58 protein-coding genes (2 of these 58 cut by a window edge) are annotated in these 55,393 nt (G+C 63.5%); 23 read left to right on the plus strand and 35 right to left on the minus strand.

All coding sequences use genetic code 11. From position 1 onward, the window contains the following. Positions 1-235, plus strand: partial view of a type II toxin-antitoxin system VapC family toxin gene (locus NKI97_RS11550; RefSeq protein ID WP_023674128.1) — the 3' portion only. It extends 155 nt beyond the left edge of the window; only the last 235 of its 390 coding nucleotides appear in the window; the start codon falls outside the window, past its left edge; the stop codon is at positions 233-235. Positions 236-289: 54 nt separating this feature from the next. On the opposite strand, the gene NKI97_RS11555 is transcribed toward NKI97_RS11550, so the two are convergent. The 3 genes from NKI97_RS11555 to NKI97_RS11565 all read right to left on the minus strand — a co-directional run bounded on the left by NKI97_RS11555 (position 290) and on the right by NKI97_RS11565 (position 2,754). Further along, the gene (locus NKI97_RS11555) at positions 290-661 is read right to left on the minus strand and encodes an antitoxin Xre/MbcA/ParS toxin-binding domain-containing protein (RefSeq protein ID WP_352834134.1); all 372 of its coding nucleotides are present in this window, start codon (positions 659-661) and stop codon (positions 290-292) included. Between the two features lie 75 nt (positions 662-736). After that, positions 737-1,978 carry a class I SAM-dependent RNA methyltransferase gene (locus tag NKI97_RS11560; RefSeq protein ID WP_352834137.1) on the minus strand — a complete coding sequence of 414 codons (1,242 nt, stop codon included), beginning with the start codon at positions 1,976-1,978 and terminating at the stop codon, positions 737-739. After that, positions 1,975-2,754, minus strand: a complete 780-nt coding sequence (locus NKI97_RS11565) for a TlyA family RNA methyltransferase (RefSeq protein ID WP_352449892.1) — start codon at positions 2,752-2,754, stop codon at positions 1,975-1,977. Before NKI97_RS11565 ends, NKI97_RS11560 begins: the two co-directional genes overlap by 4 nt. 175 nt (positions 2,755-2,929) lie before the next feature. Between NKI97_RS11565 and NKI97_RS11570 the strand changes: the two genes are divergently transcribed. Beyond that, positions 2,930-3,331, plus strand: a complete 402-nt coding sequence (locus NKI97_RS11570; RefSeq protein ID WP_352449893.1) for a GFA family protein — start codon at positions 2,930-2,932, stop codon at positions 3,329-3,331. 27 nt (positions 3,332-3,358) lie between these two features. On the opposite strand, the gene NKI97_RS11575 is transcribed toward NKI97_RS11570, so the two are convergent. From NKI97_RS11575 to NKI97_RS11605, 7 genes are all read right to left on the minus strand, one after another. Then, positions 3,359-3,652, minus strand: coding sequence for a hypothetical protein (locus tag NKI97_RS11575; RefSeq protein WP_352449894.1), 294 nt, complete (start codon positions 3,650-3,652; stop codon positions 3,359-3,361). 210 nt (positions 3,653-3,862) lie between these two features. Further along, complete coding sequence (dxs, locus tag NKI97_RS11580; protein WP_352449895.1) at positions 3,863-5,776, minus strand: 1-deoxy-D-xylulose-5-phosphate synthase; 1,914 nt, start codon at positions 5,774-5,776, stop codon at positions 3,863-3,865. Between the two features lie 81 nt (positions 5,777-5,857). Then, on the minus strand, positions 5,858-6,778 hold the full coding sequence (locus NKI97_RS11585; RefSeq protein WP_352834140.1) for a pirin family protein: 921 nt from the start codon (positions 6,776-6,778) through the stop codon (positions 5,858-5,860). A 9-nt stretch (positions 6,779-6,787) separates the two neighbouring features. Next, entirely contained in the window at positions 6,788-7,054 is a 267-nt protein-coding gene (locus NKI97_RS11590) for a DUF2277 domain-containing protein (protein ID WP_352449897.1), read from the minus strand. A 109-nt stretch (positions 7,055-7,163) separates the two neighbouring features. Then, a complete protein-coding gene (locus NKI97_RS11595) occupies positions 7,164-7,415 on the minus strand; it encodes an exodeoxyribonuclease VII small subunit (protein WP_031211056.1) in 252 nt (83 codons plus the stop codon). Positions 7,416-7,418: 3 nt separating this feature from the next. Next, on the minus strand, positions 7,419-8,345 hold the full coding sequence (locus NKI97_RS11600; protein ID WP_023674116.1) for a histone deacetylase family protein: 927 nt from the start codon (positions 8,343-8,345) through the stop codon (positions 7,419-7,421). Positions 8,346-8,478: 133 nt separating this feature from the next. Next, complete coding sequence (locus NKI97_RS11605) at positions 8,479-9,132, minus strand: TetR/AcrR family transcriptional regulator (RefSeq protein WP_352449898.1); 654 nt, start codon at positions 9,130-9,132, stop codon at positions 8,479-8,481. A 118-nt stretch (positions 9,133-9,250) separates the two neighbouring features. Here NKI97_RS11605 and NKI97_RS11610 point away from each other — a divergent pair, with 118 nt between their 5' ends. Then, positions 9,251-10,474, plus strand: coding sequence for an MFS transporter (locus NKI97_RS11610; RefSeq protein ID WP_352449899.1), 1,224 nt, complete (start codon positions 9,251-9,253; stop codon positions 10,472-10,474). A gap of 58 nt (positions 10,475-10,532) precedes the next feature. On the opposite strand, the gene ribB is transcribed toward NKI97_RS11610, so the two are convergent. Further along, a complete protein-coding gene (ribB, locus tag NKI97_RS11615) occupies positions 10,533-11,633 on the minus strand; it encodes a 3,4-dihydroxy-2-butanone-4-phosphate synthase (RefSeq protein ID WP_352449900.1) in 1,101 nt (366 codons plus the stop codon). A 145-nt stretch (positions 11,634-11,778) separates the two neighbouring features. After that, a complete protein-coding gene (gene aroC / locus NKI97_RS11620; RefSeq protein WP_352449901.1) occupies positions 11,779-12,879 on the minus strand; it encodes a chorismate synthase in 1,101 nt (366 codons plus the stop codon). Between the two features lie 275 nt (positions 12,880-13,154). On the opposite strand from aroC, the gene NKI97_RS11625 reads away from it, so the two are divergent. Further along, positions 13,155-13,418 carry a DUF1344 domain-containing protein gene (locus NKI97_RS11625; protein WP_023716902.1) on the plus strand — a complete coding sequence of 88 codons (264 nt, stop codon included), beginning with the start codon at positions 13,155-13,157 and terminating at the stop codon, positions 13,416-13,418. 63 nt (positions 13,419-13,481) lie between these two features. Here NKI97_RS11625 and NKI97_RS11630 read toward each other — a convergent pair whose 3' ends face one another. Next, a complete protein-coding gene (locus tag NKI97_RS11630; RefSeq protein WP_352449902.1) occupies positions 13,482-14,069 on the minus strand; it encodes a histidine phosphatase family protein in 588 nt (195 codons plus the stop codon). A gap of 31 nt (positions 14,070-14,100) precedes the next feature. Continuing rightward, the gene (gene fabI / locus NKI97_RS11635; RefSeq protein ID WP_352449903.1) at positions 14,101-14,922 is read right to left on the minus strand and encodes an enoyl-ACP reductase FabI; all 822 of its coding nucleotides are present in this window, start codon (positions 14,920-14,922) and stop codon (positions 14,101-14,103) included. A 564-nt stretch (positions 14,923-15,486) separates the two neighbouring features. Between fabI and NKI97_RS11640 the strand changes: the two genes are divergently transcribed. The 4 genes from NKI97_RS11640 to NKI97_RS11655 all read left to right on the plus strand — a co-directional run bounded on the left by NKI97_RS11640 (position 15,487) and on the right by NKI97_RS11655 (position 20,603). Further along, on the plus strand, positions 15,487-17,073 hold the full coding sequence (locus NKI97_RS11640) for an AfsR/SARP family transcriptional regulator (RefSeq protein WP_352834146.1): 1,587 nt from the start codon (positions 15,487-15,489) through the stop codon (positions 17,071-17,073). Positions 17,074-17,157: 84 nt separating this feature from the next. Beyond that, positions 17,158-18,180 (plus strand): phosphatase PAP2 family protein, encoded by a 1,023-nt coding sequence (locus NKI97_RS11645; RefSeq protein WP_352449905.1) that lies wholly within the window; start codon positions 17,158-17,160, stop codon positions 18,178-18,180. 9 nt (positions 18,181-18,189) lie between these two features. Then, positions 18,190-19,734 carry a S8 family peptidase gene (locus NKI97_RS11650; protein ID WP_352449906.1) on the plus strand — a complete coding sequence of 515 codons (1,545 nt, stop codon included), beginning with the start codon at positions 18,190-18,192 and terminating at the stop codon, positions 19,732-19,734. Between the two features lie 167 nt (positions 19,735-19,901). Further along, complete coding sequence (locus NKI97_RS11655; protein WP_352834149.1) at positions 19,902-20,603, plus strand: adenylate/guanylate cyclase domain-containing protein; 702 nt, start codon at positions 19,902-19,904, stop codon at positions 20,601-20,603. 140 nt (positions 20,604-20,743) lie between these two features. On the opposite strand, the gene NKI97_RS11660 is transcribed toward NKI97_RS11655, so the two are convergent. After that, positions 20,744-21,670 carry a DnaJ C-terminal domain-containing protein gene (locus tag NKI97_RS11660; RefSeq protein ID WP_352689742.1) on the minus strand — a complete coding sequence of 309 codons (927 nt, stop codon included), beginning with the start codon at positions 21,668-21,670 and terminating at the stop codon, positions 20,744-20,746. Between the two features lie 100 nt (positions 21,671-21,770). Beyond that, complete coding sequence (locus NKI97_RS11665) at positions 21,771-22,232, minus strand: RT0821/Lpp0805 family surface protein (protein WP_352834152.1); 462 nt, start codon at positions 22,230-22,232, stop codon at positions 21,771-21,773. Positions 22,233-22,271: 39 nt separating this feature from the next. On the opposite strand from NKI97_RS11665, the gene pdxH reads away from it, so the two are divergent. Further along, positions 22,272-22,889, plus strand: a complete 618-nt coding sequence (gene pdxH, locus NKI97_RS11670; RefSeq protein ID WP_352470672.1) for a pyridoxamine 5'-phosphate oxidase — start codon at positions 22,272-22,274, stop codon at positions 22,887-22,889. A 266-nt stretch (positions 22,890-23,155) separates the two neighbouring features. Beyond that, positions 23,156-23,431: a hypothetical protein gene (locus tag NKI97_RS11675; RefSeq protein ID WP_023674100.1), complete on the plus strand. Its 276-nt coding sequence runs from the start codon at positions 23,156-23,158 to the stop codon at positions 23,429-23,431. 72 nt (positions 23,432-23,503) lie between these two features. On the opposite strand, the gene NKI97_RS11680 is transcribed toward NKI97_RS11675, so the two are convergent. Both NKI97_RS11680 and NKI97_RS11685 read right to left on the minus strand, forming a co-directional pair. After that, on the minus strand, positions 23,504-24,256 hold the full coding sequence (locus NKI97_RS11680) for a crotonase/enoyl-CoA hydratase family protein (RefSeq protein WP_352449912.1): 753 nt from the start codon (positions 24,254-24,256) through the stop codon (positions 23,504-23,506). Positions 24,257-24,309: 53 nt separating this feature from the next. Next, positions 24,310-26,073 carry an acyl-CoA dehydrogenase family protein gene (locus tag NKI97_RS11685; RefSeq protein ID WP_352834155.1) on the minus strand — a complete coding sequence of 588 codons (1,764 nt, stop codon included), beginning with the start codon at positions 26,071-26,073 and terminating at the stop codon, positions 24,310-24,312. Between the two features lie 556 nt (positions 26,074-26,629). Between NKI97_RS11685 and NKI97_RS11695 the strand changes: the two genes are divergently transcribed. Continuing rightward, entirely contained in the window at positions 26,630-27,787 is a 1,158-nt protein-coding gene (locus tag NKI97_RS11695; protein ID WP_502907096.1) for a glycoside hydrolase family 25 protein, read from the plus strand. A 21-nt stretch (positions 27,788-27,808) separates the two neighbouring features. Here the strand turns inward: NKI97_RS11695 and purD are convergent, their stop codons facing one another. Next, a complete protein-coding gene (gene purD / locus NKI97_RS11700; protein ID WP_352834158.1) occupies positions 27,809-29,086 on the minus strand; it encodes a phosphoribosylamine--glycine ligase in 1,278 nt (425 codons plus the stop codon). A gap of 156 nt (positions 29,087-29,242) precedes the next feature. Between purD and ubiA the strand changes: the two genes are divergently transcribed. Further along, the gene (gene ubiA / locus NKI97_RS11705; protein ID WP_352834161.1) at positions 29,243-30,226 is read left to right on the plus strand and encodes a 4-hydroxybenzoate octaprenyltransferase; all 984 of its coding nucleotides are present in this window, start codon (positions 29,243-29,245) and stop codon (positions 30,224-30,226) included. A gap of 258 nt (positions 30,227-30,484) precedes the next feature. Here the strand turns inward: ubiA and NKI97_RS11710 are convergent, their stop codons facing one another. The 3 genes from NKI97_RS11710 to NKI97_RS11720 form a co-directional block, all read right to left on the minus strand. Further along, positions 30,485-31,051: a DUF6101 family protein gene (locus NKI97_RS11710; protein ID WP_352834164.1), complete on the minus strand. Its 567-nt coding sequence runs from the start codon at positions 31,049-31,051 to the stop codon at positions 30,485-30,487. A 186-nt stretch (positions 31,052-31,237) separates the two neighbouring features. Next, positions 31,238-32,668, minus strand: a complete 1,431-nt coding sequence (locus tag NKI97_RS11715) for an FAD-binding oxidoreductase (RefSeq protein ID WP_352834167.1) — start codon at positions 32,666-32,668, stop codon at positions 31,238-31,240. Positions 32,669-32,686: 18 nt separating this feature from the next. Continuing rightward, a complete protein-coding gene (locus tag NKI97_RS11720) occupies positions 32,687-33,667 on the minus strand; it encodes an L-threonylcarbamoyladenylate synthase (protein ID WP_352834170.1) in 981 nt (326 codons plus the stop codon). Positions 33,668-33,826: 159 nt separating this feature from the next. On the opposite strand from NKI97_RS11720, the gene NKI97_RS11725 reads away from it, so the two are divergent. Further along, positions 33,827-34,258 (plus strand): hypothetical protein, encoded by a 432-nt coding sequence (locus NKI97_RS11725; RefSeq protein ID WP_352834173.1) that lies wholly within the window; start codon positions 33,827-33,829, stop codon positions 34,256-34,258. A gap of 29 nt (positions 34,259-34,287) precedes the next feature. Here the strand turns inward: NKI97_RS11725 and NKI97_RS11730 are convergent, their stop codons facing one another. Beyond that, entirely contained in the window at positions 34,288-37,044 is a 2,757-nt protein-coding gene (locus NKI97_RS11730; RefSeq protein ID WP_352834176.1) for a glycine--tRNA ligase subunit beta, read from the minus strand. A gap of 277 nt (positions 37,045-37,321) precedes the next feature. On the opposite strand from NKI97_RS11730, the gene NKI97_RS11735 reads away from it, so the two are divergent. After that, a complete protein-coding gene (locus tag NKI97_RS11735; protein ID WP_352449921.1) occupies positions 37,322-37,495 on the plus strand; it encodes a hypothetical protein in 174 nt (57 codons plus the stop codon). Here NKI97_RS11735 and NKI97_RS11745 read toward each other — a convergent pair. The 3 genes from NKI97_RS11745 to NKI97_RS11755 form a co-directional block, all read right to left on the minus strand. Further along, on the minus strand, positions 37,492-38,529 hold the full coding sequence (locus NKI97_RS11745; RefSeq protein ID WP_502904478.1) for a glycine--tRNA ligase subunit alpha: 1,038 nt from the start codon (positions 38,527-38,529) through the stop codon (positions 37,492-37,494). The two genes, NKI97_RS11735 and NKI97_RS11745, sit on opposite strands and share 4 nt — an antisense overlap. Before the next feature lie 88 nt (positions 38,530-38,617). Beyond that, the gene (locus NKI97_RS11750) at positions 38,618-40,393 is read right to left on the minus strand and encodes a tetratricopeptide repeat protein (protein WP_352449961.1); all 1,776 of its coding nucleotides are present in this window, start codon (positions 40,391-40,393) and stop codon (positions 38,618-38,620) included. 210 nt (positions 40,394-40,603) lie between these two features. Further along, entirely contained in the window at positions 40,604-41,209 is a 606-nt protein-coding gene (locus NKI97_RS11755; protein ID WP_352449922.1) for a TetR/AcrR family transcriptional regulator, read from the minus strand. Between the two features lie 104 nt (positions 41,210-41,313). On the opposite strand from NKI97_RS11755, the gene NKI97_RS11760 reads away from it, so the two are divergent. Further along, a complete protein-coding gene (locus NKI97_RS11760; RefSeq protein ID WP_352834179.1) occupies positions 41,314-42,747 on the plus strand; it encodes an MFS transporter in 1,434 nt (477 codons plus the stop codon). 26 nt (positions 42,748-42,773) lie between these two features. On the opposite strand, the gene NKI97_RS11765 is transcribed toward NKI97_RS11760, so the two are convergent. After that, positions 42,774-43,790 (minus strand): polyprenyl synthetase family protein, encoded by a 1,017-nt coding sequence (locus NKI97_RS11765; protein WP_352449924.1) that lies wholly within the window; start codon positions 43,788-43,790, stop codon positions 42,774-42,776. A 160-nt stretch (positions 43,791-43,950) separates the two neighbouring features. On the opposite strand from NKI97_RS11765, the gene NKI97_RS11770 reads away from it, so the two are divergent. The 6 genes from NKI97_RS11770 (at position 43,951) to moaB (ending at position 47,645) form a co-directional block, all read left to right on the plus strand. Beyond that, positions 43,951-44,175, plus strand: a complete 225-nt coding sequence (locus NKI97_RS11770; protein ID WP_023674082.1) for a putative signal transducing protein — start codon at positions 43,951-43,953, stop codon at positions 44,173-44,175. Continuing rightward, positions 44,175-44,975 carry a tRNA1(Val) (adenine(37)-N6)-methyltransferase gene (locus NKI97_RS11775; RefSeq protein WP_352449925.1) on the plus strand — a complete coding sequence of 267 codons (801 nt, stop codon included), beginning with the start codon at positions 44,175-44,177 and terminating at the stop codon, positions 44,973-44,975. Before NKI97_RS11770 ends, NKI97_RS11775 begins: the two co-directional genes overlap by 1 nt. Before the next feature lie 87 nt (positions 44,976-45,062). Further along, positions 45,063-45,920: a S49 family peptidase gene (locus NKI97_RS11780; RefSeq protein ID WP_031211037.1), complete on the plus strand. Its 858-nt coding sequence runs from the start codon at positions 45,063-45,065 to the stop codon at positions 45,918-45,920. A gap of 81 nt (positions 45,921-46,001) precedes the next feature. Next, complete coding sequence (locus NKI97_RS11785; protein ID WP_023674078.1) at positions 46,002-46,187, plus strand: membrane protein; 186 nt, start codon at positions 46,002-46,004, stop codon at positions 46,185-46,187. A 26-nt stretch (positions 46,188-46,213) separates the two neighbouring features. Next, a complete protein-coding gene (locus NKI97_RS11790; protein WP_352449962.1) occupies positions 46,214-47,116 on the plus strand; it encodes a 4-(cytidine 5'-diphospho)-2-C-methyl-D-erythritol kinase in 903 nt (300 codons plus the stop codon). After that, positions 47,103-47,645, plus strand: a complete 543-nt coding sequence (gene moaB / locus NKI97_RS11795; protein WP_352489568.1) for a molybdenum cofactor biosynthesis protein B — start codon at positions 47,103-47,105, stop codon at positions 47,643-47,645. The genes NKI97_RS11790 and moaB overlap by 14 nt, the downstream gene beginning before the upstream one ends. 33 nt (positions 47,646-47,678) lie before the next feature. Here the strand turns inward: moaB and NKI97_RS11800 are convergent, their stop codons facing one another. Beyond that, the gene (locus tag NKI97_RS11800; protein WP_352449928.1) at positions 47,679-48,653 is read right to left on the minus strand and encodes a phytanoyl-CoA dioxygenase family protein; all 975 of its coding nucleotides are present in this window, start codon (positions 48,651-48,653) and stop codon (positions 47,679-47,681) included. Positions 48,654-48,841: 188 nt separating this feature from the next. After that, on the minus strand, positions 48,842-49,345 hold the full coding sequence (locus NKI97_RS11805) for a glycosyltransferase (protein WP_292664385.1): 504 nt from the start codon (positions 49,343-49,345) through the stop codon (positions 48,842-48,844). Positions 49,346-49,496: 151 nt separating this feature from the next. On the opposite strand from NKI97_RS11805, the gene NKI97_RS11810 reads away from it, so the two are divergent. After that, positions 49,497-50,651: a PA0069 family radical SAM protein gene (locus tag NKI97_RS11810; RefSeq protein ID WP_352449929.1), complete on the plus strand. Its 1,155-nt coding sequence runs from the start codon at positions 49,497-49,499 to the stop codon at positions 50,649-50,651. A 166-nt stretch (positions 50,652-50,817) separates the two neighbouring features. After that, positions 50,818-51,513, plus strand: a complete 696-nt coding sequence (rnhB, locus tag NKI97_RS11815; protein WP_352449930.1) for a ribonuclease HII — start codon at positions 50,818-50,820, stop codon at positions 51,511-51,513. Between the two features lie 251 nt (positions 51,514-51,764). On the opposite strand, the gene NKI97_RS11820 is transcribed toward rnhB, so the two are convergent. From NKI97_RS11820 to NKI97_RS11845, 6 genes are all read right to left on the minus strand, one after another. Further along, entirely contained in the window at positions 51,765-52,256 is a 492-nt protein-coding gene (locus tag NKI97_RS11820) for a F0F1 ATP synthase subunit B (RefSeq protein ID WP_352834183.1), read from the minus strand. Positions 52,257-52,266: 10 nt separating this feature from the next. Continuing rightward, a complete protein-coding gene (locus NKI97_RS11825) occupies positions 52,267-52,842 on the minus strand; it encodes a F0F1 ATP synthase subunit B (RefSeq protein WP_352449932.1) in 576 nt (191 codons plus the stop codon). A gap of 81 nt (positions 52,843-52,923) precedes the next feature. Further along, positions 52,924-53,148, minus strand: coding sequence for a F0F1 ATP synthase subunit C (locus tag NKI97_RS11830; RefSeq protein ID WP_006206606.1), 225 nt, complete (start codon positions 53,146-53,148; stop codon positions 52,924-52,926). 68 nt (positions 53,149-53,216) lie between these two features. After that, positions 53,217-53,975: a F0F1 ATP synthase subunit A gene (locus NKI97_RS11835; protein WP_352449933.1), complete on the minus strand. Its 759-nt coding sequence runs from the start codon at positions 53,973-53,975 to the stop codon at positions 53,217-53,219. A gap of 70 nt (positions 53,976-54,045) precedes the next feature. Next, positions 54,046-54,444: an AtpZ/AtpI family protein gene (locus NKI97_RS11840; RefSeq protein WP_254820419.1), complete on the minus strand. Its 399-nt coding sequence runs from the start codon at positions 54,442-54,444 to the stop codon at positions 54,046-54,048. Between the two features lie 255 nt (positions 54,445-54,699). Continuing rightward, a protein-coding gene (locus tag NKI97_RS11845) for a cell wall hydrolase (RefSeq protein ID WP_352449934.1) crosses the window boundary here: on the minus strand, positions 54,700-55,393 show its 3' portion. The gene runs 491 nt beyond the window's last position; 694 of the gene's 1,185 nt are visible here — the last part of the coding sequence; the start codon falls outside the window, past its right edge — the gene reads right to left on this strand; the stop codon is at positions 54,700-54,702.

Here is a 55,393-nt window from a genome sequence, read left to right on the forward strand (position 1 = left end):
TTTTGCGCCGCTTGAAATCGCCCGTACGCTACGGGTGTTTAGCGGGCTTCCCACGGTAGAGGTGGAAGACGGGGCGGTCGTGTCGTCCGCGCTCGACCTCTCGGAACAGGGGTTGGATTTCGCTGATGCGCTGCATCTGGGCAAGTCCGCTCACTGCGCTGGCTTCGCGACTTTTGACCGCAAGTTCGTCAGGGCCGCGAAGGCGGCCGGATACGAACGCGTGCAAGAAGCATAGCAGCTCACAGCGGCCCAGCGCGGCACAAAAGCGCGCCACAGGGTCAGCCTGGTTTCAGGCATAGATGCCGGAGCGGACTGCCTCCAGATAGGCAAGCACCTTGTCCGTCTTGCCTTCGCGAACCAGATCGTAGGCGGTCTTTCCGGCCCAACCGGGGATCGGCTGATGCTTGAACCAGATCGCCGCACGATGTTCATCACCGGCCATCTCGCCGGCCATCGCCAGGATACGGACGATGGGACTCAATGCGGCGTCGACCTTGCGCGCACCGGGCTTGGCGGCAAGCGTGTTGCGCGCGAGACCGGTCAGCCCCGCCAGTTCTGTCATATTGACCCCTAGCAGTTCAGCGACCCGCCTTGGCGAGAGAAACGGCGCCCGCTCCTCGCCGAAGCGCGATGCCGAAATTTCGAAGGCTGCGGTGCTCATGGCAATTTCCTGGCACAGTTTGAACGACGTGCGCTAAAAATGTGCTTTTTTGGTGCGCGTTTCAGGCCCTGGCTGCTAGCGCCTTCGTCTCGGCTTCTCCAACAGCGCCACGGCCTCGACATGCGGCGACCACAGGAACTGGTCGATCGGCGTCACGCTCTTCAGGGCGTAGCCGCCGTCCATGAGGATGCGTAGGTCCCGCGCCAGCGTTACCGGATTGCAAGACACCGCGGCGACGAGCGGCACGTCGCAGCGCGCGATCTGCTTCGACTGGTCCTCGGCGCCGGCGCGAGGCGGGTCGAAGACAACGCCGTCAAAGGCATTCAACTCCTTGAATGTGAGCGGCCTCCGGAACAGGTCGCGACGTTCGCCGGTCACCCGCTTCAGGCCGCTGGCGAAACGGAATGCCCGGTCGAGCGCCGCGAGTGCTGCCGCATCGCCTTCCACCGCATGAACCTCCGATCTTGCGGCCAGGCGCAGCGCGAAGCTGCCGCAGCCGGCGAAGAGATCGGCGACCTTTTTGGCGCGCGCGAAATGCTGGCCGACAATGTTGGCCATCGCCTGTTCGGCAGCTTCGGTCGCCTGCAGGAAAGCGCCCGGAGGCACTGCGACGGCGACGCCACCAAACAGGACGACCGGTTTGTTTGGTTCGATAATGACCTCGCCGTCGACCGACAGCCTGGCTAGCCCCTCGGCGATGACGAAGTTGGAAGCGACGCGGCGCTGGTTCTCGCCGAGCTTGCCGGAATCGTGAACCGCGACATCGAGGCCGGAACCGGTCACCGTCACCGCCATGTGGAACGATTTGGTCGTGGTGCAGATCAGTCCGGCAAGCATCCTCAAACGGTCGAGCGCAGCGACGATCTGCGGTGCCGAGATCGGGCATTCCTCGATCGAGATGATCTCGGATGACAGCGCGCGAACGAAGCCGAACTGCATTCCCGCCTCGCTCCGCCGGGCGGTGAAGACGACGCGGCGGCGCGTGTGCGGCGCGCACGGCACCAGCGCCCCGACATCGCAAGCGATGCCCTTGCTCTTCAGCGCATGCACGACCTTTTCGCGCTTCCACCGGTGATAGGCTTCAGTCTCGAGATGCTGGACGGCGCAGCCGCCGCATGCGCCGAAATGCCGGCACGGCGGATCGACCCGCAACGCCGAAGCCTCAACGACCGACATCAAGGTGGCGCGATCTTTCTCCCGCGCGGCGGTGACCACCTCTCCCGGCAGCGCGAACGGAATGAAAACCTCGCCGGTTTCCGTCTCGGCGATGCCGTCGCCCTGCGAGCCCAACCTTGCGATCGTGAAACGGGTGCTCATCGCTTCTGGGTCTCGACGTCCTTGATGCCGCCGAGCAGGAACTCGCGGTTGCCGTCGCCGCCCTCTATCGGTGACAGATGAAGCCCCAGCGAGCGCCAGCCGGGAATGGCATCGAGCCAGTCCTGCATCAGGCCGGCAATGCGCGCCGCATCATAGGGGTCCTTAAGCAGGCCGCCCTTGCCGATCGCCTCGCGGCCGGCCTCGAATTGCGGCTTGACCAGAAACACAGCTTTTGCGCCGTTCCTGGCCAAGGCAAGCGCCGGCGGCAGCGCCAGTTTCAGCGATATGAAGCTAACATCCGAGACGATGAAATCCGGCACACGGCCGCCGAGATCGGCGGCCGATAGTTCGCGCGCATTCAGGCCTTCAATTACCGTCACGCGCGGATCGCCGGCGATGTCGGAGTGCATCTGGCCGTGCCCGACATCGATCGCCGTGACATGCGCCGCGCCGCGTTCGAGCAGCACCTGCGTGAAGCCGCCGGTCGAGGCGCCGACATCGAGCGCTTCGCTGCCGGTGGGGTCGAGGGCGAAATGGTCGAGACCAGCCTTCAGCTTCAGTGCGGCGCGCGACACGTAACCCTGCGCCGGATCGTCAACGACAATGTTGCACTCAGGCAGAACGGCCTGGCCCGGCTTGAGGGCGACGATGCCATCGACCGTCACGGTGCCGCGCTCGACCGCGTCGCGGGCACGCGAGCGGCTGGCAAACAGACCGCGCTGGACGAGCAATTCGTCGAGCCGCTGGCGTATGCTGGCTGGCGGAAGGGAAGTCATCGGCCTTCATGGCGAATGCCAACGATGATGGCAAGGATATTGGCGATGAGACAATGCATAGTTGGAAACGGGTGAACGCATCAAGCCACTCCGCTGTTTGTCGAACCTCGCACGAGATCCGACGCAATGCTAAGAAAGAGATGCCGTTTAGCCGTCGAAACGTGGAGGAGGAAACATGCTGACGGGAACCTGCCACTGCGGCGCAGCCCACTGGACCCTGGAGGGCGATCCCGGTTCGATCACTGCCTGCAATTGCACACTTTGCCGTCGCTACGGCACGCTCTGGGCTTATGACCATGTCGACGAACGCATCCGCCTTGCCGGGCCCGTAAGCGCCTATCGGCGCGTCGGAAAGGCTCATCCTTCGCTTGAGATTCTCTTCTGCCCAACCTGCGCTTGCGTCCTGGCCTGGCGCGGTTTGCATCCCGATGCGGCTGGGCGCTACCGCATCGCCGTCAATGTGAGGCTTGCGCCGCCCGAGGCCGTCGCCGATCTCCCGATCGACCATTTCGATGGTCTCGATGCATTCGAGGATTTGCCGAGAGATGGTCGCTGTGTGCGGGATATGTGGTTCTAGTTTCTAGAGTCTCTTCGGGATCATGCTTTAGAATATGGTCCGCGAAACCCGCCGTTCGACGGCCGGCGTCAGACCGTCGCTGCTGTCGCCGAACACCTGCGGGCGCGGCCGGTCAACGGAAATTGACGCCTTCGGTGAGGTATCTGGCATGACGACAAATTGCGGCGCCTGCTTGTAGGAAAAGCCGCCACGGATCTCGCCGATCTTGCCGGCGACGATGCCCATCACCGCCTCTTCGAGTTTGCGGTCGTAGCGCGTTTCGGCCCCGGCCGACGCGGCGAAGATGGCCGCAAGCGCAATGCCGCCCAAAAGCGATCTCATTGGTCTTCTTTCCCCTGCCTGGTTGCCTTCTAGCAGGGCAGCGTTGAAGAACGGCCAAAGGACACGGTAAGCAAATCGCCAAACGACAGCGTAAACAGCATGTTACGACTGTGCGCCGGCAATTTGATTCAAGCAGTTGAGATTTTGATTCAGACTGGCATCTTGCAGCCAAGTTGAATCGCTTCGGCGTCGCCGGAATGCGTCTACAAGCTAGGCGCGCTGGGCCTGCGCGGTATGCCCCAACGCCACGAACACTGTGCGCACGATGCCGGCGCTGTCCAGCCCGGCATCGGCATACATCTTTTCCGGCTTGGCATGGTCGACAAATGTGTCGGGCAGCACCAGCGGGCGCACCTTCAGGCCGCTCTCCAGCAGCCCTTCATGGGCCAGGAACTGCAGCACATGGCTGGCGAAGCCGCCGACCGCGCCCTCTTCCACCGTCACCAGTATCTCGTGTGAACGGGCCAGCCGCCGGATCAGGTCCTCATCGAGCGGCTTGGCAAAACGGGCATCGGCGACCGTGGTCGAAAGCCCGGCCGCGCCAAGCTCCTCGGCTGCGGCCAGGCAATCCTGCAGCCTGGTGCCGAAGGAAAGCAGCGCAACCTTGGTGCCTTCCCTGACGATCCGGCCCTTGCCGATCTCCAATACCGAGCCGCGTTGCGGCATCTCGACACCAACGCCGTTACCGCGCGGGTAGCGGAAGGCGATCGGGCCGTCATCGTAGCTTGCAGCGGTGCGTACCATGTGGCGCAGCTCGGCCTCATCGGCCGCGGCCATGACGACGAAACCGGGCAGCGTCGCCAGGAAGGTCGTGTCGAAGGCGCCGCAATGGGTGGCACCATCGGCGCCGACGAAGCCGGCGCGGTCGATCGGAAAGCGCACCGGCAATTTCTGGATCGCCACGTCGTGGACGACCTGGTCGTAGGCGCGCTGGAGAAAGGTCGAGTAGATCGCCGCGAAAGGCTTGAAGCCTTCCGTGGCAAGGCCGGCGGCGAAGGTCACCGCATGCTGCTCGGCAATGCCGACATCGAAGGTCCTCGCCGGAAACGCTTCGCCGAACAGGTCAAGCCCGGTGCCGTTCGGCATGGCGGCGGTGATGGCGACGATGCGGTCGTCCTCTCGGGCCTCCTGGATCAGGCTTTCGGCAAACACCTTGGTGTAGCTCGGCGCATTGGCGGGCGCCTTGGCCTGGGCGCCGGTGATGACGTCGAATTTGTTGACGCCATGATATTTGTCGGCCGCTGCCTCGGCCGGGGCGTAGCCCTTGCCCTTCTGGGTCACGACGTGGATCAGCACCGGGCCGTCGGCATTGTCGCGGACGTTCTTCAGCACCGGGATCAGGTGCTCGAGGTTGTGACCGTCGATCGGGCCGATGTGGTAGAACCCCATTTCCTCGAACAACGTGCCGCCGGTGACGTAACCGCGCGCATGCTCGACCGCTCGCTTGATGGCGCGATCGGCGCGCTCGCCGAGATACGACGTCAGCTTCTTGCCGAAATCGCGCAAGCCCAGATAGGTCTTGCCCGACGCCAGACGGGCCAGATAGGCGCTCATTGCGCCGGTCGGCGGAGCGATCGACATATCGTTGTCGTTCAAGATGACGATCAGCCGGGCATCGAGTGCGCCGGCATTGTTCATCGCCTCATAGGCCATGCCGGCCGACATGGCGCCGTCGCCGATGACGGCAATGACATTGTTGCGGCCATCGGACAGATCGCGCGCCATCGCCATGCCGAGGCCGGCTGAAATCGAGGTCGAGGAGTGGGCTGCGCCGAACGGATCGTATTCGCTCTCGACGCGACGGGTGAAGCCGGACAGGCCGCCCTCCTGGCGCAGCGTGCGGATGCCGTCGCGGCGGCCGGTCAGGATCTTGTGCGGATAGGCCTGGTGGCCGACGTCCCAGATCAGCCGGTCGTCCGGCGTGTTGAAGACGTAGTGCAGCGCGACGGTCAACTCGACGACGCCAAGGCCGGCGCCGAGATGGCCGCCGGTGTGGGAAACGACGTCGATCAGTTCGGCGCGAAGCTCTGACGCAAGCTGCGGCAGGTCGCCTTCGGCAAGCGTGCGCAAATCGGCTGGGACGCGGACCTTGTCGAGAAGCGGCGTATCGGGCTTTGCGTTCACTGTTTGCGAGCCTGGTCAGATTTTCTGTTCATCGTGAAATATGCCGCTGGCCGGCGAATGTAAATGTGGCGGTAACGCGCATCAGCTTTCGGGCAGCGGGATGAACTCTTGCTCGTCTCCAGGAACGATATCGAAGCGGCCTGTCTTCCATTCTTCTTTCGCCTGCTCGATGCGTTCCTTTGAGGACGATACGAAATTCCACCAGATATAGCGTTTCGAACCGAGCGAGGCGCCGCCAAACAGCATGAAATGGGCGCCGCGTTCCGATGAGACAACGATTTCGTCGCCGGGCCGGAAGACCAGCAGCCGCTCGGCCGGGAAGCGGTCACCGGATATCGAAACCTCGCCTTCCAGCGTATAGATGGCACGCTCCTCGGCATCGGCCGGGACCTTCACGCTGGCACCCGGCGCCAGCCTGAGATCGGCATAAAGCGTGTCCGAAGCGGTGGCGACCGGGGAGCGCAAGCCGGAAAACGCACCGATGATCACACGGCCGCTGACCCCCTCGGCCTCGACTTCGGGCAGGCGCAGGGCCGCGGTGTTTTCGAAGACAGGCGCGACCTCCTCCTTGCCGTCCGGCAGCGCCAGCCATGTCTGCAGGCCGGAAACCGACATCGGCGCGCCGCGCAATTCTTCCGGTGTCCGCTCCGAATGGACGATGCCACGGCCGGCGGTCATCAAATTGACATCGCCGGGCTGGATTACCATCTCGGTGCCGAGCGAATCGCGGTGCCTGATCTTGCCGTCGAACAGGTAAGTCACCGTAGACAGGCCGATATGTGGGTGCGGACGCACGTCGAGCGCCTGGCCCGCTCGCAGAACGGCTGGACCCATGCGGTCGAAGAAGATGAAGGGTCCGACCAGCCGGCGCCTGGCCGTCGGCAAGGCGCGGCGAACCTGAAATCCGCCGATGTCCTTGGTATTCGGAATGACCATCAGCTCGATCTGATCGCTGGCGAAGGCATCGCCCATCTGCGGATCGTTTCCGGGAAAGAAGCTCACGCGGTCCCCTCAGGCGAAGCGAAGTGCGGATTTGGCCTTCGCCTTGGCCGCCACCTCTTCGCGATTGCGCGGATGCTGCGTCGTCTCGAGGCTGTCGAGCAATTCGCGCGCCGAGGTGGCAATGGCCTCGACGGCATGGTCGAACGCATGCTGGTTCTGTTTCGACGGCCGCGTCGTTCCGCTCAGCTTGCGGACAAACTGAAGCGCGGCATCGCGGACCTCGTCATTGGTTGCCGGCGGATCGAAATTGAACAGGGTTTTGATGTTTCTGCACATCGTTCGCAATCTCCTCTCGTCCTGGAGCCGTTTCAAACGGGATGAGTTTTATCCTCAATCGTGATGATGTCCAAAGCCGGTAAGCAAAATTGTCGTTCGAGGCCGCGCCTCAATCCGCGTCCAACGGCTCTGTCCCGACCGGCTTGCCGTCACGCGACAGCCTGATTTTCTCGACCTTGTCCTCGGCCGCCTTCAGCAGCCGGTCGCAATGCGCCTTCAGCGCCTCGCCGCGCTCGTAGATGCGGATCGACTGGTCGAGCGGAACGTCGCCGCGCTCCAGATCGTCGACGATCCTCTCCAGCGCCTCGAGCGCCTGCTCGAAGCTCATCGCCTTGACATCCTCGTTGGTCTCACCAGCCATCGTCTATCCCTTCATCAGCCGCCCGACATGGGCGGCGACTGAAAATGCCAATCCCTGCAGATCGTAGCCGCCCTCGAGCACGCTGACGAGCCGGTTGCGGCTACGGCGCCCGGCTCGTTCGAGCAACTGGCCGGTCGCCCAGTCGAAATCATCCTCGGTGAGGTTGATCTCGGCCAGCGGATCGCGGTGGTGGGCATCGAAACCGGCGGAGATGATGATGAGGTCGGGCGCAAAATTGTCGAGCGCCGGCAGGATGCGTGACAGAAAGGCGTCGCGGAAACTATCGCTGCCGCTCTGCGGCGCCAGCGGCGCGTTGACAATGTTGCCGGCGCCGGTTTCGCTCACGGCCCCGGTTCCCGGGTAAAGCGGCATCTGGTGTGTCGAGCAATAGAGCACCGATGGATCGTCCCAGAAAATGTCCTGCGTGCCGTTGCCGTGATGCACATCCCAGTCGACGACGGCGACGCGGTCGGCGCCATGGTTCTTCTGCGCGTAGCGTGCCGCGATCGCGGCGGTGTTGAACAGGCAAAAGCCCATTGAGGTGGTCTTTTCGGCATGATGGCCGGGCGGCCGTGCGGCGACGAAGACGTTTTCGGCACGGCCGGTGAAGACGTCGTCGACCGCGGCGTTGGCTGCGCCGATCGCGGTCACGGCCGCCTGCCAACTCTTCGGGCTGGCGGTGGTGTCGGCGTCGATACGGGCGATGCCGGTGTCCGGAATCGCTGCGCGGACACGTTCGACGAATTCGGGCGGATGCGCGTAGAGGATGGTTGCCTCGTCGCCTTCGGGCGCCTGGACGCGATCGAGCGCCGCGAAGGCCTCGTCGTCAAGCACACGCTCTATGGCGCGCAGACGGTCCGGTCGCTCCGGATGACCGGGCGGTGTTATGTGCTCGAGAAAAATCGGGTGGGTGTAAAGTCTCGTGACCATGCCCCGATATAGGCGCGCCTCGCCGCTTTGGCCATGTTTTCGCGCGCTGGTGACGCGATGTTCAACAGGGTTTAGGCAACCGGCGTCGGCTGAGCCCACCGCGAGCCGCCTTGGGATCGGCGAAAAGATGACCTCAGGCCGGTGATCGGTCAACCTCGGGCTGCATCGCCGACGGTCGGTCAGGCTGAGGCAGCTTGCCGGTGCGATTGAGCAGCCCTTCCAGAAGAACCTTGAACGCCTTCACTGCCTTCTTCGACGTCGCTTCGGGATGGTTCGAATTTGCGATCCACTGCGCCGCATGCAGCGAGGCGCCGCTGACCAGCCTTGCCGCGGCTTCGGGATCGACGGCGAGAATTGTCCCCTCGTCGCTCAGTCTTTGCAGGCTCTCTGTCATCGAGCGGATGCATGTGCTCTGGCTTGGCCATTGCGATGGATCGCCGAGCACCGCCGGCCCGTCGCGAAGCACGATACGCTGGATCTCCGGCTCCAGCGCCATCTCGATATAAGCGGTGCATTCGTCGACAAAGCCCTGCCAGAGATTGTCCGGCGTGGCCGAAACGACCTTCAGCCGGGCCGACATTTCGGCATCGATCTCGGCAATGACCGCCTGGAGCAGGCCCTTCTTGTCGCCGAAGTGATGATAGAGCGCACCGCGCGTCAGCCCGGCCGATGCCGTGAAATCGTCCATCGAGGCTTCGGCATAGCCGAGCGTGCCGAAGGCCTGGCGCGCCGCCCCGATCAGCTTGGCGCGGGTTTCGGCAATCATCTCCTTGCGTGGTCTATGCATGCTCTGGCCCTATTAACATACGTCTCGTATGCCAATTGACATACGCCGTGTATGATCTATTTAAACTCATACGCCACGTATGTAATCGCCGAACCGGCCGTTGTCGAGGAGCCAGACCATGCAAAATCCCTATTCCCAGATCTTTCGCGCGCCCGGCGCCAAGGGCTTCGCCGCGGCCGGCTTCGTTGCCCGGCTGCCGATGGCCATGGCTCCGATCGGGATCGTCGCGATGCTGTCGCAGACCGATGGCGAATACTGGCTGGCCGGCGCCGTCTCCGCGACATATGCGCTGGCCAACGCTTTCGTCGCCCCGCAGGTATCGCGACTGGTGGACCGCCTGGGCCAGACGCGGATTGTGGTGCCGACCACCATGATGTCCACGCTCGCTTTCGCGATCCTGATTGCAGCGGCCAATCGGCATTGGCCGATCTGGACGCTATTCGTCTCGGCGCTGCTCGCCGCCGTCATGCCCAGCATACCGGCAATGGTGCGCGCACGCTGGACCGAGATTTTTCGCAACCGCCCCGAGTTGAACACGGCGTTCGCCTTCGAGTCGGCGGCGGACGAACTGGTGTACATCGCCGGCGCATCGCTGTCGGTCGGACTGAGCGTCGCGCTTTTCCCGGAAGCGGGAGTGCTCGCGAGCACATTGTTCCTCGCCTTCGGTTCGACGGCCTTCATCCTGCAGCGCTCGACCGAACCGCGAGCCCGACCGGTGGAACATGGTTCAGGCGGCTCGGCAATCCGCCTGCGGCCGGTCCAGATCATCACCTTGGCCCTGATCTTCATCGGCGCGACCTTCGCCACCACGGAGGTGAGCACGGTGGCGATCACCAAGGAGCTTGGCCAGCCAGGGGCCGCCAGCTTCGTCATCGGCGTCTACGCGCTCGGATCGTTCGTCGTCGGCATCATCATCGGCGCCCTGAACCTGAAACTGCCGCTGCAAATTCAGCTTGCCATCGCAATCGCCATCATTGCGCTTACCACGCTGCCGCTGCTCGTCGCCGACACAGTACCGCTGCTGGCACTGGCCGTCTTCGCCAGCGGCGTGGCGATTTCGCCGACCTTCATCACGGCATTCGGCCTGATCGAACGGCGCGTGCCCGAGGCGGTGCTGACCGAAGGCGTGACCTGGGTGATGACCGGCATCGGCATCGGCATGGCGCTCGGCTCGTTCGCCGCCGGCTGGGTGGTGGACGCTTTCGGCGCGCAGAACGGGTTCTGGGTATCGGTGGCATCGGGCACAATCGCGCTGGTCATCGTGCTCGCCGGCCAGCGCAGCCTTGCCGCGCCGGGCTGCGACATGGCTGCATGCGACGCAGCGGCGGTCGCTGCGGAATAGTTTCCGGCGCGTCCGGTCCCGAGGCGGGCCGGACGCATACCAGCATCGTGAGAATGGCTTAAAGAATCTCGGTCTTGGCAATGTGGATGCCAAAACCTTCGAGGCCGACATAATGGCGCTCGCGCGAGGCGATCAGGTTGATCGAGGAAATGCCGAGATCCTTGAGGATTTGCGCGCCGAGGCCGATCTCGCGCCATTCGTTTTCGCGGCGGCGAGCCTCTTCGTGATCCTCGCGGTCGCCGGCAGCCGGGCGCTTGCGCTCCTGATGGGCGACGCCGACCGAGCCTTCGCGCAGATAGACGATGACGCCGCGCTGGCGCTCGCCCATCGCCTTCATGATGGCGTCCAGCCTGTGGCTGGTTCCGAAGACGTCGCTGACCACGTCCTCGGAATGAAGGCGCACCGGCACCTCGACGCCGTCGCGGATATCGCCGAAGACGACCGCCACGTGATGCATGGAATCCCAGGGCAGCGTGTAGGTGAAGACCTGTGCCTTGCCGCCGGGCGTCTCGATGTCCGAACAGGCGACGCGCTCGACCAGCGTTTCCTTGCGTTGCCGGTAGCCGATGAGGTCGGCAACCGAAATCTGCTTCAACCCGTGCTTTTCGGCGAAGGCCTGCACCTGCGGCCCGCGCATGACGGTGCCGTCATCATTGACCAGCTCGGAAATGACGCCGACCGGCGGCAGGCCGGCGAGCTTGCAGAGGTCGACAGCGGCTTCGGTATGGCCCGAACGCATCAGCACGCCGCCTTCACGCGCGATCAGCGGAAAGATGTGGCCGGGGCGGACGAAATCGGAGGCGCCGACATTGCCATTGGCGAGATTGCGCACCGTCAGCGTGCGATCGTCCGCCGAAATGCCGGTCGTGGTGCCGTGCTTGAAGTCGACGCTGACGGTAAAGGCGGTGGTGTGGGCAGAATCATTGTCCGCCACCATCGGCGACAGGTTGAGCCGCTTCGCTTCCTCGCGCGGCATCGGCGTGCAGACGATGCCTGACGTGTTGCGGACGATGAACGCCATCTTTTCCGGCGTGCAATGGACGGCGGCGACGATCAGGTCGCCCTCGTTCTCGCGGCCGTCATCGTCCATGACGACGACGATCTCGCCGCGCTCGAAGGCGCGCAGGGCTTCAACGATTTTCTTCTGGTCGTAAGGCATAAGTGCTCGCTTCGCTCGCAGGGAATAGGGGAGTAGGGCAGTACGGGAGTAGGGGAAAGGAAAAAATGCTGTCGTGGGAGTTGCGTAACCTACTCCCCTACTCCCCTACTCCCCTACTCCCCTACTCCCCTACTCCCCTACTCCCCTACTCCCTTCCCGTTTGTCCCCGATGACGCAGATAATGATCCGCAATGGCGCAGGCAACCATCGCCTCGCCGATCGGCACGGCGCGGATGCCGACGCATGGATCGTGGCGGCCCTTGGTCATGATCTCGACGTCGTTGCCGTCCTTGTCGATCGACTTTCGCGGCGTCAAGATCGACGAGGTCGGCTTGACGGCGAAACGCGCGACGATCGCCTGGCCGGTCGAGATGCCGCCGAGGATGCCGCCGGCATTGTTGGACAGGAAGACCGGCTTGCCGTCATTGCCCATGCGCATCTCATCGGCATTCTCCTCGCCGGTGATGCGGGCGGCCTCGAAACCGTTGCCGATCTCGACGCCCTTGACGGCGTTGATCGACATCAGGCCGGCGGCGATGTCCTGGTCGAGCTTGGCATAGATCGGCGCACCAAGCCCCGCCGGCACGCCGTCGGCGACGATCTCGATGACCGCACCGACCGAGGAGCCCGCCTTGCGGATGCCGTCCAGATATTTGGTGAAGACGGCGACGGACGCCGGATCAGGCGTGAAGAACGGGTTTTCAGCGTCGCCGACGAAATTCCAGTTCCAATTGGCGCGATCGATCGATTTATCGCCCATCGACACCAGCGCGCCGCGCACCACCATGCCGGGCACGACCTTGCGGGCAAGCGCTCCGGCCGCCACCCGCGCCGCCGTCTCACGCGCCGAGGAGCGGCCGCCGCCGCGGTAATCGCGCAGGCCGTATTTGACCTCGTAAGTGTAATCGGCATGGCCCGGCCGGAACTGACGGGCTATGTCGCCATAATCCTTGGAGCGCTGGTCGACATTCTCGATCAGCATCGACACCGGCGTGCCGGTGGTGATCATCGTCTCGCCGTCCTCATCGAGAATGAAGCCGGACAGGACCTTGACCTCGTCAGGTTCGCGACGCTGCGTCACAAAACGTGACTGGCCGGGGCGGCGCTTGTCGAGTTCGGCCTGGATCTCGTCGCGGCTGAAGCGGATGCCGGGCGGACAGCCGTCGACGACGCAGCCCAGCGCCGGCCCGTGGCTTTCGCCCCAGGTGGTGACGCGGAAAAGATGGCCGAACGTGTTGTGCGACATGGAACCAGCCCTGCCGGCGTCGGAGCCGGCTCAGCGCATGACCCCGAAAATCGGAGCGATTTTCGGAAAGGATCATGCACAAAATCAAAAGTGCTACAGCGTCCTTGCGCGTCCAGGGAGGACGCGCGGCGCTGTCGCCTGCCTTCTATTGGCGTTTTCCACAGTGGTCAAACTGTGATCCCGCGGATTTAGTTTTGACACATTCGATTGGTTTCTGCTCAGTTCCGTTCCGTTGGACCGAGCCGCTGTACCGGCAATGATTAAAGAGGACGATGATGCGTATCCTGATTGGCGCTGTTGCCGCCACGCTGTTGATTTCCACCGCCGCCTTCGCCGGCCAGACCGAAGGCCTGATCAAGAAGGTCGACAAGGATGCGCTGACGCTGACGCTGGACGACGGCAAATCCTACAAGCTGAACGCCGAAACCGACCTCGATGCGCTGAAGCCAGGCATGGACATCGTCCTCGCCTATGACGTGACGAATGGCGAGAACGTCGTCACCGACATGGAACTGCCGGACACCGGATCGACCGAGTAGGACACGTCGATATTCAGCTGATGCCGGCCCGACCTGATCTCAACATACGCTACGTCATCGGTCTCAAAGCCACTCCAGGCGCCGGCCGTTCAGTCTGAGCACGCGGTCCTGCGGCACTTCCATGCTGACCGCATCTTGTTCGGACATCCCAAGTACCAAGCGGAACATTACGCGCATGATGCCACCATGGGTCACGCAGACCGTCTGGCGATCGAGCGCGTCGAACCACGGCTTCACCCGTTCGAGCAGCATCTGGTAGCTTTCGGCGCCCTCGCCGGGCGGCTGGAAATTCCATTTATCGAGGCGGCGGTGCCTGGTCGAACCGGGATCGTTCGCCTCGAGTTCGGCAAAGGTGAAACCCTGCCAGTCGCCAAAGCTCAATTCTACGAGTAGCGGCTCGGTACGATAGGCGTGCGGATCGAGCTTCATCGCCGCGCGCACGCGCTCCATCGTCTCGCGCGTGCGCCGCATCGGGCTGGCGACAAAGTCGAAATCTTCGGGCTTGTCGATGAGTTCGGCCAGCCTGCGCCCGTTGCGGCTAGCCTGCTCGCGGCCAAGCTCGTTGAGGTCGGTATCGGCCTGCCCCTGCAGCCGGGCCTCGGCGTTCCACGCCGTCTGGCCGTGGCGCACGATATAGACGAGCGGGTACATCAGGTCTTCCGGAAGAGGTCAGGCGGTGGCGTCAGTCCTTGACCGTCGAAATATCCGGCGCGTCGACCGCCTTCATGCCGACGACATGATAGCCGGAATCGACATGATGGATCTCGCCGGTGACGCCGCGCGAAAGGTCGGACAGGAAATAGACGCCGGAATCGCCGACCTCCTCCTGCGTGACCGTCTGCTTCAACGGCGAATTGTATTCGTTCCATTTCAGGATATAGCGGAAATCGCCGATGCCGGATGCGGCAAGCGTCTTGATCGGGCCGGCGGAGATCGCGTTGACACGGATCTTCTTGGCGCCGAGATCGACGGCCAGATAGCGCACGCTGGCTTCGAGTGCCGCCTTGGCGACACCCATGACGTTGTAGTGCGGCATCACCTTTTCCGCACCGTAATAGGTCAGCGTCAGCAGCGAGCCGCCGTCGGTCATCAGCGCCTCGGCGCGTTTGGCGATGGTGGTGAAGGAATAGACCGAAATATCCATGGTGCGCAGGAAATTGTCGCGCGTCGTCTCGACATAGCGGCCGGTCAGTTCGTCCTTGTCAGAAAAGGCGATTGCGTGGACGAGGAAATCGAGCTTGCCACCCCAGTGCTTGCTGACATTTTCGAACACCGCATCGAGGCTGGCCGGGTCGGTCACATCACAATGGCCGGCGACATGCGCGCCCAGTTCCGCGGCGAGCGGCTCGACGCGTTTCTTGAACGCCTCGCCCTGATAGGTCAGCGCGATCTCGGCGCCATGGTCGACACAGGCCTTGGCGATGCCGTAAGCGATCGAGCGATTGTTGGCGATGCCAAGGATAAGGCCGCGCTTGCCGGCCATAAGGCCCCGTCCACCCGCCATGTCAGCGCTCTCCGCAAGGTTCTCTACTTTGTGGAGTGCCTATCGCACAGCCACAGTGCCCCTTCAAGCGTTCAAAGCGGACAGTTCGGGGGACAAAGCCGCTGGTCTACAGAGCCGCGCGCCCTTTGGGCGCGCAAAGGACGCTGTAGCGCCTTGACCTTGCAGTCGTGGGCCAGTGGAAAAATCTGACACTGGTATCGGTGTGGCACGGCGGAAGATGACCCTTTGGCGGAAGTTCGTTGGCCAGTGGCCGAAGTCACGCTCATGACCCCGAGCCGACAATGGGACCGCTTATATCGAACGACCGCTTGATGTCGCTACCGAGTCCTTCCGTCACAGCAGAAATCCCGTCTCGAATCCTTTGCCACGTGTAGGTTTGACCTCACGGAAGCCGAGAATTACAGATAGACTTATATTAGTGGATGCTATATTAGGGTGCGGGGACGCGAGGGGCCGCTAGTGTACTCGGATTGCCGTCCTTTCCTTAGATTGATTGGGCCATTCGCGATTGAGAGCGCGGATGGCGCGGACGTCACGCCGCATGGCAGACGGTCTAAAGCGCTCTTGGCCATGCTCGCCCTGGCACCCAACGGTACGCGGAGCCGAAAATGGCTGCAAAGCAAGCTCTGGAGCACTCGCGGCGAGGAGCAGGGTGCAGCAAGCTTGCGGCAGGAGCTGTCCGAGGTTCGGAAGTCGCTCCACAGCGCCGGCATTGATCTAATCTCGACCGATCGTGATGTGGTTCGACTCGACGTCGCTTCGATCGGCATCGATTTGAACGATCCACCCGAAGGCTCTGCCACGCGTGATCTGCTTGAGGGCCTCGATATTCGCGATCCAGAGTTCGAGGATTGGCTTCGTGAGCAAAGAAGCCAATGGCCCCGGCCTCGCACAGTGCCAGCAAACGTCTTTCCTGTTGCCGCGGCAGATCAGTTGTCCGGACAGCGAAGCGCCTCACTTCTGAATTCGTCGCGGCTATGCTTGGGCCTGGTTCGCGATGCCAGGTGGACGGAGGGCTCCGCTAACAGGGCCGTCAGCGACCTTGTCCTGGATCTGGTGGTTCGATCGATCCTGAATTTCGAAGTGGTCGACGTCGTGGATTTTCAAGCGCAGGGACCGCTGACCCAAGCGCCTGACACTGCGCTACCAGACTGGCTGTTGCAAACCAGGGCAACGGTGGTGGGCGACAGAGTGGCCCTGACATTTGCATTAATTGCGCCCGGTGACAGCCGGCTCTTGTGGTCGCATACGGATTTTCTCGAGCCGGCCGACCTGACTGGCCCGGCGAGCCTGAAGCTGATGTCGTTGGTCAATCAGATCGTGTTTTCGATCCTCGAATTCGTTCTCGATCCTAAGTCCATCCGCGACGAGCCCCGACACCGGGCGTCTCGGCTTGCATTGACAGCGCTGCGACAGGTATTCCGCATGCGCGATACGGACCTGGATTCGGCGGAGCGCATGCTCGCCGAAGCATATGAGCTCGACCCGCGTAGCACGTATCTGGCGTGGCAGCTGTTTGTGTTTGTCACCCGCTTTGGCGAGAGACGGGTCGGCCGCTCGGGCACCTTTCACGATCAGGTTCGGGAATGCGCCAGTCGCGCCGTCGAAGTGGCCCCCTTCAATCCTATCACCCTGGCGTTGGCCGCTCATGCCCATTCGTTCGTCTTTCGTGAATACGCACAGGCACTGGAACTCGCCGATCGAGCGATAGCCGCTAACCCGCTACAAGCCATTTGCTGGGACATGCGTGCCTTGACGCTCGGCTATCTCGGCGAAGTGAAGCGTGGCTATGAGGATGCGATGCGCGCACGTGCACTGGGCGGGCCTCCCCTGTATCGTTACTGCATCGATACCACGTGCTGCATCTTGGCAACTCTGAACGGGCGCTTCGAGGAGGGGATACGTCACGGCGAGCGTGTCCTTGCGCAGCAACCCACATACCTACCCGCTTTGAGATACTCGGCTGCCTGCCACGGGCATTTGGGGCAGACTGTGGAGGCAGTTCGAACTATCGAACGCTTGCGCGCCTGGGAACCGGATTTCTCGCTCGAGCTGCTTTCGGAGGAGAATTATCCAATTGCAGGCGTACTCGGAGTTTCGGTTATCAAGAGCGGGTTGTCGCGGATAACGCTGCCAAGGTACGCACCCTAGCGCTGCGCACCGCAGGCGTTACGTCGAGGCTCCGACCACCAGTTGGCGCGGATCAAATTTAGAAGCTTTAGTTGAGGGGTGGACATGATGTCGACAATTGATCTCAATAACAAGTTGTTTAGCGCCCGATTCTTAGTAAGTGGATCGGCCATAAGGCAATATCCGCTGATATTGGGTGACGCAAGTCCTGAAAAATCTCTTGAGGAATACATCAAAAATAGAGGCGGCGAAAAACTGCATCCTTTCGCGTCTATGATGACCAAGAGCAGCGTTCTGTCGATTCAAGAAGAGCAGATCGTGATAACGATTTCTGATGACCCTGTGGAGGGTGCCATGCGCCTTTCGCCAGCCTTCCTGGCGGGGCCGAGCGCAGGTCGAGGTCGAGGCAGGGGCAGAGGGCGCGGACGAGGACGGGGACGCGGCAGGGGGCAAACGGCTTTCGAAACTGGCGAGGAGGCTTTGCCGGCGTGGCACGACAAGCGTGCCTTGCACAGGATCGGACTAAGCGTCGCCAACAAATATCTCGGTGCGATCTGGGAGGACATTCTTATCGATCCCCCGCCCGGACCTTCAGAGAGCCTCAGGGAGACAGAAGCGCTTATCGATCTGCAGAAGAGGAGGGAAGGTGACCCGCTGCGGCGCGAGGAGATCGTCCGCCAGGCATCGTTCGGGATTTTGGACTACACGGCGCCGCTCGGAATAGACACTCTCGCGGGCTTCGAGGGGACATGCGCATTGATCGTTGCGATCCTCGAACTCACGGAGGAGATCGGGCTCAACTACAAAGATCGATTCAATCGGCCACGGCCCAACATCATTGAGCCGAGGCTGCGGCCGGCGCTTCCGGTTCCCTCGCACGCTTCCTACCCGTCCAACCATTCATTTCAGTCATTTGCAGTGGCGAACGTTCTGCAACGGATGCTGCCCGAGCACGCCGGCGTAACCGCGGTTTATGAGCGCGCCCGCCGGGTGGCCGAGAACAGGGAATGGGCCGGGCTGCACTACGCCAGCGACACCGATGCCGGCGAGGAACTGGCTGCGCGCATTTCTCCGTACTTGGTGGACGCGATGGATGAAACGATCCGACGCGCCCAGAGCGAATGGTAGGTGGGTGCCATGATGGACGACATCAAGAAGGGCGAAGGCCATCTTTGTTATGACTGGTATCACTACCTGTGGCACCTGATCGCAATCGGCGCCTTACGCGATCGTCCGCGCATCCCTGAAGCGCGGTTGCCGCACGAGGCCGCATACCTGCTGGAGGCCGACGCCTGGGATTTGTTGGGTACTGACAAGCCCGGTTACGGCGAGGTCATTGCCCAGATCGATACGGGAGTGAACTCAAGCCATCCCAATCTCGAGCCTCGTATCCTTTCTGCGGTCAGCTTCGCCGCTCACCCTTTCGGGTTGAGTTACGTCACACCCAAGCAGCAACCGCTCGTCTTGCGAGGGCCGGAAAAAAAGCAGAGCAAGAGCTTTGTGAGCGACGATACCTGGGCGTGGGCGGCAAGCCTGATCAAATCGAGGAACAATGCGCAGGAAGTCGAGGTTCAGAAATCGCTGCTTCGAGCACTGAAAGATGGGCGCGGCGTAATTCAGGAGACTGCTGAGACCTCGCGTATGCGCTACTCAGCGCACGGGACCGCCTGCGCTGGGCTGATGGTCGGCGCCCCTGCGGCCCCGCCCACGAAGTTGAGGCAATTTAGCAACGGTGAAGGCGCAATACCTTATTGGGGGGTCGCCCCAGGCGCTGAACTCCTGCCGATCGAGATTTCAGCACGGCCCGACGCAGCGCAGCTCATTCTGGCGTTCCTCTATGCCCGCGACCAGAAGGTTTCAGTCATACACTTTCCCCGGGAAGTACCCGATCCATGGCGAGCGCACCGTTCCTATCCTGGATATGGCGACAGCAGATATACTTCGGTCGAACAGGCAAAGCCAATTTGGGATTATTTCGAGACGCTTTTCGAGGCGATCAGCGAGGAAATCCCCATCATCTGCGCAGCCGGCAACGATGGCTACGACCATCTGATTTACCCGGCGAGCAAGGCCGGCGAAAGCAATGGCGTGGTCGCGGTGGCGGCCGCCACTTATCGGGCGAGACGTTCAGCATATTCCAACTACAGCGGCGATCCGACCGACAATTCCGTCACCATTTCCGCGCCGTCCGACGACCAGGAGGTGTGTACACGCTGCCAAATACGACTGGACCGTGAGTCGCTGCGTTCACGTGACCACAATTTCGAGATCTACGAGAAGCTCCCCCAGGTTGAATACGCGCCGCAGGGCGTGCTCACCACGGACATCCCGGGCCACCACGGCTATTCCGGCGGACAGCTGGAAGGGATCCAGCCACCGCGCGTCGAAAGCAGAGACCGCGCCGGGCTCTACACAGTATTTGGCGGAACATCTGCAGCCTCGGCCATCGTCGCGGGAGCAGCCGCTTTGTTGCAGTCGAAACATCGCTCCGCCGGTAGGCCGCTCAACGGCATAGAGGTTAAGGCGAAGATGACCCAGTCAGGCGCAAAGGAGGTTTCATGGCCTTGGCTTGAAGCTGACGTTCCGATTCTACCGGACAGCCCTAATTGCGAGAGAAGGGTGCCTTCGTTCGATCAGCAGTTTGGAGCGGGGCTGCTTGACCTCCGTAAGTTGCTGAGCTGAGGGTCCCGCCGAATTTTGACTAAAAGGTCGGCTGCAAGCCGCCAAAGCCGGGCCCGAATGGATTTCTGACGTAATTCTGACGTGCCCGCCACGGCGGGCTTACGATCCGCCTACGCCGTCCAGTCATATTCGAGCGACATTTGAAACCGCTCGGGGGCCGGACTCCAATGCATCCGATCACTGCCTATACGAATCCACAGACTGACCGCGTGCTCCCGTCATTCGGCATGGGTGAAACGAAATTCCAGCGCGCCATCGCCACGATCATGTTTACCGACGTGGAGGACTCGACCGGCTTGGCGAGCGCACTTGGCCTGATCGAAACCACGCGGTTCATGATCGAGCACTTCACGTTGACCCGCCAGGTCGTGGTGGCCAATGGGGGGATCGTTCAAAACTTTACAGGCGACGGCGTGCTAGCTCTCTGGCTGGGGAGCGAAATGACGCCCAGCGAAACGGCGCTAAAGGCGCTGGCCGCCGTCGCGGAACTGGTACCGGAAATCTCGCTCGGCAACGCTTGGAAGCGTTCAATGGGCTCCCTGTCGCGCCGCATCAGGATCGGCTTACACTCCGGCGAGGTGATGTTCGTCAACGATCGCCAGCGGGATTTCTCTTTTCTGGTCGGCTCGGAGGTAAATTTCGCCCGCCACGTCGAGCAGGCTGGCAAGAGGGAGAATGGCGCAGGCGTCGATGCGCTGGTGATGGTCAGCGGTGCGACCCTCCACCTTGCTGGCCTGGCGACTGCATCGATCGACCCCTACAAGCTTGTGCGGCTAACCCCCGCCGAACTGGCTCATCGCCAGTCGGTCGACTGGCGTCGACCGTGTTCGCGAAGCGGAACTATGGCGCGTGCAAATGTCGGCCTTTGAGGCGTTAGCTGACGTTGAACCTACTTCGGCCAAATGGCGGCTCCTGGCGCAGATTGCTCGCTTGCTGTCGATAATCGATGGCATGAAACCACTCGCGCCCGCTTTTCACACACGGTATCAAGCGCCAGCCTTTTCGACCGTCAGCTCTTTCGCCGGCGCATCAGCGCCTCGAGCTCGGCGTCGCCGCCTTCCGGCAGCATCAGCCGCACGTGTGCGTAGAGATCGCCGTGACCGCCGGCCTTTTCCGGCAGGCCCCTGCCCTTCAGCCGCAGAACCTTGTCCGAGCTCGACCAAGGGGGGACGTTGACCGCAATCCTGCCGGTCGGGGTTTCGACCGCCACCTTGGCGCCATGCACCGCATCGGCCAGTTCCACCGGCAGGTCGACATGCAGGTCGCGGCCCTCGACGCGGTAGCGCGGGTGCCGGCGGAAACGGATCTTGACCAGCGCATCGCCCGGCTGCCCCGGTCCTTGCTCACCCTGGCCTTTCAACCGGATGGTCTGACCGTCCTCGACATAGGCCGGCAACTTGACCGCCATCTTGCGGCCGTCGGGGAACATCGCCGTCACTTTCTCGGCGGTTGCGGCCTCCTCGATGGTGACGTCCAGCGTCACGTTGAGGTCGGCTGCGGTCGGCATCCGGCGGCCGGCGCCCATGCCGGCACCGCGCTGCTGGCTGAAAGCATCGCCGAAGATCTGGCTGAAGATGTCGCTGTTGCCGTCGAACGGGTCACCACCGGGACGGCCCGTGCGGAATTCGAAATGCGCGCCGCCCGGCCCTTGCTGCCGGCGGAAACCGGCGAAAGGATCGGCGCCGCCGGCCGCACTCTCGAAACCCTGGAACCGCGGTTTGCCTTCGGCGTCGATCTCACCGCGATCAAAAGCCGCCCGGTTCTTCTCGTCGCCGACGATCTCGTAAGCCTGATTGGCGGCGGCAAAACGCTCCTTTGCCTTGGGATCCGGATTCTGGTCCGGATGATACTTCTTGGCGAGCTTCCGGTATGCGGATTTTATGTCCTTGGCCGATGCGTTCTTGGCAACGCCCAGCACCTCATAGGGGTCGCGCATGCTTACTGCCCTGGAGAAGGAGTGGTTCCATGATCGCCTCCTATATGCGCTTGCATAGGAAGAAATTCCAGTGGCTTACCACCATATCGCCGGCGGAAAATCAGAGCGCCTTGAAGTCCTGCATTCGCCAGGCGCTGCCGCCTGCCAGGCATACTTCGCCTTTGAACAGCGCGACGCCGTCGAAGCTCTCGCGCGACGCGGTGAAGCGACGGCATGTCTCACCGTTAGCCCTGAATTCTGCGAGCTCGGTGATGGAGCCGCGCGAGCCGGTGTCGGCATTCGCCCATGGAATGGCCTGCCCGGCCAGTTGCTCGACGTCGGCGGAGGACACGGCGTTGCGGATCGTGGCCTGGTCGGAAGCGCGGTCCTGATCGAGCGGCGTGAGCGAGGCCGGCGTGCTCGAGGTCAGTATCGAGCGGTCCACCTCCGCCTGCTCCAGGCTGAAGCCGCCCCCGCCACAGGCGGCAAGCGGCAGGATGATTGTCACGATCATGGCTTTGGCGCTGGCCGAAGCGATAACGCTCCATTGCCCACTGTCAAAAGCTTGCGCGATACGCGACAATCGGCAATCTCCCCAGCCGGCGACAAATTTGGGAAAACTATGAGCGAAACCGGGTTAACAAGCGGTGACTTTACCGAGGCGGCGGAGCCGTTCCGGCTTTTTGCGGCGTGGCTCGACGACGCTACGAAGAGCGAGATCAACGACCCCAACAGCGTCGCACTGGCGACGGTCGATGCCGAGGGCATGCCGAATGTGCGAATGGTGCTGCTCAAGGGGTTCGACGAGGGTGGCTTTGTCTTCTACACGAATTTCGAGAGCGCCAAGGGCCGCGAGATCCTTGGCAGCATGAAAGCAGCGATGTGCTTCCACTGGAAATCTCTGCGCCGACAGGTGCGGGCGCGCGGCCCGGTGGAGATCGTCACCGACGCCGAAGCCGATGCCTATTACGCGACCCGTCCGCGCGGCAGCCGCATCGGCGCCTGGGCGTCCAAACAGTCGCGGCCGCTGGAAAGCCGCTTCGCGCTGGAAAAGGCGGTTGCCGAATATACGGCGCGCCATGCGATCGGCGAGATCCCGCGGCCAAAACACTGGTCGGGCTTTCGCATCGTGCCGCAGAGCATCGAGTTCTGGCACGACCGTCCGTTCCGGCTGCACGACCGCGTCGTGTTTTCGCGCAACGCCGAGGGCGGCTGGGACAAAATGAGGCTTTATCCGTAGAGCACGACGGTGGAGCGCCGATCTCCCCCTTGTGGGCCCTTGTGGGGCAGATCGGCAGCTTCCGCACCGGCGCCCATTTTTTCAGCCCTTCTTCCTGGTCATGAAGGCGGCCAAGGCCGGGCCGCTTCTGGCGGATTTCCAATTCCCACGATCACGATCTCGTGTGCGTGAAACGTTCCAGCTTGCCGGAACGAACCAGGAAAGGGCTCAACGCGCCGCTGGCGCAAATTCAGGAGGAAACAATGCATTCACTCAGGTTGGTCACGATGGCCGGTCTTGCCTGTCTTTTCGCTTCGCAGGCCTTTGCGGAGGATGCGATGGGGACAATGACGGTGATGAAGGGTGGGGAGGTCATGGCGATCATGCCCGATGGGCATATGGGCACCATGATGCCCGACGCGAAGATGAGCGCCGAAATGATGAAAATGGCGAAACCGATCAAGCATTGCATGATGTTGATGACCGACGCCAAAGGCAAGACATTCATGATCGACACGTCTTCGGCAAAGGCCCAGGCCGAATGTAAAAAAATGGCGATGTGACAAAGAGATCATGGCAAGAAAACCCGCCGGTTGCTGCCGGCGGGTCCACGATGCGAGACAAGGCCAGAAGGTCTAGGCCTTCTTCCTGGTCATGAAGGACGTCAAGGCTGCGCGGGCCTCGTCGGATTTGAGCCGCTCGCGGAAATGCTGGCTTTCCTGGCCGATGCGCTCGACAAGGGCGTCGCGCGAGCCGCGCATCAGGTCGCGCGCGATCTTCAGCGCTTGCGGCGGTTTGGCAGCGATCTGGCCCGCCGCCGCCAATACCGATGCTTCGAGTGCCTCTTCCTCGACCACCTCGTAGATCAGCCCGGCGGCCTTCGCCCGCTCGGCCGAAAAGCCCTCGCCGAGGCCAAGCAGCGCGAAGGCGCCTTGGCGGCCGAGGATCTGCGGCGCGAGCAGGCTCGAACCGGCCTCCGGCACAAGGCCGAGATCGACGAAGGGCGTCCGGAATAGTGTGCGCGGCGTGGCGAAGGTCAGGTCGCAATGCAGGTTGAGCGTGGTGCCGATACCGACCGCAATGCCGTCGACGCCGGAAACCATCGGCTTTTCCACCTTGGCCAGCGCCATCAGGAAATCCCAGACCTCGGAACCGCCTTCGCCGCCCGAGGCGACGACCATGAAATCGGCAAGGTCGTTGCCGGACGAGAAGGCACCGGGGACGCCGAGAAAGACATGGACGCGGATCGCCGGATCGGCGTCGCCGCCGGCAAGAGCCGCCGACATCGTCGCGTACATGGCGCGGGTCAGGGCGTTCTTCTTGTCCGGACGGTTGATGCGGATGATCTGGATGGCGCCCTGGCGCTCGACGAGGATGTGGTCTGTCACGGATTGGTCCTTTGTGAATTTCGGGCCTTTGTGAATTTCGGCGCGTGCGAACGTCAGGCTGAGATCAGCGCCTTGCCGGCAACTGCAAGGCTGTCGGCGCCGCCGACGACGCGCTCTTTGAGCGCGGCCACTTCGCCAAGCAGGTTCTCGGCGAAGAACCGGCAAAGCGCGATGCGGTTTTGGTCGGCAAGCGCGCCGCGCGCCAGATAGGCCCCGCCTGCGGCAAGCGAGATCAGCCTGAGATAGGGCGTGGCGCCGGCCAGCGCCTCGTCCGATCGGCCTTCGGCTTGCAGGTCTTGCAGGAAACGGGTTGCCTGGGAGAGCTCGTCGAGCGCCTGGTCGAGGCGATCGGCGGTGCGGCCGAAGCCTTCAAGGTTCGACGCTCGCGCCGCATCGGCGACGGCCTTGAGTTCGGCGATGTAGCCATGCACATGCCGGCCGCCGCCGAGCGGCAGCTTGCGTGTCACCAGGTCGATCGCCTGGATGCCATTGGTGCCTTCGTAAATGGGCGCGATGCGCGCGTCGCGATAAAGTGCTGCGGCCCCTGTCTCCTCGATGAACCCCATGCCGCCATGCACCTGCAGCCCGAGCGAGGCGACCTCGACACCGACGTCGGTCGAAAAGGCCTTGGCCAGCGGCGTCAACAGATTGGCGCGTTCCTGCCAGTGCTTTGCATCTTCGCTCTGCGACGCAAGATCGATGGCGTGGGCGCAGGAATAGCAGATGGCACGGGCAATCTGGGTCAGCGCCTTCATGGTCAGAAGACTGCGCTGGATGTCGGGGTGATGCACGATCGGCGCCATGCCGGCACCGCCATAGCTTGCCGCTTTGCCTTGCCGGCGGTCGTTTGCATAGGCGAGCGCCTTCTGCGTCGCCGCCTCGGCGACCGCGACGCCCTGAATGCCGACGGCAAGGCGCGCATTGTTCATCATGGTGAACATGCAGGCGAGGCCCTTGTTCTCCTCGCCGACCAGCCAGCCGATCGCGCCGGGCGTAGCACCGTCGAAGCCATCGCCATAAATCATCGTGCAGGTCGGCGAAGCGTGGATGCCCAATTTGTGCTCCAGCCCGGAGCAGAAGACGTCGTTGCGTGCGCCCAGCGCGCCATCGTCGCCGACGAGGAATTTCGGCACCAGGAACAACGACAGGCCGCGCGTGCCGGCCGGCGCGTCCGGCAGCCGCGCCAGCACCAGATGGATGATGTTGTCGGTGAAATCGTGCTCGCCATAGGTGATGAATATCTTTTGCCCGAAGATGCGGTAGGTGCCGTCGCCGGCCGGCTCGGCGCGGGTTCGCAAGGCATTCAAGTCCGAGCCTGCCTGCGGCTCAGTCAGGTTCATGGTGCCCATCCATTCGCCGGAGACCAGCTTTTCCAGGTATCTGGCCCTGAGCGCCTGCGAGCCGTGCTTGTCGAGTGCTTCGACCGCGGCCATGGTCAGCGTCGGGGCGATGCCGAACGCCATCGAGGCGGAGTTCCACATTTCGAGCGCGGCGACGCCGAGCATGGCCGGCAGCGCCTGGCCGCCATACGCTTCAGGCGCGGACAGCGCATTCCAGCCGCCGCCGATCCAGCGGCGATAAAGTTCCTTCCAGCCGGGCGGGGTAGTGACGGCAGCGCCGTCGAGCACCGCGCCGTGCTGGTCGCCGACCGTGTAGAGCGGCGCCACCTCCTCGCTGGCGAAGCGGCCGGCCTCGGCCAGAATGGTGTCGACAAGGTCCTCGCCGAGTTCGCCAAAAATGCCGGCATCGAGCGCCGGCTTCAAGCCGGCGACATGCTTCAGGGTGAAGGCGATTTCCTCGACCGGTGCCCGATACATGGCGCTCGCTCCTCCTCTGTCCGGCCCTTCTCCAGTCTGGCAGGTCTACTTAAGACCTGTGCCGATGCAAAATCATCTGCTTTCGGAGTTCCCTGTCCATCTTCTTTTTACGTAAACGTCAAACTTTGTCACGCGGATTTTGCAATTGCCACGACGCAGGCTAAATTCGGCAAGAGAGAGCAGAACACCGAAATAGGATTGCCTCGTGCTCGCACGACCTGACACCTATCGCTGTAGCGAATGCGCCTGCTCTGGCGGACGGCCGGTTTTTGCTATCATGAAGGTAAGGTCGAGAACGGTGCAGCCTATTGGTCGGATCGCGGCATATTGTGCTCACCACCATGTTCGCTGACCCCTCATCGCAAACGCGAGGCCGAGGGAACGCTGTTGCAAGTGCCGGCGCTCGACCCGTTTCATATCCCCTCTCGCCAGTGACAACCATCAAGACCATCGACGGAGAAGCTGACCGAGCCGTGGCATGCGCGGGCCGCGATCGAAAGCATTTCCTTAACCAGGGCGGTTCAGGATTTGGCTTTGGCCAGCAAGGATCTGCTGTTTGAAAACGCCGGCGCGCCCCCTTGTCCGCTCAGCGCTTCTCGTTGTCGCGGCCGCGATGACCCTGGCGCTGACGCCGGCAAAGGCCTCGGATTTCTCCGAACCTTGGAAGGATGCCGACCGGGCGCTGGTCGTCGACGCCTACGAATATAATTCCATCGACTGGACCCGGCTAGCCGCCGACAAGCGTCTTGTCGGCTTCATCAACAAGGCATCCGACGGAATGCCGCCACCATATTTCTGTTTCGGCGACGAGACCGAGACGCGGCTGTGCAAGACGCTTTGGAAGCGCCATGCGATGGCACAGGAACTGTTCCAGACGCGCAAGGTGGTGGCCAAGGCGCTGGGCCTGAAATGGGGTGCCTATCATCTCGCCCGCCCCGGCAACCCCGTGGGACAGGCCAATAATTTCATCGAGTTCGCCGAACCCGGGCCGGACGACCTGCTTGCCCTCGACATCGAGGACGACGATCCCACCCAATGGATGTCGCTCGATGATGCCGAGGAATTCGTGCGCCATGTGCATCGTCGGGTTGGCCGCTTTCCAGTGCTCTACACCAACGGCACGACAGCCAGGCGTATCGCCGATAACAAGTATAAATACCCGCTCCTGTCCCGGCTGCCGCTGTGGTATGCGCGCTACAAGCCAGACATCGGCGTGCATTTTCCGATGGGCAACTGGCAGGGTTATGCGCTCTGGCAGTTTTCGGCGCGAGCAAATTGCGGCCGGTTCCGCTGTCCTTACAGGGTCGCGGGCACACCCAACGATATCGACGTCAGCGTCGCGCCGATGAACGCCACGGAATTGCGCGCGCAGTGGCCGTTCGGCGGCCTGATCGACGTGCAGCCGGATTATCTCACCTCGATACCGGTGCCGCTCTCACGCGAAGCCGGGCTCGCCGGCGGCACCATCACTTACGCAAGCGTGACGCCAGCAAGCTTCGAGGAGATGGTCGCGGTATTCAGGGCGCGCCTGGCCAGGTTCAGCAGCGGCTTTCAAATGGCTGCGGTGAAGGCGGCACCGGCCCTGCCGGGCGGGATTGCCGAATATGTCGCCTGGACGCGAAACGAAAAGCGTGCGGCATCGGTGCCAGGATTTGTCTCCACCGCCGACGCGGTCAGCAGCGTCTCGACTGAATTCGACCACGGCTTGCGCTGAGGCCGAAGGCCGCCCGAAGCATCAGTTCGCCTGCTCGCGCGCCACCGCCAGCCAGCCAATGTCGCGGCGGCAAAAGCCTTGCGGCCAGTCGATCTGGTCGAGCGCGGCGTAAGCCTTTTTCTGCGCCTCGCCGACGGTGCGGCCGGTCGCCGTGATGTTGAGCACGCGACCGCCATTGGCGACGAGTGCGCCGCCGTTTATGGCGGTGCCGGCATGAAAGATCTCGACGCCCTCACCCGCCGCCGCCTCGACGCCGCGAATGACCGAGCCCTTTTCCGGCGTGCCGGGATAGCCCCTGGCTGCCATCACCACGGTAAGCGCCGCCTCGTCGCGCCAGCGCACCGAAGTATGCGCCAGCTGGCCGTCAGCGGCTGCGTTGAGCAGGACCAGGAGATCGTCCTTCAGCCGCATCATCAGCACCTGGCATTCCGGGTCGCCGAAACGGGTGTTGTATTCGATCAGCTTCGGCCCCTTGTCAGTAATCATCAGCCCGGCAAACAGCACGCCGGAAAACGGAGCGCCTGTTTCAGCCATGCCGCGCATGGTCGGCTCGACGATCTCGCGCATGGTTCGGTCGATCATTTCCGGCGTCATCACCGGCGCCGGCGAATAGGCGCCCATGCCGCCGGTGTTCGGGCCGGTGTCGCCGTCACTGAGGCGCTTGTGGTCCTGCGCGGTGCCGAAGGGCAGCGCGGTGGTGCCGTCGCACAGGCAGAAGAAACTTGCTTCTTCACCGACGAGAAACTCCTCGACCACCACTTCCGCGCCGGCCTGGCCGAAGGAGCCGTCAAAACAGGCGTCGAGCGCGGCCAGCGCCTCGTCAAGCGTCATGGCGACGGTGACGCCCTTGCCGGCAGCGAGGCCGTCGGCCTTGATGACGATCGGCGCACCCGTCTTCTCGACATAAGTCCTGGCCGAAGCCAGATCGTCGAAGCGGCCATAGGCGGCGGTCGGGATGCCATATCTGGCGCAGAGATCCTTGGTGAAACCCTTTGATCCTTCCAGCCGTGCCGCCGCTTTTGACGGGCCGAAGACGCGGATGCCTTGGGCGCGCAGGTCGTCGGCGATGCCGGCGACCAGCGGCCCTTCCGGCCCGACCACGACGAGGTCTATTTCATTCTCGCGGCAAAACCGGACCACCGCTGCGTGATCGGCAGTATCGAGCCTCACCAGTTCGGCTTCGTGGCCAATGCCCGGATTGCCGGGCGCCGCGTAGAGTTTGGTCAGCAGCGGCGACGCCGCGATCTTCCAGGCCAGCGCATGTTCTCGTCCGCCGGAGCCGATCAGCAAAACACGCATGCCCAGATTCCTTACCGTTCCACGACCAGGACTGCGCTATTGCGCCGCGCGCGACGGGTCAAGACATTTGGCTGCCGAAGCGCCAATTGCGCGTGGCGAGCGTGCGGGGGCTGCTTGACGCTTGACGGCATTCGCCTCTGCTGCCACTCCAGCAAAATGGAAACCGTCCAGTCGAAAGCGGCCCAGGGCCGCGTCGCCGATGCGCCGAGCGGCCACTGGGTCTATCGCGTGCTGCCGCGGCGGTTGTGGCCCTATGCGCAGCTTGCCCGGTGGGACCGGCCGATCGGCTGGCAATTGCTGCTGTGGCCATGCTGGTGGTCGGCTGCCCTTGCCGCGAGCGCCTATCCGCGTCCGGCGGATCCGCTGCTCTCGCTGCTGCCGTCGCCGTGGTATCTGCTGCTGTTTTTTCTCGGTGCGTTCGCCATGCGTGGTGCCGGCTGCACCTACAATGACCTGGTCGACGAGGACATCGACAACCAGGTGGAACGCACGCGCTCGCGGCCGCTGCCGGCCGGCAAGGTCACGCGCCGGCAGGCCTGGATATTTGTTGTCGTGCAGGCACTGGTCGGCCTTGCCGTGCTTTTGCAGTTCAACAGCTTCGCCATCTCGCTCGGCATCGGTTCGCTGGTCATCGTCGCCGTCTACCCGTTCATGAAGCGGTACACCAATTGGCCGCAACTCGTTCTTGGCCTTGCCTTTTCCTGGGGGGCGCTGATGGGATGGGCGGTCGAGTTCGGCGATCTCGATGGGCCGGCAATCATGCTCTATATCGGCTCGATCCTGTGGGTGATCGGCTACGACACGATCTATGCGCATCAGGACAAGGAAGACGACGCGATCGTCGGCGTGCGCTCGACGGCGCGCCTGTTCGGCGACAACACCAAGGCCTGGCTGGCCGGGCTTTATGGCGGAGCGCTGGTCTGCTTCGCCATTGCCTTCGCCTCGGCACAGGCACCGGTGCCGGCGCTCGCCGGGCTGATCGCCGCCGGCGCGCATATGGCGCGGCAGATCGCCGTGCTCGACATCGACGACCCGGACCAGTGCCTGAGGCTGTTCAGATCGAACAACCAGGTCGGCTGGCTGATCTTCCTCGGCCTGATCGGCGGCGCGGTCTGGGTGGCGCTGAAGCCGCTGGTTTAAGAGCCAGCGGTATCGATTCGGCAGCTGCGGAATCGACCTTTCTCCAACTGCTTATGCCGCCCCTCATCGCCCTGCCGGGCACTTCTCCCCGTATAGCGACGGGGAGAAGCACGCCTTCGCAACGGATTTCGCCAATCTCAAGCGTTTGCAGAAAGAGTGCCGAAATTGCGGCCAGTGTCCCTTCTCCCCGTCACTATACGGGGAGAAGGTGGCGGCAGCCGGATGAGGGGCAGCGCCAACTTGCAAGCTGATTTCAATCTACTCCCGCGAAATAAGCTCCTCGCCGCCGATGACCAGCCTGAGGCCGAGGTCGCCGGCGCGGCGGCGGGCGAGGAAGCGCGGGCGGCGCATGGTCGAGACGCGACCTTTGCGGCGGTCCTGCGGCGGCAGCGCCTTGATGGCGGCGCCGAGCGATTCTTCCAGCGTGCGGGCAATGCCGTCGGCCTCGATCAGCAGCATCGGCAGCCGGTAGGCGTCGGCCCAGGCGCGCCAGTCGGCGGCGACATCGTCGAGATCGTCGGCCACCAGCAGCGGCACCGACAGCATCGGGTCATTGTGCAGAAGCTCAAGCGTCACTGTGACATTGCCATCCGGATCCTCCATCGCGCGGGCGGCGACGCCGCGAAACGCGTTGGCGGGCATAGCGATGATCGCCGGCACGCCGCTCATCTCCAGCGTGCGGCGGATAACCGCGCCGCGCTGGTCGATGGTGAAGATGACGTCGCCGTAGTCGTCGCGCGTGGCGTAGCTCACCACCTGCGGCAGGCGGAATGGGTCGAGACGCATATTGCGGCCGGCCCAGACTGGCTTCAGTCCAGTGTTCATATCGTGCCTTTCCTGTTTCTCCTGAGAGCCGGTGTTTCCGGTTCTCCGGGCCGGTTTTCCCAGCCTCGTTTGTGGAGAAACATTAGCGCGGGCTTCTTATCTTCGCGCTTAAGAAAGTCGGTTAAATTTTGCTGATCCGGGGCGGATGGTTATCGGAATGCGAACCGGCGCGGGCCGGCGAAAGGATCAGATAACCTTACCCGGATTCATGATGCCGGCCGGGTCGAACGCGGCCTTCACCCTGCGCATCAGCTCGATCGCCATCGGCGGCGCCGTCGCGATCAATTCGTCCCGCTTCAACTGGCCGATGCCGTGCTCGGCCGAGATCGAGCCATGAAACGAGCGCACGACCTCGTGCACGGCCTTGTTCATGACGTGGTAAAGGCCGAGAAACGCCTCGTCATCGCCGTCGACCGGCCGGGAAATGTTGTAGTGCAGATTGCCGTCGCCCATGTGGCCGAAGCAGACGACGCGCGCGCCGGGACTGACCGATTGCACGGCGCCGGCGGCCTTTTCGATGAAGGGCGGGATTGACGCCACCGGCACCGAGATGTCGTGCTTGATCGAGGCACCTTCCGGCTTCTGCGCCTCGGGCAGCACCTCGCGAAAATTCCAGAACGCATCGCCCTGGGCCATGCTTGCCGCGATCACCGCATCGCCGACGATGCCTTGCTCGAGGCCTGCCTCCAGCACCTCCTCGATCAGCGCCCCGGCATCGTCGGCCGAACGGCCCGACGAGATCTGCATCAGCACATACCACGGCCAATCGCCGGCAAGCGGCCGCACCACGCCTTGTGCGTGGGCAAGCGTGAAGTCGTAGGGCCTCTGGCCGATCAGCTCGAAGGCGGTGAGCGCTGCCCCTGCACGGTCCATCGCAAGACTGAACAGCGACAGTGCCGCCTCCGGCGATGACAGGCCGGCAAACGCCACCTCGCGCCCCTTGGGCTTGGGGAACAGCTTGAGCACGGCGGCGGTGATGATGCCGAGCGTGCCTTCCGCGCCGACGAACAGGTTCTTCAGATCGTAGCCGGTATTATCCTTTTTCAGCTTGCGCAGATCGTCGAACACTTCGCCGGTCGGCAGCACCACTTCGACGCCGAGGCAGAGCTCACGCGCATTGCCGTAGGCAAGCACGCCGGTGCCGCCGGCGTTGGAGGAGAGATTGCCGCCGATCTGGCAGGAGCCTTGCGCGGCAAGCGACAGCGGAAACAGCCGGTCGGCGGCATCGGCCGCTTCCTGCAGCGCCTGCAGGATGACGCCGGTTTCGACCGTAACCGTGTTGGACAGCGTATCGATTTCGCGGATGCGGTTCAGCCGCGACAGCGACAGCACGATCTCGCGGCCGGATGCGTCCGGCACCTGGGCGCCGACCAGCCCGGTGTTGCCGCTTTGCGGCACGATGGGCGTGCCGGTTTCGGTCGCCAGCCGCATGATGCTGCTGACCTCCTCGACGGTCCCCGGCCTCAGCACCAAAGCCGTCCTGCCGTGCCAAAGTCCGCGCCGCTCGGTGAGGTACGGTGCGATGTCCCGCTGATCGCGCAGCGCATATTTGTCGCCGACGATTGCCGCAAAGCGCGCGACGACGGCGGGGTCGAGACCTGGGGAAATGTCGTTCATGGGTGGAAACTATGGTGCTCAATCCATCTTGTCACGCGGGGCGATCTTGTCACGCGGGGCGGCGGCGCGCGAAAGCCGGTCATTGATCGCCTCGCCCAGGCCGTCGAACGGGATCGGCTCGACGGCGATGGTTTTGGCGCCACTGCCATCGAGATCCTGCAGATGGGCGAAGAGATTGCTTGCCGCCTCGCGCAGGTCGCCGGTCTCCGACAAATTGCGGAGGGCGGCTGCATCGCGCCAGCCTTCGGCACGGCGGCGGCCGAAGGCCAGCAAGGCTTCGCCCGGTGCGACCTCCGCAGCATTGAGCCGCACTGCCGCACCTGGCGCATAGTGCGAGGCGAGCATGCCGGGCGCCTCGATGCCCGAAGCGCCGCGCAGCAACTTTGTCCCGGCCACTGCTTCGATCTCTTCGGCGGCAATGCCGCCCGGCCGCAGCAGCCGCAGCTTTCCAGCTTCGACCTTGACGATGGTCGATTCCAGCCCGACCGGCGTCGCGCCGCCGTCGACCACAAGCTTGATCCGGGGACCGAGATCGGCGGCCACGGCTTCGGCCGTCGTGGCGCTGATCCTGCCCGAGGAATTGGCGCTGGGCGCCGCCAGCGCGCGGCCGAACCTGGCGATCAGCTCGCCGCCAAAGCCTTTCGGCATGCGCAGCGCGATCGTTTCCAGGCCGGCGGTGACCAGCGGATGAATGCCGTTGCCGGGCCGTTGCGGCAGCACCAACGTCAGCGGCCCCGGCCAGAATGCCTGCGCCAATCTTTCCGACAGCGGGTCGAACAGCGCGATGCGCTCGGCCATCGCCGGATCGGCTATATGGGCGATCAGCGGGTTGAAGCGAGGTCGGCCCTTGGCTTCGAAGATACGAGCCACGGCAACGCCATTGGTCGCGTCGCCGGCCAGCCCATAAACGGTCTCGGTCGGGATGGCGACGACATCGCCGCTCTCGAGCAGCGTCAACGCCCTTTCCATCGCCTCGCCGACGGCACGAATTTCAGCCACTGTCGTCACCTCACGGATGCGGGTGCCTAATACGCTGACGCCGGGCGAGCAAGCCCAGGCATTGGCGAATCGCAAATCGTTAAAATGCTATGTTTCCCCGCAAGCCGGCATCAACTGCCCTTGGCTAGGGTGCCGTCTCGTTGGGCAAGGGGAATTATCATGCTTTCGATGCGTATCCTTGGAGCGCTTGGTTTGGCGTTTATGGCCGGCACGGCACAGGCCTCGTCGCTGGTTTTTCTCGCGCAAACGACGGCGACGCCGTCGGTGGTAGGTGCCGGCGCGCTCGAGCGGGCGAAAACACCGTCGATCGTCGCGCTCGGCGAGAAGTTGCCTGACGTCAATGAAAACGTCACCGATGAAAAGGTCGCGGCAATCCCGAGCCAGCCGAACCATGGCTTCACCGGAAGCCCGATGATCATTCGCGGCGGTATCGTCGGCGATGCCTTTGCAACGCCCGCGCCCAAAGCCGCGCCGGCCACCGCTGCCGCGCCCGCCGCGGACAGCAAAGCCGACCCAAAGGTCGCCAGCAAAACCCCTGAACCAGCTGCGCCGCAGCCTGCGCCGCTAGCAGCTCCCGACCAGCCGAAATAGCGCCTGAAGCGATGATTTTTTCCCAGACGTCAGCCGGCTATCTTGGAGAAATCCGCGACCCGGTCGGTCGCCGCGCGGATGCGGGCGAGCAATGCCAGGCGATTGGCGCGCACCGCCTGGTCCTCATCGTTTACGAGGACTTTCTCAAAGAATGAATCAACCGGCTCGCGCAACACGCTAAGCGCCAGCATGGCGGCGGAAAAGTCTTCGTTTTGAATTGCTTCGCCGGCTTGCTTCTCGGCCTGATTGACCGCGGCGTACAAGGTTTTTTCGGCGCCCTCCCGGAACAGAGCCGGCTCAACGCTGCTTGCGATCGCTGTCGCCTTCTTCTCTTCGGCAGCCACAATGTTGGCCGCGCGCTTGGTGCCGGCAAGCAGGTTCCTGCCGTCCTCGGTGTCGAGGAAGGAGCCGAGTGCTTCGACGCGGCGGACTATTTGCAGGAGATCGTCGTTCGACGATTGGCCGATCTCCCCCCTTGAGGGGGAGATGCCCGGCAGGGCAGAGGGGGGCGCGACAGAATGAGACGCCGGCGGGACAGCGCCCCCCGCTGTCGGCTTCGCCGACATCTCCCCCTCTAGGGGGGAGATTGGCGCGCTTCCGCCACTCGCCAGGACGGCATCGATCAAATCGTGCCGTGCACCCTGGTCGCGGAGATAGACCTTTAGGCGGTCCTGGAAAAAGGAGAGGAGGTCGTTTTGGCCAGCGTCAAAGGTACGCAACCAAACGGCTATCTGCTTACGGAGGAGCGAGTCGACGCTTGCAGCAATTGCGGCAAAACGCACTTCATCAAACTCCAAACCAGTGAATGTTTCAGCATCCGCAAACCGAATAGCCGCCTCGCCCAGTTCCCTATTCCAGCGCTGATCGGCAAAAAGTAGCCACGCCGTTCTCCAGCTTGTTTTAAGACGAATTCTGATCCCATTCTCGACCAAAATCCTGACCACCCCCAGCGCCGCTCTTCTGAGCGCATAGGGGTCCTTCGATCCGGTTGGCTTTTCATCGATCGCCCAAAACCCGACCAGCGTATCGAGCTTGTCGGCAAGCGCCACGGCGACCGATACCGGATCGGTCGGCACGCGATCGGACGGGCCCTGCGGCTTGTAGTGCTCCTCGATGGCGGCGGCGACTGATGGATGCTCGCCCTGCAGCAGCGCGTATTTGCGGCCCATGGCGCCTTGCAGTTCCGGGAACTCGCCGACCACCTCGGTGGTGAGGTCGGCCTTGGCGAGCACGGCGGCGCGGCGCGCCAGCGCGATAATCTCCCCCCTCGAGGGGGAGATGTCGCCGAAGGCGACAGAGGGGGTCGGCACGTCCTGATGCGGCTTCCTATTTTGGACAGAGGACGCCGGCGCTTCACGCGAAGCGACCCCCTCTGGCCTGCCGGCCATCTCCCCCTCAAGGGGGGAGATTGCGCGCGCCACGATTGGTGCTAGTTCTTCGGCCAACCTGGCAATCCGCTCCACCCGCTCGCCTTGCGTGCCGAGCTTGGCATGAAACGTTACATTGAGGTGGTCGAGGCGGGCCATGCGCTGGTCGAGTGGCTTGTTGAGGTCGAGTCCGAACTTTTGCGCCGATGCCTGCAGCTGGTCGAGATCCGGCAGGTCGCCCTGGTCGGTTTTCCAGAAATAGAGCGCGTCGGACAGGCGGGCGCGCACCACCTTGCCGTTGCCATGGGCGATCTCCTTGCCGCCGTCCTTGGCCTCGATATTGGCGGTCAGGATGAAGCGGTTGGAGAGCGGCGATTGGCTGATCTCCCCCCTTGAGGGGGAGATGGCCGGTAGGCCAGAGGGGGTCGGCACGACCTGACGCGACTCCCTGTCGCGGACAGGGGATGCCGCCGATCCACGCGAGGCGACCCCCTCTGTCGCCTTCGGCGACATCTCCCCCTCGAGGGGGGAGATTTGGCGCGTCGTCACGAAGCACTTCTGGTTGGCGCGGATGGTGAGCCGGATTACCTCGGCCGGAATGGCGAGAAAATCCTGCTCGAATTCGCCCATCAGCACGACAGGCCATTCGACCAGGCCCGACACTTCCTCCAGCAGCCCCTCGTCCTCGACGAGGTCGAGCCCGCTGGCGAAGGCGAGGTTCCTGGCATCGGCAAGGATGATCTCTTTGCGCCTGTCGGCATCGAGCACGACCTTGGCCGCCTCAAGCCTGGCGACATAATCGTCGAAGCGGCGCACCGTGATGGCGCCAGGCGCATGGAAACGGTGGCCGTAAGTGATATTGCCTGAGCGGATGCCGTCGATCTCGAAATCGACGACCACCGGCTCCTCGGTTTCGGGGCCGAAGGTGCACAGGATCGATTGCAGCGGCCGCACCCAGCGCAGCGAGCCGGGCTTGGCTGAAGCCGGCCCCCAGCGCATCGATTTCGGCCAGGGGAAGTTGCGGATGATGCCCGGCACCAGCTCGGCGATGATCTGCTCCGCCGGCCTGCCCGGCCTGGAAATATGGGCGACATAGAAGTCGCCCTTCTTCGGATCGGAATGAACATGCGCCTCGGCAATCGAGGCAAGGCTGGCCTTGCGCAGAAAACCTTGCACCGCCGGCTCGGGCGCCTTGGTCGAGGGCCCCTTGATCTCCTCGCTGATGTCCTTCGAGCGCGCGGTCAGGCCGCGAATGTCGAGCGTCAACCGGCGCGGCGTCCAATATTCGCGCGCCGCCTCATAGGTCAGCCCGGCTTCGACCAGACCGTCGGTCAAAAGCTTCTTCAGGTCGCCGGCCGCCTTGCGCTGCATGCGAGCGGGGATTTCTTCGGAACGAAGTTCTAGAAGCAGGTCAGGCATTGAAAGAGCTCACGCGACAAAAAACAGCCGCCGCTTCGCGGCGTCCTCCCCCATCGAGGCGGAGGTAAGCGGGGCATAGCAACTCGGTCGGCTGCTGTCACCCTTCCCAGCAAGATCGGGCCAGCACGATCAAGGCGTCCAACGGCGATTTCCGAAAAAATTCAGCCGCCTGTCGGACACGGACCGATCCGCCCGTCCTTGGATCAAAGATTTCCATGAACCGAACGCAGCGCTGAAGCGACCAACGCTCAGGCAGAGAGCTATTGGCTGAACGACCATGAAAACGGCATCGACATTCCTGCAGATCCTCGCGCTCAGCGCCTGTTTCGCGGCGCAGGCTCATGGCACGTTCTCGATGCCCGGCGTCAGGCAAGCGCTGCGGACAATGGCCGGCTCCAGCGGCCAGGGTGCGTTACCAATCAGCACTCCTGCCGAATTCGCCTTGAGCTAGGCCGCCAGCCCGCCCGCCTGCGTCAGCAGAAACGCCTCGCCGCAGGCTTTGGCCAGATTGCGCACCCGCAAAATATAACTCTGGCGCTCGGTGACCGAAATCACGCCGCGTGCGTCGAGCAGATTGAAGACGTGGCTGGCCTTGATGCACTGGTCGTAGGCTGGGAACACGAGGCGGTGGTATCCCTCCCCCTTGAGGGGACCAGACAAGGTCCGGCCGGGAGGGGTCGCTCGTGCAGTGCTCGACGCCTGACCTGCGGTGCCTTCTGATGCGACCCCCTCTGCCCGCTTCGCGGGCGTCTCCCCCTCAAGGGGGAAGATGGGCGCGCCGGCTTGTAGCAACGCCTTGCACTCGGCTTCGGCGTCTTCGAAATGGCGCAGCAACATCGCGGTGTTGGCAAATTCGAAATTATGGCGCGAATATTCCTGCTCGGCCTGCAGGAAGACGTCGCCATAGGTCACCTTGTCGGCGCCTTCACGGCCGTTGAAGTTGAGGTCGTAGACATTATCGACGCCCTGCACATACATGGCCAGCCGTTCCAGCCCGTAAGTGAGCTCGCCCGCCACCGGGGCGCATTCGATGCCGCAGACCTGCTGGAAATAGGTGAACTGCGACACCTCCATGCCGTCGCACCAGCACTCCCAGCCCAGCCCCCAGGCGCCCAGCGTCGGGCTTTCCCAGTCGTCCTCGACGAAGCGGATGTCATGCAGCAGGGGATCGATGCCAATCGCGGCCAGCGAGCCGAGATAAAGCTCCTGCAGATTGGGCGGATTGGGCTTCAGGATCACCTGGTATTGATAATAGTGCTGCAGCCGGTTCGGGTTCTCGCCATAGCGGCCGTCCTTGGGGCGGCGCGAGGGCTGGACATAAGCCGCGTTCCAGCGTTTTGGACCGAGCGCGCGCAATGTCGTTGCCGGATGGAAGGTGCCGGCGCCGACTTCCATGTCGTAAGGCTGGAGGACGACGCAGCCATAGTCCGCCCAGTAATTATGCAAAGTCAGGATCAGCCCCTGGAACGAGCGGCTGGGATGCATATGGGCAGGGATATGAACGGTCACGGCGGCCTCCGGCGGGATGCGGCACCTCGTAGAGTGCCGCTCCGCGACCGTCAAGGCGATGGAGTCACCCCTTGGGCGCCGGCGCCGGCACGGGCTTTACGTTCGGGGTTTCCTGCGCCGTGTTGGATTCGATCGGCGGCAGGCCCTTCATCAGCTTTTGCTGCAAGGCGGCAAGCACGTCCGGGTCCGGCTTCAGGTCGCGGGCCTGGTTCCACTGGAAGGTGGCTTCCAGCTTGCGGCCGACGCGCCAGTAGACGTCGCCGAGGTGATCGTTGAGCACCGGATCCTCCGGCTTCAACGAAACGGCGCGTTCCATTTCGCGCACCGCATCGTCGAACTGGCCAAGGCGGTAATAGGCCCAGCCCAGCGAATCGACGATGTAGCCGTCGCTCGGCCTCAGGTCGACGGCCTTCTGGATCATCGCGAGGCCTTCCTTGAGGTTCATGTTCTTGTCGACCCAGGAATAGCCGAGATAGTTCAGAACCTGCGGCTGGTCGGGGTAGAGCTCCAGCGCCTTGCGGAAATTCGGCTCGGCCTTCGGCCATTCCTTCAGTCGCTCATAGGCGATGCCGCGCTGGTAGAAAATGTTCCAGTTGGCGGCAGTCGGCGTCTTCAGCACCTCGACCGCCTTGTCGTAAAGATTGGCGGCGGAGCGGAAATCCTCCTTCGAGGAATAGACGCCGCCGAGCGCCAGATAGGCGCGCATGTCGTCTGGATGCGCATCGACGATGGCCTTGAGGTGAGTGATCGCCTCGTCGTTGCGGTCGAGATCGGCAAGGTTGAGGCCAAGCTGCAGGTCCGAAAGCTCCTTCAGCGGCGAGCCAGCGGGAATGCGGCGATAGAGCGCGATGGCGCCCTCGCCATCTTTCAACTGCTCGGCAACGGCGGCAAGCTGAACGAGCGCCGCGTCGTTGTCGGGCCGCAGCGCCAGGGCATATTGCAGATAAAGCCGCACGAACGGCTCGCCGCCGCCGCGGTTGAGCGCGGTGGCGAGATCGAGCAGGATTTCCGAGGCGCCGTCCGACGGACCGGCAACGAAGGGCTCGATCTTTTCGCCCTTGTTGATCTTGTCGCGAAGGGCCGCAATCTCGACCTTGCCCGGGGCGAACGCCTCGGCCTTGTCGAGCACCGACAGCGCCTTGGCCTTGTCGCCTTTGCGGGCGAGGAAAGAGGCGTAGGCCTGCGCGTTGCGCATCCATGTTTCGGGGGCCGCACCGCCTGCCGCCGTGTCCTGCACGGTGGCGGTGTAGAGCGCATCCGCCCTGTCGGGCAGGCCGGAGGCGTCGGCAATCAAGGCGCGGTGGAAGGACTTGAACAAGCTGAACCAGTCGGGGCCCTGCAGCTTGTCGATGGAAGCCATGGCCTCGCCGGCGTCACCCGCACCCTGCTTGGCCCAGCCGGTCATGACGCCGGAGATCAGCCGGTCGAGATCGGATTCGAGCGACAGCTTGAGCCAGTATTCGGCTTTGGAGAAATCCTTCTTGTGGAAGGAATCGATGGCCAGCGCCAGGCGCGAGAAGCGCTCGACGTCGGGAACCGCCTTGAGCTTGTCAGCATAGACCAGGGATTCGTCGAAGCGCCCCTGCGCGATCAGCGACAGCATCAGGCTTTGCTGCAGTCCCGTATCGTTCGGATCGAACGCAAGCGCCTGCTTGTAATAGGAGATGGCGCTGTCGAGGTCGTTGTCGCCATCGGCGATCCTGGCGGCAAGATAGGCCCCCGAGAAGGATGTGATCCTGACCGGCTCGGCGGTCTGTTTGGCATGCGCCGGCAAAGCCGAGATCGCCATGCCCGTCGCGATTGCCAGCCCCGTCAGCCAGCGCGCATATCCTTGCCGCATCATATCCCTTTCAGCCAAACGCCATCTCCGCGCCAGCGGGATCGCCGTAGACTCGATCTTTACAGGTAAAGCATGGCCTTTTTGGGGTCGTGCTTCAACCCGGCCCGAATTCACAATCGGGTCAAGCAATTAATAAACCATGCCGAAAGAGGTCGCACGACCGCATTGCGACAATTCGGCAATGGGAAACCGGCGTCACGGCCCCGAACCTCAGGGTGCTTGCGAAAGGCTTGCGTCGAGCGCCTGCATGGCGACGGTGACAAGATCGTGCAGCCGCTTTTTCGGCACGCCGTCGCGTGCCTGCACCGAAAGGCCGTGCATCAGCGTGGCGTAATAGTCACCCAGCGTCTCGGCATCGGTCTCCGGCTTCAATTCGCCATCGCGCACGGCTTTTTTCAATCGCTCGACGATCGACGCGGTACGCGCCAGCCGATGCTCCGCCAGCCATTGCAGCACGGCGTCATTTTCGACGGCGCAATTGGTCGCGGCCGTCACCACCATGCAGCCCTGCGGCCGCCCCGGCCTCGTATAGATTTCGACGGCGTCGCGAAGCATGCGCTCGATGACGCGCCGGACATTTGGTTCTTCCTGCAGCGCGCGTGTGGCAAAGCCGCCCTCATTGGCCTCGTAAAGCGCCACCGCTTCGCGAAACAGGTCCTCCTTCGAGCCGAAGGCGGCATAGATGCGCGCCGATGCGAGGCCAAGCGCCGATACGAGATCGGCCATCGAAGTGCCCTCGTAGCCGCGCCTCCAGAAAGCGTCGCGGGCTTTCTCCAGCGCCTGGTCGCGGTCGAATTGCCTTGGCCTGCCTGCCATGGCGGTCTCCAATTTTTGTCGATCAACAAATAATCCGCTTGACTTCGGATTGCAAATTTCAATTCTTTGTCGATCATTAAATAATTGTCGACAAGGAGTCCGGCATGAGTTCACTGGATCAAGGCGCGCCGCTCGGGGCGATAACGCAGGGAGCAAGCAGGGCGAAACATGGCGCAACGCTGGCGCTCCTCGCCTTCGCGCAGCTCATCATCTCGCTCGACCTCAACATCGTCTTCGTGGCGTTGCCGAAGATCGGCGCCGGCCTCGGATTTTCAGGCCAGACCCTGCAGTGGGTGGTCAGCGCCTACACCGTGTTCACCGGCGGCTTCCTGCTGTTCGGCGGCCGGGCCGCCGACCTGATCGGCCAGCGCCGCGTTTTCATCTTCGCGCTCTGGCTCTACGCGCTCTCATCTCTGGTCGGCGGCCTCGCCTGGTCGCCGGAAATCATCATCGCGGCCCGCGCCGTACAAGGCATCGGCGCCGCGTTCCTGTTTCCGGCGACGCTGTCGCTGATCAACCGCCTGTTCGCCGAAGGGCCGGAACGCAACCGGGCGCTCGCCGTCTGGGGCGGCGCGGGCGCCAGCGGCCTGACGCTCGGTTCGCTTGCCGGCGGGTTTCTGACCAGCGCCTTCGGCTGGCCGTCGGTCTTCTACGTCAACGTGCTGCTGGCCGGGATCGCCATCATCGCGGCTTTCGCCATCATCCCGCGCGATCGCAAGTGGCACGAGCAACGCAGCTTCGATCTGCCGGGCGCACTGACCGTCACCGCCGGCGCGACGCTGCTTGTCTTCACCCTGGTTCAGGGGCCCGAATATGGCTGGGGATCGATCGCAATCATTGTCAGCGCGGCACTGGCGGCATTCTTCCTGATCGCCTTCACCGTGATCGAGGCCAACAGCGCCGACCCGCTGATGCCGCTGCGCCTGTTCCACAACCGCAGCCTTGTCGCCGGCATGACGATAACCTTCCTCTACATGGCCACTTTCGGCGCGCTGCCCTACTTCCTCACCGTGCTGCTGCAGAACGTGCACGGCTTCACTGCCTTGCAGACGGGCCTCGCCTTTCTCGTGCCGTCGGTCGCCATCGCCACCGGTACGCAAGCCGGCGAGCGTCTGGCAACGCGCTTTTCGACGCGCAGCACCCTGGTCGGCGGCATGATCGTCGGCGCGGTCGGCACAGCATTGATGGTATCAGGCGCGACTGCCGACAGCAGCTATCTGTCCCTCGTACCCGGCCTGATCGTCTCCGGCGTCGGACAAGGCATCGTCTGGACCGCAATGTGGATTGCCGCCGCTTCCGGCGTTGCCCATGACCAGCAAGGCGTCGCCTCGGGGATGGCTTCGACGACGCTCAATGTCGGCAACGCCATCGGCATGGCCGTGCTGATTGCGATTGCCAACAGCCAAATCGGCGAATTGTCCGGCAATGCGTTGAAAATTGCCGTCGCCGACGGCATCCAGGTCGCCTTCTGGCTCGCGGCGGCGGGCATCGTCGTTAGCCTGCTGGCAGCAATGGTTCTTCCGGCAAAGGCTCGATGAGAACAAGCGCGGGGCGCCGATGCCTCTCAATTCACCCGGCTGATGCAGAAATCGATGACGCCGATCAGCGCCGATTTCTGCGGCGTCGCCTCGAGCGGCGCCAGCGCGTCGCGGGCGATCTCGCCGAAATGGCGGGCGCGCCCGATGGTGTCGGCAATTGCGCCGTGGCGGAGCATCAGGCCGATGGCCTTCTCCAGCCCGGCATCGTCGGCGGCATTGTCCTCGATGGCGCGTTTCCAGAAGCTGCGCTCGGCCTTGGTGCCGCGCCGATAGGCGAGGATCACCGGCAGCGTGACCTTGCCCTCGCGAAAATCGTCGCCGACATTCTTGCCGAGATCCTTGCTGGTGCCGCCGTAATCCAGCGCGTCATCGATCAGCTGGAAGGCAAGGCCGAGATTCATGCCGTAGGAGCGGAGTGCTGCGCGATCATTGCGCGTCGCCTGAGCGATGACGGGGCCGACCTCGGCGGCGGCCGAAAACAGGGCCGCGGTCTTGGCCTTGATCACCGCGAAATGCTCATCCTCGGTGGTCTCGAGGTTTTTTGCGGCAGCGAGCTGCATCACCTCGCCTTCGGCGATGACCGAGGCCGCGCTCGACAGGATATCGAGCGCTTCCAGCGAGCCGACATCGACCATCATGCGAAAGGCTTGGCCGAGCAGGAAATCGCCGACCAGAACACTGGCCTGGTTGCCCCAGATCATGCGTGCCGTCTTCTTGCCGCGCCGCATGCCGCTTTCATCGACAACATCGTCGTGGAGAAGTGTCGCGGTATGCATGAATTCGACCGATGTGGCGAGCTTGACATGGCCGTCGCCGGAATAGCCGAACATCTGGGCCGCGGCGAGCGTCAGCATCGGCCGCAGCCGTTTGCCGCCCGACGAGATCAGATGGTTGGCTATCTCCGGAATCATCTCGACATCGGAGCCGGCCTTCGACAGGATCAATTTGTTGACGCGCCCCATGTCGGCCGCGGTCAGGTCGATGAGGTCCTTTATCGAGGCGGCTTCGCGCTTCCCGTTTTCAATGTTGAGAACGACACCCACGGCAAAACTCCCAACCTCGATATGCACGACGGCAACATGGTCCCTGGACAGACTCTAGGGTGTCACCCACCGGCGCGGCAAGAGGCGAATTGGCGCGCCGGCTCTGGTACATGATCACGCCTACGTTTACATCAACGCCGCAAACTGCGAGTTTCATCCGATGATAGAGCTCATCCGCACCAACGACGCCGTCATCATTTCGTTTGTCGAATCGCTGATGCGCGATGCCGGCATCGGCTGTTTCGTCGCCGACCAGAACATGAGCGTGCTCGACGGCTCGATCGGCATCCTGCCCCGCCGTGTCATGGTGGACGCCGACAAGGCCGATGCGGCGCGGCGCATCCTGACGGATGCAGGCATCGCCAACGAGATCCGCCAAAAATAATGTCCGCGTCGCCCGCTGCCCTTGTCCCGGACATGCCGGCTCATACGGTCGACGCCTTCCATCGCGGTCGCTTCTGGCTGGTGCAGCCGAGAAAGGCGGGCCACCGCGCCGGCATGGATGCGATGATGCTGGCGGCTGCCGTGCCGTCCTCGTTCGCCGGGCGGCTTGCTGACTTTGGCGCGGGTGCCGGTGCCGCCGGCCTGGCGGTACTGTCGCGCTGCCCCGCTGCAGAGGCCGTGCTTGTCGAGCGTTCCCCGGAAATGGCGGCCTTCGCCACCACCACGCTTGCCCATCCCGGCAATGCGCATCTCAGCGACCGCGCCTCGGTGCTCGTCGCCGATGTCGCGCTGTCGGGCCGGGCGCGAACGGCCGCCGGCCTCGAGGACAACAGCTTCGATTTCGTCATCATGAACCCGCCGTTCAATGCCGCCGAGGATCGCGCGACGCCCGATCCGCTGAGAAAGGCCGCGCATGTCTCTGCGGATGGGCTGTTCGACAGCTGGATCCGCAGCGCGGCCGCGGTGGTCAGGCCGGGCGGCGGGCTGGCCGTCATCGCCAGGCCGGAACAGCTCGGCGCCATCCTCGATGCCATTGCCGGCCGCTTCGGCGACGCCGAGATGCTGGCCGTCCACCCTCGCCCCGAAGCGGCGGCGATCCGCATCGTCGTCCGGGCAGCACTCGGCGCACGCGGCAAACTGTCGATCCAGCCACCGCTTATGCTGCATGCCTATTCAGGCAATGGCCCTTCGGAGCGGGCAGAGCTGATCAATAACGGGCTGGCGTCGCTGTTCGGAGACTGATCCATTCTGATTGCCGGGGTGACGGCATTGCCGTTGGCCGGCGAATTCCTACATGCCTCAAGCAAATCGACCGGAGACCGCCCCCTCGTGAAACGCCTTTTCAACCGCCTGCTGCCGAAATCCTGGCGCTCCGCCGTCGTCACCATTCCGGTCATCCGGCTGCACGGCACGATCATGCCCGGCGGCGGCCAGTTCCGGCCGAGCCTGTCGCTCGCTTCCACCGCCGGCCTTCTCGAAAAGCTGTTTTCCTTCGACGCGCCGGCGGTCGCCATCTCGATCAATTCGCCAGGTGGTTCACCGGTGCAGTCGCGGCTGATCTTCAGGCGCATCCGCGACCTGGCGAGCGAGAAGAACAAGAAAGTCCTGGTTTTCGTCGAGGACGTGGCGGCATCGGGCGGCTACATGATCGCGGTCGCCGGCGACGAGATCTTTGCCGACCCGTCCTCCATCGTCGGCTCGATCGGCGTGGTGTCGGCCTCGTTCGGCTTTCCAGAGCTGTTGAAGAAGATCGGCGTCGAGCGCCGCGTCCACACCGCCGGCCAGAACAAGGCGGTGCTCGACCCGTTCAAGCCGGAAAAGAAGGAAGACGTCGAGCGCCTGAAGGCGCTGCAGCTCGAGGTCCACGAGACCTTCATCGATCTCGTCAAGGACAGGCGCGGCAGCAAGCTCAAGGACGATCCAGACCTGTTCACCGGACTTTTCTGGACGGCCAAGAAGGGTCTCGAACTCGGGCTGGTCGATGCGCTCGGCGACATGCGCAGCGTGCTGAAGAGCCGTTTCGGGCCGAAAACCCAGCTCAAGCTGATCACCGCGCCGCGCGGCCTGTTCGGCCGCTTCGGCCTGTTCGGCTCGAGCTTTTCGGCGCCCGATATTGCCGCCGCCGCTGCAAGCGGCGTCATCGATGCGGCGGAAGAGCGCGCGCTGTGGGCGCGCTTCGGGCTTTGAAAAGCCGGTGAAAGCGTCTAGCATAAATCATCAACCGACCCGACCGGCCGCCTTGCCGGCCTTGCGAGGGAGGAGTTTGACATGCCGCAGATCATTTTCTTCGCCGTCGTCGGCATTGCCGCCTATTTCGGCTACCGCTCCTTCGTCAGGGAAGCCGAGCGTGTGACCGCCAAGGTGCGGCGTACCGAAAAGCAGGCCGCCAACGGTACAATGGGAACATTGGTCAAGGACCCGAAGACCGGCGAATACCGTCTGGCCAAGGATTGACCGTCGTCCCCCTCGCGGCCGAGCCAGTGAACGCCGAGGCCAGCATCCGGGCGTCGCATGCGCACGCCAAGATAAATCTCGCGCTGCACGTCACTGGCCAGCGCGCCGACGGTTATCACACGATCGAAAGCCTGGCTGTGTTCACGCGCTTCGGCGACCGCATCGAAACGGAACTTGCCGACAGCGATGGGTTTTCCGTGTCCGGCAAATACGCCTCCGCAGCGCCCGCCGACGACAATAATCTGGTGGTGAGAGCGCGCGATGCACTGCGGCGCGAGGCCGGTCCCCAGCACGCATCGGCTGTCGCCATCAGGCTCGAAAAGAACCTGCCGGTCGCGTCCGGTGTCGGCGGCGGGTCGAGCGATGCGGCGGCTGTGCTGCGCGCCCTGGTCCAGACCTGGGGACTTGATGTCGGCGATGCCGAACTGGCGCGGATCGGCCTGTCGCTCGGCGCCGACGTGCCGATGTGCCTCGCAGCCAAGCCGCTGATAGCCCGCGGCATCGGTGACGAGCTGACGCTCGTGCCGGGTTTCCCGGCGCTGGGTCTGGTGCTCGTCAATCCCGGCACTGCCGTCTCGACGGCCGACGTGTTCGAGGCGCTTGGCCGCCGCGACAATGCGGGGCTGCCGCCGCTGCCGCGCATTGTCGACTTCCACAGCATCCGCAACTGGCTGGAGATCACCCGCAACGACCTCGAGCCTGCGGCGCGCGCAATCCAGCCCGCGATCGGCAAGGCGCTTTCCGTGCTCAACAAGGCCGGAGCCGGTTTTGCCAGGATGTCCGGTTCAGGCGCCACCTGCTTCGGGCTGTTCGAGACCGGCAATGTGGCCAAGCGCGCGGCCGTCGATATCCGCGGCCGCCATCCCGACTGGTTTGTCGCGGCGACGCGAAGCGTGACATCGGAGGCTGATGCCCATGGCCAGGATTGACGAGAGCCGCCCCTTCGTTCCCGTGCGCATCGCGGTACTGACCGTTTCCGATACGCGCAGCCTCGCCGACGACAAATCCGGGCAGACGCTGGCCGACCGCATTGCCGAGGCCGGCCATGTCCTGGCCGCCCGCGACATCGTCACCGACGACCGCGACAAGATCCGCGACAAGGTCCTGGGTTGGTCAAGGGACGAAGCGATTGATGTCGTCATCACCACCGGCGGCACCGGCTTTACCGGCCGCGACGTGACGCCGGAAGCGCTGGAGCCGATCTTCGAAAAGCGCATGGACGGCTTTTCCGAAGTGTTCCACCGCATCTCCTACGACAAGATCGGCACTTCGACGATCCAGAGCCGGGCAACCGGCGGCGTCGTCAACGCCACCTTCGTTTTCGTGCTGCCGGGCTCGCCCGGCGCCTGCAAGGACGCCTGGGACGGCATCTTGAAGCCGCAGCTCGACTATCGGCACATGCCCTGCAACTTCGTCGAGATCATGCCGCGGCTGGACGAGCATTTGCGGCGCGGCTGAGACGAACCGAGGTATCAGCCAAGCGACCTCGGTTTAGCGAATGACCGGCTCGCCGTGAAAACGCCGGCGCGACGGCGGCGACACGCCGAAGCCAACCTCCATCATCAGCCGCGGCGTGCGCGTCGGCACGGTGCCCATATGGAAGCCGAACGGATCCTCGACAAAGCCGAGGCCGGCCGGCCCGGTCAGCGTGACCGGGCTCTGCTCGCCGTAGACGCCCAGCACCTCTTCCGCCGAATGGCCGACCAGCAGCGTCAGCTGATGCTTCAGGATGCGGCGGTTATGGGAGCCGCGGACATAGACATGCGGCCCAGTGTCGGCGTCGACCGGCACCAGGTAGAAAAAGAACTTCAGCATGCGCCAGTCGTCGAGGTCGAAATGGTATTTGCCGAGCGAGGCCATGTTCTTGTCGGCGTCCGAGACGCCACCGGTCGGAAAGCTCCACCAGACGCGGGTCGTGATCAGCTTGGCCTGGCTGCCGAGATAGTGCGCTGCGATATCGAGAAGCAGCGGATCGCGCTGCACGGCGACCGCAGCGTTGCAGTCGAGGACCCGTTCGAAATAGTGACCGCTGAGCAGCGGGCGGCCGAAATGCTTTTCGGCATCGGCGTGTTTTTCGGGCAGGAATTCCAGCCGGCGGTCGAAATTGCCGAAGCATGGCGTGCGCTCGGCGAAGCGGGCGATCTCCTCATGGATGGCGGCCGGCAGCATCAGGCCCGAATAGAGCCCCTCGGTGCGCAGCGCGCCGACGACGGCATCGCGGTCGACGCCGGCGAACATCGTTTCACCGACATTGCGCGCCGGCGGAACGGGCTTTGCACCGCGCCAGTGCAGCCGCCGCGCCGGCATGGTGCGGGCCAGCATGAACATCGGCAGCCATGCCGGATTCTCGCGAAGGTCGGAAAGATAGGTCGGGATGCGGGCGGCGATGCGGCGCAGCGTGCCGCCGTTTCGTGCGATCGCCTCGAGGCTTGCAGCGCCGGACTTGTCAGGGCTTGAAAGGGTCATCGGGGTCCTCAAAATGTCGATGGAACAGCATCGACGTTAGTCGTCGCCGCTCCGGCACACCCCAAACCCTATTCGCCCATATCGCCGGGAATGGTAACCCCCGGCCAGATTTTGTGCAATGCACAATAAACGACGACCCGCCAGAAAATGTGCTTGGGCGGAGTTCCCATAACCGGGACGGTAAGCTGTCACTTCCGCGGCGCGACCCAGATCTCGGCGTGGAGCCTCCTGGTCGCCAGGCCGCGGGCGATCGCTTCGGCGCTGCGGGCATTCTTCGACAGCGCGGCGGCCTGACGCTTGCTGATCACCAGGCCTTCGGCGAGAGCGCGATTTCCGGCAAAGACGCGCGACAGGAACGGCGCGCGGCTGCCGCGTGCCCGCGAGAACCGCGCCGCCATGGTTTGCCTCGCCGTATGGGCGACGACCTCGTCGATCCAGCCCTCTCCCAGCCGCGCTCCCGGTTCGAGCAAAAGCAGCCAGTCGCCCTTGGCCTGCCTGATGCCGGCGGCGATGCCGCCGCTGACATAGTGGCAGCCGGCATGTTCGGCGACGCGGTGCGTCTGATCGGTCGAGCCGGTGTCGCAGACGAGAACGTCGCGCACCACGCCTTCGACCGCGCCGCCGATCAGCGAGGCGAGCGTGCGGGCAAGGCCCTCCTCGTCATTCAGGGTTTCGATCAGGACGCTGAGCATGTTTAGCCGAATAGCGGAAAGCGGTGGGCAGCGCCAGTTTTTGCGGCGCGCCGCGAGAAAGTTCTTGCTTTGTTCTCATCAATGCGATAGGAATACATTCATGAGCAGAGCGATTCGACAGCGGGCGGACAGTCCCTGGGAAAGGGCCAAAATGGAACAGATCGTGCGTGCCGACATTGCCGCCTTCGGCGCTGGCAGGGCCGAGATGGCGAATGCGATGATCGAGCAGAGCGGCATGCGCGTCCGTCCCGACCGCAATCGCGGCAGGTCGGCGGGCATCAATCCGTCCGGCCGTTTCGAGCCGGTCAGCCGGCACGTGTTCGACGACGGCTGGAATTCGCTGGAGGAGCTGCCGCCCTTCAAGACCGAGGTACAGGTCGAGAAGCCGCGCACCATCATCACCCGCAACGAATCGCCCGATATCTCCTTCGACCGCTCGATCAATCCCTATCGCGGCTGCGAACATGGCTGCGTCTATTGTTTCGCGCGGCCGACGCACAGCTTCATGGGGCTGTCGCCGGGGCTGGATTTCGAATCGAAGCTGTTTGCCAAGCCGGATGCGGCGCGGCTGCTCGACAAGGAATTGTCCAGGGATAATTACCAGCCGCGCACCATCGCCATCGGCACCAACACCGATCCCTATCAGCCGATCGAGAAGCAATACCGGATCATGCGCGAGATCCTCGAAGTGCTGGAGGCGCGCGGGCACCCGGTCGGCATCGTCACCAAATCGGCGCTGGTGACGCGTGACATCGACATTCTGTCGCGCATGGCCGAACGCGGGCTGGCCAAGGTGGCGTTGTCGGTGACGACGCTCGACCGCATGCTGGCGCGCACCATGGAGCCACGCGCGTCGATGCCGACCAAGCGGCTGGAGGCGATCAGGCAGCTTTCGGACGCCGGCATACCGGCCTCGGTGATGGTCGCACCGATCATCCCCGGACTGACCGACCCGGAAATGGAGCGCATCCTCGATTCGGCGCAGGCAGCGGGCGCGCGTGAAGCCGGCTATGTGCTGCTGCGCCTGCCGCTGGAGGTCGCGCCAATCTTCAAGGACTGGCTGCTGCGCCATTATCCCGACCGCTATCGCCACGTCATGTCGCTGATCCGGTCGATGCGCGACGGCAAGGACTACGATTCGGAATGGGGCAAGCGCATGAAAGGCTCCGGCCCGTATGCCTGGCAGATCGGCCGGCGCTTCGAGATCGCCGCCAAACGGCTCGGCCTCAATGCCGAGCGGCGCTCGCTCAGGACCGACCAGTTCGTCCCCGCCGCCAAGGCGACCGAGCAGCTGATGCTGCTGTGACAAAGCGTCTCGCGCCAGCCGCTTGAAGCGGCCGCAGCAGGCGAAAAATCCCGTCCGGCCTGTCTTGTCCCCGGGCTTGCAGACGGTAGCCCCTCCTGGTCCGGTGCCCCGCCCGACCCAGAGGGGACTTGCGGAGAATCGGAGCCGATGCGAACCTCGCCGCACCATGGCTCGCCCGCGTTCCGATTCTCCGCTTCTCTTCGAAATCGTCGAGAAACCCGACTTCTCGTTCGAGACGAGGGCGATGGCCGAAGGCCTTTGGCCGGTGGCGGGGATGGACGAGGCCGGCCGCGGCCCGCTCGCCGGGCCGGTGGTGGCGGCAGCGGTGGTGCTCGATCCCGCCAACATCCCCGACGGCCTCGACGATTCCAAGCGGCTGACGCATTTGCAGCGTGAGGCGCTGTTCCTGAAAATCCTCGGCTCCGCGCTCGCCGTATCGATGGCGTCGGTCAGCGCCGAAGGCATCGATGCCTCCAATATCCTCAAGGCCAGCCTGGAGGCGATGCGCCGTGCCGTGGCCGGCCTGTCAATCCGGCCGAAGCTGGCATTGGCCGACGGCCGCGACGTGCCGCCCGGCCTGCCCTGCGAGGGAAAAGCACTGATCAAGGGCGACCAGCGCTCGCAGTCGATCGCCGCAGCCTCGATCGTCGCCAAGGTGATGCGCGACCGCATGATGTGCGGCTGCGGCAGCCATCATGCGCATTACGGCTTCGAGCTGCATATGGGCTACGCCACTGTGCGCCATCGCACGGCGATCGATCTGCACGGGCCAGTGGCACGGCTGCACCGCGCCTCCTTCGCGCCGTTCCGGTTCGGCGGCACCGAGGTGCTCGAGGAAGAGGGTTTTTCGGGTTTGGATTGAGCGATTCGGCAAGGTGTGATCTCCCCCCTCGAGGGGGAGATGTCGCCAAAGGCGCCAGAGGGGGTCGGTACGTCCTGGCGCGACGCCATGCGGGACGAAAGAGAAGGCTGGCGCTTTACGCGCGGCGACCCCCTCTGGCCTGCCGGCCATCTCCCCCTCAAGGGGGGAGATTACGCGCTCGGCCGCTTTCGCTAACAAAAAAGCCGCCAGGTTTCCCGGGCGGCTTTCGATGAATTTCTCGACGAAGTCGCTTAATTCAGCTTCGACTTCAAATCCCGCAGCGAGGCGTTGAACAGGTCGGCGCCGGCCTTGGCGTCGATCTTGCCGGCCAGCAGCGCGCGCGCGGCCTCTACCGCGATATCGACGGCGCTGGCGCGCACTTCGCCGATTGCTTCGCGCTCGGCCTGGCCGATCTTCTGCTCGGCCAAGGCGGTACGCCGAGCGACATAGTCCTCGGTCTTCTTGTGCGCCTCGGCGGCAAGCATGTCGGCTTCACGCTTGGCGGCGGCAACGATGGCCGCGGCCTCCTGCTCGGCTTCCTTGCGCTTGCGCTGGTATTGGCCAAGCAGTTGCTGGGCCTCTTCGCGCAACCGGCGCGCTTCCTCGAGCTCGCTGCTGATCTTGTCGGCGCGGGCATCGAGCGCCTTGGCGATCATGCCCGGCACCTTGATGTAGATGGCAATGCCGAGGAAGATTACGAGGGCAACCGTTGCCCAAAGCGTCGCGAGAGATGTGGCGTCCATGATGCGCTCCTCACCCGGCCACGGATTTGACCGCGGCCGCGATTTCGGCCTTGCTAGCCTTGCCGCCGACAAGCGCCTCGACGATGGCCGAAGCGGTGTCCTCGGCGATCGTGCCGACTTCCTTCATGGCATTGGCCTTGATGGAAGATATGCGCGCCTCGGCCTCGCCAAGCTTCTGGTCAAGCGCTGCCTCGATCGTCTTGCGGGCAGCTTCGGCTTCCGCCTTGGCCGCATCGTTGGCCTGCTGGCCGATCGCATTGGCCTTGCCCTTGGCTTCCGCCAATTCCTGCTCATAGGCGGCAACGGCGGCATCGGCCTCGCTTTTCAGCCGGGCAGCATGATCGAGATCCTGCGTGATGCGGTCGTTGCGAACGTCGATGATGCCGCCGACGCGCGGCATCACTACCCGTTTCAAGAACAGGTAGAACAGCCCGAAAGTGATTGCCAGCCACAGCAGCTGTGACGGGTACGTCGCCGGATTGAATGGCGGAAACGTGCCGTGCGCCTCGGCGGGCACGCCGGTCCCAGCGCTGCCGCCTTCGACGGCGGGCGCGGACTCTTGCGCAAAGGCAGATGTCACGAACATGGGCTATCCCCGAAATTCAGGCCCGCCGCAGGATCGCGGCCGGCCTGTTCAATTCTTGCCAATGTTCAGCCGAACAAGCATTCAGCCGAACAGGGCGAGAAGCGCGATGAGAAGCGAGAAAATACCCAGCGCTTCGGTCACGGCGAAGCCGAAAATCAGACGGCCGAACTGGCCGTCGGCGGCCGACGGGTTGCGCAGCGCGCCCGCCAGATAGCTGCCGAAGATGTTGCCGAGGCCAATGCCCGCGCCGCCCATGCCGAGGCATGCGATGCCGGCGCCGATGTACTTTGCTGCTTCTGCGTCCATTTATTCAACTCCTTTGGATCTAAAATTCCGTTGCGATTCCATCCGGCGGCAATGCCGGAAACTCTAAATCAGTGCGAAGGGTGCAGGGCGTCGTTAAGATACATGCAGGTCAGCACGGCGAAGACGTAGGCCTGCAAAAGCGCCACGAGCAACTCCAGAGCCGTCAAAGCCACGGCCATCGCCAGCGGCAGGACCGAACCCGCAATGCCAAGCGTGCCGAGAGCGCTGAGGCTGACGACGAATCCCGAAAACACCTTCAGCGTGATGTGGCCGGCCAACATATTGGCGAACAGACGAACCGAGAGGCTGACCGGGCGCGAGACGAAGGAAATCACTTCGATCGGAACGACAAGCAACATCATCACGATGGGCACGCCTTTCGGCACGAACAGCTTCAGGAAGCCGAGACCGTGCTTCATGAAGCCGTAGACGATCACGGTTCCGATCACCAGCGCAGCGAGGCCGAAGGTGACGATGATGTGGCTGGTGACGGTGAAGAAATAAGGGAACAGGCCAAGCAGGTTGGCGACAAGCACGAACATGAACAGCGAGAACACGAAGGGGAAGAACTTCATGCCTTGCGTGCCCGCGGCGTCCCTCAGCATATTGCCGACAAATTCATAGGCCATTTCCGAGACCGACTGAAGGCGGCCCGGAACCAGGCTGCGGCTCGACGTGCTGAGGTAGAGAAACGCCGATGCGACAGCAACCGTCGCAAGCATGAACAGAGCCGAATTGGTGAAAGACAAGTCGTAGCCGCCGATGTGAATCGGAATGATCGGATGGATCTGGAACTGGTGGATCGGATCGACCTTGTCAGCAGCCACTTTAAATCCCCATCAAAGCCGCAGACGGCTTCAGCATTCTGTTCAATGCGCCGGCATGCGGCGCCTCAATTCATTCTTTCGGATCGCGCGGTTTGTCGCCCGTTCCGAATTCCGACACAAGCCCGGCTGAACGCAGGACGTTGAGCACGCCGGCGCCAAAACCCAGCAGCAGCCCGACTATCAGACCCCATGGCGATGTCCCCGCCACGCGATCGATAAACCAGCCGAGAGCCGCACCGACCACTATCCCGGCGATGAACTCGCTGGACAGCTTGAGCGCCTGGCCGTACCCGGCCACACTGCCCGTTTTCGCGTCGTCTTTCCCCTCGAGCCGGTCCGGCCGCCTTGTCGCAAGCGATGCTTCAAGGTCGCGCCGGCGGCGCTCAAGATCGTCGTCGCGGATGTCGGCTTCATGCTGCTTGCCGCGGCCGGTTTTGCCGGTTCCGTCTGGCCCATTCTTGTCGGCCACGCAACCCCCCTGCCCGGTCAGACCGTCACCGTCCGTCCGCTTCTTAAAGTCGCCGGCAACATAGTTAGAGGGTCCGCGCCCGTCAAGCCACGGGCGGACGTTCAAGCTCAAGTATTTTATCGTTATAAATCAGTTACTTGCCTGGGTGCGACATCGTGCCCGACACAGTCTCTGGCGGGCCGTGGCCGAATCCCCGCGGCGATGCGTCTTCGATCGGCCGCTCTCGCGGGAAAGACGCAAGGGCTGCCCGAGCGCTCAGCTCCAGCCGCCACCATAGGTGCGGTAGAAGATGTGCAGGCCGATCCTGGTCATTTTCTGCATCGTCCGCGCCCAGCCCGGATGGACGTAGTTGGCGTAATAATGGGTCGACGAGCCGACTTCGGGAATGAAGATCTTGCCGGCTGTGACGGCAATGGCGACATCCTGTGCGGTCTGGTAGGCGGCGGCGTTGTCGATGCGCTTCTTCCTGCCGTCGCAGGCAAAGGAAAATTGGCAGCGGTTGAACCAGTTGTCGTTCTGGTAGACGACGCCGCAGATCGAGTTCGGATAGGTCGGGTTGCGGACGCGGTTGAGGATGACCTGAGCGACGGCGGCCTGGCCACGCACAGATTCGCCGCGCGCCTCGAAATAGATGCCGTTGGCGAGACAGGCCTGCTCCGGCTTGGAAAAGACGCTCGCCGGCAGCGGCGTCTGCATCCAAGAATGGTCGCCCTTGCTCAGCGGCGGAATGAAGCGACCGTCGTTTGGGTCCTCGTCCTGCAGCAAGGCCTCGAAGGGTGACGCCTGTGCATAATCGGGAGCCGACGAGGCGTAGGCGGTCGCCAGCACGTCAGGATGATCGTTGTTGACCAGCGCGGCAAGCATCGCCGGCACGCCGGGATCCGGCTTCTTGTCGATGCGCGTGTGGAAGGCGGCGGCGATCTGGATTTCCTTGCCTTTGATCTCGGGC

It is taken from the genome of Mesorhizobium sp. M0296, assembly GCF_040321675.1.
Taxonomy (GTDB): domain Bacteria; phylum Pseudomonadota; class Alphaproteobacteria; order Rhizobiales; family Rhizobiaceae; genus Mesorhizobium.

Coding starts and splice junctions, on each gene's coding strand:
- fabI (WP_352449903.1), bottom strand. CDS start 14,922: ATGGCGGGTGGACGGGGCCTTATGGCCGGCAAGCGCGGCCTTATCCTT.
- NKI97_RS11820 (WP_352834183.1), bottom strand. CDS start 52,256: ATGGACGCCACATCTCTCGCGACGCTTTGGGCAACGGTTGCCCTCGTA.
- NKI97_RS11655 (WP_352834149.1), top strand. CDS start 19,902: ATGCATCCGATCACTGCCTATACGAATCCACAGACTGACCGCGTGCTC.
- purD (WP_352834158.1), bottom strand. CDS start 29,086: ATGCGTGTTTTGCTGATCGGCTCCGGCGGACGAGAACATGCGCTGGCC.
- NKI97_RS11750 (WP_352449961.1), bottom strand. CDS start 40,393: ATGCGGCAAGGATATGCGCGCTGGCTGACGGGGCTGGCAATCGCGACG.
- NKI97_RS11595 (WP_031211056.1), bottom strand. CDS start 7,415: ATGGCTGGTGAGACCAACGAGGATGTCAAGGCGATGAGCTTCGAGCAG.
- NKI97_RS11755 (WP_352449922.1), bottom strand. CDS start 41,209: ATGGCAGGCAGGCCAAGGCAATTCGACCGCGACCAGGCGCTGGAGAAA.
- NKI97_RS11645 (WP_352449905.1), top strand. CDS start 17,158: ATGATGTCGACAATTGATCTCAATAACAAGTTGTTTAGCGCCCGATTC.
- moaB (WP_352489568.1), top strand. CDS start 47,103: ATGGCCAGGATTGACGAGAGCCGCCCCTTCGTTCCCGTGCGCATCGCG.
- NKI97_RS11685 (WP_352834155.1), bottom strand. CDS start 26,073: ATGTATCGGGCACCGGTCGAGGAAATCGCCTTCACCCTGAAGCATGTC.
- NKI97_RS11715 (WP_352834167.1), bottom strand. CDS start 32,668: ATGAACGACATTTCCCCAGGTCTCGACCCCGCCGTCGTCGCGCGCTTT.
- aroC (WP_352449901.1), bottom strand. CDS start 12,879: ATGTCGCACAACACGTTCGGCCATCTTTTCCGCGTCACCACCTGGGGC.
- pdxH (WP_352470672.1), top strand. CDS start 22,272: ATGAGCGAAACCGGGTTAACAAGCGGTGACTTTACCGAGGCGGCGGAG.
- NKI97_RS11725 (WP_352834173.1), top strand. CDS start 33,827: ATGCTTTCGATGCGTATCCTTGGAGCGCTTGGTTTGGCGTTTATGGCC.
- ubiA (WP_352834161.1), top strand. CDS start 29,243: ATGGAAACCGTCCAGTCGAAAGCGGCCCAGGGCCGCGTCGCCGATGCG.
- NKI97_RS11600 (WP_023674116.1), bottom strand. CDS start 8,345: ATGGTCACGAGACTTTACACCCACCCGATTTTTCTCGAGCACATAACA.
- NKI97_RS11565 (WP_352449892.1), bottom strand. CDS start 2,754: ATGACTTCCCTTCCGCCAGCCAGCATACGCCAGCGGCTCGACGAATTG.
- NKI97_RS11570 (WP_352449893.1), top strand. CDS start 2,930: ATGCTGACGGGAACCTGCCACTGCGGCGCAGCCCACTGGACCCTGGAG.
- NKI97_RS11560 (WP_352834137.1), bottom strand. CDS start 1,978: ATGAGCACCCGTTTCACGATCGCAAGGTTGGGCTCGCAGGGCGACGGC.
- NKI97_RS11830 (WP_006206606.1), bottom strand. CDS start 53,148: ATGGACGCAGAAGCAGCAAAGTACATCGGCGCCGGCATCGCATGCCTC.
- NKI97_RS11775 (WP_352449925.1), top strand. CDS start 44,175: ATGTCCGCGTCGCCCGCTGCCCTTGTCCCGGACATGCCGGCTCATACG.
- NKI97_RS11605 (WP_352449898.1), bottom strand. CDS start 9,132: ATGCATAGACCACGCAAGGAGATGATTGCCGAAACCCGCGCCAAGCTG.
- NKI97_RS11575 (WP_352449894.1), bottom strand. CDS start 3,652: ATGAGATCGCTTTTGGGCGGCATTGCGCTTGCGGCCATCTTCGCCGCG.
- NKI97_RS11650 (WP_352449906.1), top strand. CDS start 18,190: ATGATGGACGACATCAAGAAGGGCGAAGGCCATCTTTGTTATGACTGG.
- NKI97_RS11555 (WP_352834134.1), bottom strand. CDS start 661: ATGAGCACCGCAGCCTTCGAAATTTCGGCATCGCGCTTCGGCGAGGAG.
- ribB (WP_352449900.1), bottom strand. CDS start 11,633: ATGCCTTACGACCAGAAGAAAATCGTTGAAGCCCTGCGCGCCTTCGAG.
- NKI97_RS11660 (WP_352689742.1), bottom strand. CDS start 21,670: ATGCGCGACCCCTATGAGGTGCTGGGCGTTGCCAAGAACGCATCGGCC.
- NKI97_RS11770 (WP_023674082.1), top strand. CDS start 43,951: ATGATAGAGCTCATCCGCACCAACGACGCCGTCATCATTTCGTTTGTC.
- NKI97_RS11590 (WP_352449897.1), bottom strand. CDS start 7,054: ATGTGCAGAAACATCAAAACCCTGTTCAATTTCGATCCGCCGGCAACC.
- NKI97_RS11810 (WP_352449929.1), top strand. CDS start 49,497: ATGGAACAGATCGTGCGTGCCGACATTGCCGCCTTCGGCGCTGGCAGG.
- NKI97_RS11825 (WP_352449932.1), bottom strand. CDS start 52,842: ATGTTCGTGACATCTGCCTTTGCGCAAGAGTCCGCGCCCGCCGTCGAA.
- NKI97_RS11760 (WP_352834179.1), top strand. CDS start 41,314: ATGAGTTCACTGGATCAAGGCGCGCCGCTCGGGGCGATAACGCAGGGA.
- NKI97_RS11785 (WP_023674078.1), top strand. CDS start 46,002: ATGCCGCAGATCATTTTCTTCGCCGTCGTCGGCATTGCCGCCTATTTC.
- NKI97_RS11610 (WP_352449899.1), top strand. CDS start 9,251: ATGCAAAATCCCTATTCCCAGATCTTTCGCGCGCCCGGCGCCAAGGGC.
- NKI97_RS11630 (WP_352449902.1), bottom strand. CDS start 14,069: ATGTACCCGCTCGTCTATATCGTGCGCCACGGCCAGACGGCGTGGAAC.
- NKI97_RS11745 (WP_502904478.1), bottom strand. CDS start 38,529: ATGCATCCCAGCCGCTCGTTCCAGGGGCTGATCCTGACTTTGCATAAT.
- rnhB (WP_352449930.1), top strand. CDS start 50,818: ATGGCTCGCCCGCGTTCCGATTCTCCGCTTCTCTTCGAAATCGTCGAG.
- NKI97_RS11730 (WP_352834176.1), bottom strand. CDS start 37,044: ATGCCTGACCTGCTTCTAGAACTTCGTTCCGAAGAAATCCCCGCTCGC.
- NKI97_RS11710 (WP_352834164.1), bottom strand. CDS start 31,051: ATGAACACTGGACTGAAGCCAGTCTGGGCCGGCCGCAATATGCGTCTC.
- NKI97_RS11800 (WP_352449928.1), bottom strand. CDS start 48,653: ATGACCCTTTCAAGCCCTGACAAGTCCGGCGCTGCAAGCCTCGAGGCG.
- NKI97_RS11675 (WP_023674100.1), top strand. CDS start 23,156: ATGGCCGGTCTTGCCTGTCTTTTCGCTTCGCAGGCCTTTGCGGAGGAT.
- NKI97_RS11625 (WP_023716902.1), top strand. CDS start 13,155: ATGCGTATCCTGATTGGCGCTGTTGCCGCCACGCTGTTGATTTCCACC.
- NKI97_RS11805 (WP_292664385.1), bottom strand. CDS start 49,345: ATGCTCAGCGTCCTGATCGAAACCCTGAATGACGAGGAGGGCCTTGCC.
- NKI97_RS11735 (WP_352449921.1), top strand. CDS start 37,322: ATGAAAACGGCATCGACATTCCTGCAGATCCTCGCGCTCAGCGCCTGT.